The 55,203-nt window shown below is 73.9% G+C and carries 56 protein-coding genes (2 of these 56 only partly in view); 28 read left to right on the forward strand and 28 right to left on the reverse strand.

Features of this window, described 5'->3' with window-relative positions; translation table 11 throughout:
• Window positions 1-152, reverse strand: partial view of a dihydrofolate reductase family protein gene (locus tag ACQEVB_RS11800; protein ID WP_432968921.1) — the 5' end (the start) only. The gene continues 433 nt to the left of window position 1, outside the view; 152 of the gene's 585 nt are visible here — the first part of the coding sequence; its start codon is at window positions 150-152; the stop codon falls past the left edge of the window.
• A gap of 103 nt (window positions 153-255) precedes the next feature.
• Between ACQEVB_RS11800 and ACQEVB_RS11805 the strand changes: the two genes are divergently transcribed.
• Window positions 256-594: a DUF4190 domain-containing protein gene (locus ACQEVB_RS11805; RefSeq protein ID WP_432968924.1), complete on the forward strand. Its 339-nt coding sequence runs from the start codon at window positions 256-258 to the stop codon at window positions 592-594.
• Here ACQEVB_RS11805 and ACQEVB_RS11810 read toward each other — a convergent pair.
• Genes ACQEVB_RS11810 through ACQEVB_RS11825 form a run of 4 tightly spaced genes read right to left on the reverse strand, consistent with a single transcriptional unit; the run spans window position 549 to window position 5,420 of the window.
• Window positions 549-1,592 (reverse strand): zinc-binding metallopeptidase family protein, encoded by a 1,044-nt coding sequence (locus ACQEVB_RS11810; RefSeq protein ID WP_432968927.1) that lies wholly within the window; start codon window positions 1,590-1,592, stop codon window positions 549-551. The genes ACQEVB_RS11805 and ACQEVB_RS11810 overlap by 46 nt on opposite strands.
• Window position 1,593: 1 nt before the next feature.
• On the reverse strand, window positions 1,594-2,460 hold the full coding sequence (locus ACQEVB_RS11815; protein ID WP_432968930.1) for a transglutaminase family protein: 867 nt from the start codon (window positions 2,458-2,460) through the stop codon (window positions 1,594-1,596).
• Entirely contained in the window at window positions 2,457-4,850 is a 2,394-nt protein-coding gene (locus tag ACQEVB_RS11820; protein ID WP_432980302.1) for a circularly permuted type 2 ATP-grasp protein, read from the reverse strand. The genes ACQEVB_RS11815 and ACQEVB_RS11820 overlap by 4 nt, the downstream gene beginning before the upstream one ends.
• 15 nt (window positions 4,851-4,865) lie before the next feature.
• A complete protein-coding gene (locus ACQEVB_RS11825) occupies window positions 4,866-5,420 on the reverse strand; it encodes a TetR/AcrR family transcriptional regulator (protein WP_432968933.1) in 555 nt (184 codons plus the stop codon).
• A 64-nt stretch (window positions 5,421-5,484) separates the two neighbouring features.
• Here ACQEVB_RS11825 and ACQEVB_RS11830 point away from each other — a divergent pair, with 64 nt between their 5' ends.
• Genes ACQEVB_RS11830 through guaA form a run of 3 tightly spaced genes read left to right on the forward strand, consistent with a single transcriptional unit; the run spans window position 5,485 to window position 8,650 of the window.
• Window positions 5,485-6,288, forward strand: coding sequence for an alpha/beta hydrolase family protein (locus tag ACQEVB_RS11830; protein WP_432968936.1), 804 nt, complete (start codon window positions 5,485-5,487; stop codon window positions 6,286-6,288).
• Window positions 6,285-7,049, forward strand: coding sequence for an alpha/beta fold hydrolase (locus ACQEVB_RS11835; protein ID WP_432968939.1), 765 nt, complete (start codon window positions 6,285-6,287; stop codon window positions 7,047-7,049). Before ACQEVB_RS11830 ends, ACQEVB_RS11835 begins: the two co-directional genes overlap by 4 nt.
• Window positions 7,050-7,102: 53 nt before the next feature.
• Window positions 7,103-8,650: a glutamine-hydrolyzing GMP synthase gene (gene guaA, locus ACQEVB_RS11840; RefSeq protein WP_432968942.1), complete on the forward strand. Its 1,548-nt coding sequence runs from the start codon at window positions 7,103-7,105 to the stop codon at window positions 8,648-8,650.
• A gap of 125 nt (window positions 8,651-8,775) precedes the next feature.
• Here the strand turns inward: guaA and ACQEVB_RS11845 are convergent, their stop codons facing one another.
• Both ACQEVB_RS11845 and ACQEVB_RS11850 read right to left on the reverse strand, forming a co-directional pair.
• A complete protein-coding gene (locus ACQEVB_RS11845) occupies window positions 8,776-9,006 on the reverse strand; it encodes a hypothetical protein (RefSeq protein ID WP_432968945.1) in 231 nt (76 codons plus the stop codon).
• Window positions 8,999-10,210 (reverse strand): PspC domain-containing protein, encoded by a 1,212-nt coding sequence (locus tag ACQEVB_RS11850; RefSeq protein WP_432968948.1) that lies wholly within the window; start codon window positions 10,208-10,210, stop codon window positions 8,999-9,001. The genes ACQEVB_RS11845 and ACQEVB_RS11850 overlap by 8 nt, the downstream gene beginning before the upstream one ends.
• A 35-nt stretch (window positions 10,211-10,245) precedes the next feature.
• Here ACQEVB_RS11850 and ACQEVB_RS11855 point away from each other — a divergent pair, with 35 nt between their 5' ends.
• Both ACQEVB_RS11855 and ACQEVB_RS11860 read left to right on the forward strand, forming a co-directional pair.
• Window positions 10,246-11,568, forward strand: coding sequence for a PspC domain-containing protein (locus ACQEVB_RS11855; protein ID WP_432968951.1), 1,323 nt, complete (start codon window positions 10,246-10,248; stop codon window positions 11,566-11,568).
• Complete coding sequence (locus tag ACQEVB_RS11860; RefSeq protein ID WP_432968954.1) at window positions 11,565-12,239, forward strand: response regulator; 675 nt, start codon at window positions 11,565-11,567, stop codon at window positions 12,237-12,239. The genes ACQEVB_RS11855 and ACQEVB_RS11860 overlap by 4 nt, the downstream gene beginning before the upstream one ends.
• Before the next feature lie 6 nt (window positions 12,240-12,245).
• On the opposite strand, the gene ACQEVB_RS11865 is transcribed toward ACQEVB_RS11860, so the two are convergent.
• From ACQEVB_RS11865 to ACQEVB_RS11875, 3 genes are all read right to left on the reverse strand, one after another.
• A complete protein-coding gene (locus ACQEVB_RS11865) occupies window positions 12,246-13,391 on the reverse strand; it encodes a hypothetical protein (RefSeq protein ID WP_432968957.1) in 1,146 nt (381 codons plus the stop codon).
• A gap of 380 nt (window positions 13,392-13,771) precedes the next feature.
• Complete coding sequence (locus ACQEVB_RS11870; protein ID WP_432968960.1) at window positions 13,772-14,092, reverse strand: hypothetical protein; 321 nt, start codon at window positions 14,090-14,092, stop codon at window positions 13,772-13,774.
• Between the two features lie 56 nt (window positions 14,093-14,148).
• The gene (locus ACQEVB_RS11875) at window positions 14,149-14,442 is read right to left on the reverse strand and encodes a chorismate mutase (protein WP_432968963.1); all 294 of its coding nucleotides are present in this window, start codon (window positions 14,440-14,442) and stop codon (window positions 14,149-14,151) included.
• A 206-nt stretch (window positions 14,443-14,648) separates the two neighbouring features.
• On the opposite strand from ACQEVB_RS11875, the gene pcrA reads away from it, so the two are divergent.
• From pcrA to ACQEVB_RS11890, 3 genes are read left to right on the forward strand one after another with little or no spacing between them, the layout of a single operon-like run.
• The gene (pcrA, locus tag ACQEVB_RS11880) at window positions 14,649-17,003 is read left to right on the forward strand and encodes a DNA helicase PcrA (protein ID WP_432968966.1); all 2,355 of its coding nucleotides are present in this window, start codon (window positions 14,649-14,651) and stop codon (window positions 17,001-17,003) included.
• Between the two features lie 59 nt (window positions 17,004-17,062).
• Entirely contained in the window at window positions 17,063-17,632 is a 570-nt protein-coding gene (locus tag ACQEVB_RS11885) for a Uma2 family endonuclease (protein WP_432968969.1), read from the forward strand.
• Complete coding sequence (locus tag ACQEVB_RS11890) at window positions 17,625-18,218, forward strand: Uma2 family endonuclease (RefSeq protein WP_432968972.1); 594 nt, start codon at window positions 17,625-17,627, stop codon at window positions 18,216-18,218. The genes ACQEVB_RS11885 and ACQEVB_RS11890 overlap by 8 nt, the downstream gene beginning before the upstream one ends.
• Here ACQEVB_RS11890 and ACQEVB_RS11895 read toward each other — a convergent pair.
• Window positions 18,207-18,536, reverse strand: a complete 330-nt coding sequence (locus tag ACQEVB_RS11895; RefSeq protein ID WP_432968975.1) for a MerR family transcriptional regulator — start codon at window positions 18,534-18,536, stop codon at window positions 18,207-18,209. The genes ACQEVB_RS11890 and ACQEVB_RS11895 overlap by 12 nt on opposite strands.
• Window positions 18,537-18,589: 53 nt before the next feature.
• Here ACQEVB_RS11895 and ACQEVB_RS11900 point away from each other — a divergent pair, with 53 nt between their 5' ends.
• A complete protein-coding gene (locus ACQEVB_RS11900; protein ID WP_432968978.1) occupies window positions 18,590-19,729 on the forward strand; it encodes an MFS transporter in 1,140 nt (379 codons plus the stop codon).
• Here ACQEVB_RS11900 and ACQEVB_RS11905 read toward each other — a convergent pair.
• Window positions 19,710-20,738, reverse strand: a complete 1,029-nt coding sequence (locus tag ACQEVB_RS11905; RefSeq protein ID WP_432968981.1) for a M23 family metallopeptidase — start codon at window positions 20,736-20,738, stop codon at window positions 19,710-19,712. The two genes, ACQEVB_RS11900 and ACQEVB_RS11905, sit on opposite strands and share 20 nt — an antisense overlap.
• Window positions 20,739-21,418: 680 nt before the next feature.
• On the opposite strand from ACQEVB_RS11905, the gene sucC reads away from it, so the two are divergent.
• The 13 genes from sucC to ACQEVB_RS11970 all read left to right on the forward strand — a co-directional run bounded on the left by sucC (window position 21,419) and on the right by ACQEVB_RS11970 (window position 33,710).
• A complete protein-coding gene (gene sucC / locus ACQEVB_RS11910; protein ID WP_432968984.1) occupies window positions 21,419-22,588 on the forward strand; it encodes an ADP-forming succinate--CoA ligase subunit beta in 1,170 nt (389 codons plus the stop codon).
• Between the two features lie 5 nt (window positions 22,589-22,593).
• Complete coding sequence (gene sucD, locus ACQEVB_RS11915; protein WP_432968987.1) at window positions 22,594-23,481, forward strand: succinate--CoA ligase subunit alpha; 888 nt, start codon at window positions 22,594-22,596, stop codon at window positions 23,479-23,481.
• 109 nt (window positions 23,482-23,590) lie between these two features.
• Entirely contained in the window at window positions 23,591-24,508 is a 918-nt protein-coding gene (locus ACQEVB_RS11920; RefSeq protein ID WP_432968990.1) for a DUF5336 domain-containing protein, read from the forward strand.
• An 83-nt stretch (window positions 24,509-24,591) separates the two neighbouring features.
• The gene (locus tag ACQEVB_RS11925; protein ID WP_432968993.1) at window positions 24,592-26,037 is read left to right on the forward strand and encodes a cell division protein PerM; all 1,446 of its coding nucleotides are present in this window, start codon (window positions 24,592-24,594) and stop codon (window positions 26,035-26,037) included.
• A gap of 45 nt (window positions 26,038-26,082) precedes the next feature.
• Entirely contained in the window at window positions 26,083-26,505 is a 423-nt protein-coding gene (locus tag ACQEVB_RS11930; RefSeq protein WP_432968996.1) for a DUF1707 SHOCT-like domain-containing protein, read from the forward strand.
• A gap of 145 nt (window positions 26,506-26,650) precedes the next feature.
• Window positions 26,651-27,211, forward strand: coding sequence for a phosphoribosylglycinamide formyltransferase (gene purN, locus ACQEVB_RS11935; protein WP_432980305.1), 561 nt, complete (start codon window positions 26,651-26,653; stop codon window positions 27,209-27,211).
• On the forward strand, window positions 27,208-28,764 hold the full coding sequence (gene purH / locus ACQEVB_RS11940; protein WP_432968999.1) for a bifunctional phosphoribosylaminoimidazolecarboxamide formyltransferase/IMP cyclohydrolase: 1,557 nt from the start codon (window positions 27,208-27,210) through the stop codon (window positions 28,762-28,764). Before purN ends, purH begins: the two co-directional genes overlap by 4 nt.
• A 102-nt stretch (window positions 28,765-28,866) precedes the next feature.
• Window positions 28,867-29,463 (forward strand): hypothetical protein, encoded by a 597-nt coding sequence (locus ACQEVB_RS11945; RefSeq protein WP_432969002.1) that lies wholly within the window; start codon window positions 28,867-28,869, stop codon window positions 29,461-29,463.
• Between the two features lie 215 nt (window positions 29,464-29,678).
• Window positions 29,679-30,383 carry a ribosomal RNA small subunit methyltransferase A gene (locus ACQEVB_RS11950; RefSeq protein WP_432969005.1) on the forward strand — a complete coding sequence of 235 codons (705 nt, stop codon included), beginning with the start codon at window positions 29,679-29,681 and terminating at the stop codon, window positions 30,381-30,383.
• 65 nt (window positions 30,384-30,448) lie between these two features.
• Window positions 30,449-31,153: a hypothetical protein gene (locus tag ACQEVB_RS11955; protein ID WP_432969008.1), complete on the forward strand. Its 705-nt coding sequence runs from the start codon at window positions 30,449-30,451 to the stop codon at window positions 31,151-31,153.
• 6 nt (window positions 31,154-31,159) lie between these two features.
• Window positions 31,160-32,950 carry a DNA polymerase Y family protein gene (locus ACQEVB_RS11960; protein ID WP_432969011.1) on the forward strand — a complete coding sequence of 597 codons (1,791 nt, stop codon included), beginning with the start codon at window positions 31,160-31,162 and terminating at the stop codon, window positions 32,948-32,950.
• 44 nt (window positions 32,951-32,994) lie between these two features.
• Window positions 32,995-33,378 (forward strand): MerR family transcriptional regulator, encoded by a 384-nt coding sequence (locus ACQEVB_RS11965; protein WP_432969014.1) that lies wholly within the window; start codon window positions 32,995-32,997, stop codon window positions 33,376-33,378.
• Entirely contained in the window at window positions 33,375-33,710 is a 336-nt protein-coding gene (locus tag ACQEVB_RS11970; protein ID WP_432969017.1) for a thioredoxin family protein, read from the forward strand. The genes ACQEVB_RS11965 and ACQEVB_RS11970 overlap by 4 nt, the downstream gene beginning before the upstream one ends.
• Before the next feature lie 17 nt (window positions 33,711-33,727).
• Here ACQEVB_RS11970 and ACQEVB_RS11975 read toward each other — a convergent pair whose 3' ends face one another.
• From ACQEVB_RS11975 to ACQEVB_RS12025, 11 genes are all read right to left on the reverse strand, one after another.
• The gene (locus ACQEVB_RS11975; protein ID WP_432969020.1) at window positions 33,728-35,107 is read right to left on the reverse strand and encodes a serine/threonine-protein kinase; all 1,380 of its coding nucleotides are present in this window, start codon (window positions 35,105-35,107) and stop codon (window positions 33,728-33,730) included.
• Window positions 35,108-35,190: 83 nt separating this feature from the next.
• Entirely contained in the window at window positions 35,191-35,733 is a 543-nt protein-coding gene (locus ACQEVB_RS11980) for a hypothetical protein (RefSeq protein ID WP_432969023.1), read from the reverse strand.
• Window positions 35,733-36,968 carry an MlaD family protein gene (locus tag ACQEVB_RS11985; RefSeq protein WP_432969026.1) on the reverse strand — a complete coding sequence of 412 codons (1,236 nt, stop codon included), beginning with the start codon at window positions 36,966-36,968 and terminating at the stop codon, window positions 35,733-35,735. Before ACQEVB_RS11985 ends, ACQEVB_RS11980 begins: the two co-directional genes overlap by 1 nt.
• Window positions 36,961-37,995, reverse strand: coding sequence for an MCE family protein (locus ACQEVB_RS11990; RefSeq protein WP_432969029.1), 1,035 nt, complete (start codon window positions 37,993-37,995; stop codon window positions 36,961-36,963). The genes ACQEVB_RS11985 and ACQEVB_RS11990 overlap by 8 nt, the downstream gene beginning before the upstream one ends.
• Window positions 37,992-39,086 carry an MCE family protein gene (locus tag ACQEVB_RS11995; RefSeq protein WP_432969032.1) on the reverse strand — a complete coding sequence of 365 codons (1,095 nt, stop codon included), beginning with the start codon at window positions 39,084-39,086 and terminating at the stop codon, window positions 37,992-37,994. Before ACQEVB_RS11995 ends, ACQEVB_RS11990 begins: the two co-directional genes overlap by 4 nt.
• Complete coding sequence (locus ACQEVB_RS12000) at window positions 39,086-40,072, reverse strand: MCE family protein (protein WP_432969035.1); 987 nt, start codon at window positions 40,070-40,072, stop codon at window positions 39,086-39,088. Before ACQEVB_RS12000 ends, ACQEVB_RS11995 begins: the two co-directional genes overlap by 1 nt.
• A complete protein-coding gene (locus ACQEVB_RS12005; protein WP_432969037.1) occupies window positions 40,069-41,067 on the reverse strand; it encodes an MCE family protein in 999 nt (332 codons plus the stop codon). The genes ACQEVB_RS12000 and ACQEVB_RS12005 overlap by 4 nt, the downstream gene beginning before the upstream one ends.
• Window positions 41,064-42,233 (reverse strand): MCE family protein, encoded by a 1,170-nt coding sequence (locus tag ACQEVB_RS12010; protein WP_432969040.1) that lies wholly within the window; start codon window positions 42,231-42,233, stop codon window positions 41,064-41,066. The genes ACQEVB_RS12005 and ACQEVB_RS12010 overlap by 4 nt, the downstream gene beginning before the upstream one ends.
• Window positions 42,230-43,072 carry an MlaE family ABC transporter permease gene (locus tag ACQEVB_RS12015; protein WP_432969043.1) on the reverse strand — a complete coding sequence of 281 codons (843 nt, stop codon included), beginning with the start codon at window positions 43,070-43,072 and terminating at the stop codon, window positions 42,230-42,232. Before ACQEVB_RS12015 ends, ACQEVB_RS12010 begins: the two co-directional genes overlap by 4 nt.
• On the reverse strand, window positions 43,072-43,890 hold the full coding sequence (locus ACQEVB_RS12020) for an MlaE family ABC transporter permease (RefSeq protein ID WP_432969046.1): 819 nt from the start codon (window positions 43,888-43,890) through the stop codon (window positions 43,072-43,074). Before ACQEVB_RS12020 ends, ACQEVB_RS12015 begins: the two co-directional genes overlap by 1 nt.
• Window positions 43,891-43,978: 88 nt before the next feature.
• A complete protein-coding gene (locus ACQEVB_RS12025) occupies window positions 43,979-44,506 on the reverse strand; it encodes a hypothetical protein (RefSeq protein ID WP_432969049.1) in 528 nt (175 codons plus the stop codon).
• A 52-nt stretch (window positions 44,507-44,558) separates the two neighbouring features.
• On the opposite strand from ACQEVB_RS12025, the gene ACQEVB_RS12030 reads away from it, so the two are divergent.
• Both ACQEVB_RS12030 and ACQEVB_RS12035 read left to right on the forward strand, forming a co-directional pair.
• The gene (locus ACQEVB_RS12030; RefSeq protein WP_432980307.1) at window positions 44,559-47,879 is read left to right on the forward strand and encodes an error-prone DNA polymerase; all 3,321 of its coding nucleotides are present in this window, start codon (window positions 44,559-44,561) and stop codon (window positions 47,877-47,879) included.
• Between the two features lie 57 nt (window positions 47,880-47,936).
• A complete protein-coding gene (locus ACQEVB_RS12035; RefSeq protein ID WP_432969052.1) occupies window positions 47,937-48,824 on the forward strand; it encodes a hypothetical protein in 888 nt (295 codons plus the stop codon).
• A 255-nt stretch (window positions 48,825-49,079) separates the two neighbouring features.
• Here the strand turns inward: ACQEVB_RS12035 and ACQEVB_RS12040 are convergent, their stop codons facing one another.
• The 3 genes from ACQEVB_RS12040 to ACQEVB_RS12050 all read right to left on the reverse strand — a co-directional run bounded on the left by ACQEVB_RS12040 (window position 49,080) and on the right by ACQEVB_RS12050 (window position 51,218).
• The gene (locus ACQEVB_RS12040; protein ID WP_432969055.1) at window positions 49,080-49,694 is read right to left on the reverse strand and encodes a glyoxalase; all 615 of its coding nucleotides are present in this window, start codon (window positions 49,692-49,694) and stop codon (window positions 49,080-49,082) included.
• 53 nt (window positions 49,695-49,747) lie between these two features.
• Window positions 49,748-50,494 carry an LLM class flavin-dependent oxidoreductase gene (locus ACQEVB_RS12045; RefSeq protein WP_432969058.1) on the reverse strand — a complete coding sequence of 249 codons (747 nt, stop codon included), beginning with the start codon at window positions 50,492-50,494 and terminating at the stop codon, window positions 49,748-49,750.
• A gap of 100 nt (window positions 50,495-50,594) precedes the next feature.
• Window positions 50,595-51,218 (reverse strand): GPR1/FUN34/YaaH family transporter, encoded by a 624-nt coding sequence (locus ACQEVB_RS12050; RefSeq protein ID WP_432969061.1) that lies wholly within the window; start codon window positions 51,216-51,218, stop codon window positions 50,595-50,597.
• Window positions 51,219-51,316: 98 nt separating this feature from the next.
• On the opposite strand from ACQEVB_RS12050, the gene ACQEVB_RS12055 reads away from it, so the two are divergent.
• The 3 genes from ACQEVB_RS12055 to ACQEVB_RS12065 are packed head-to-tail and all read left to right on the forward strand — an operon-like array spanning window position 51,317 to window position 53,889.
• Window positions 51,317-52,180, forward strand: coding sequence for a bifunctional methylenetetrahydrofolate dehydrogenase/methenyltetrahydrofolate cyclohydrolase (locus ACQEVB_RS12055; RefSeq protein WP_432969064.1), 864 nt, complete (start codon window positions 51,317-51,319; stop codon window positions 52,178-52,180).
• 60 nt (window positions 52,181-52,240) lie between these two features.
• Window positions 52,241-52,537: a DUF3017 domain-containing protein gene (locus tag ACQEVB_RS12060; RefSeq protein WP_432969067.1), complete on the forward strand. Its 297-nt coding sequence runs from the start codon at window positions 52,241-52,243 to the stop codon at window positions 52,535-52,537.
• Between the two features lie 38 nt (window positions 52,538-52,575).
• Window positions 52,576-53,889, forward strand: coding sequence for a DUF2252 domain-containing protein (locus tag ACQEVB_RS12065; protein WP_432969070.1), 1,314 nt, complete (start codon window positions 52,576-52,578; stop codon window positions 53,887-53,889).
• 75 nt (window positions 53,890-53,964) lie between these two features.
• Here the strand turns inward: ACQEVB_RS12065 and ACQEVB_RS12070 are convergent, their stop codons facing one another.
• Together ACQEVB_RS12070 and ACQEVB_RS12075 are read right to left on the reverse strand one after the other, a co-directional pair.
• Window positions 53,965-54,903, reverse strand: coding sequence for an ABC transporter ATP-binding protein (locus ACQEVB_RS12070; RefSeq protein ID WP_432969073.1), 939 nt, complete (start codon window positions 54,901-54,903; stop codon window positions 53,965-53,967).
• On the reverse strand, window positions 54,900-55,203 hold the final stretch of the coding sequence (locus ACQEVB_RS12075) for an ABC transporter permease (protein WP_432969076.1). Its footprint extends 494 nt past the window's final position; the window shows 304 of its 798 coding nt (coding positions 495-798); its start codon lies beyond the right edge, outside the window; its stop codon occupies window positions 54,900-54,902. Before ACQEVB_RS12075 ends, ACQEVB_RS12070 begins: the two co-directional genes overlap by 4 nt.

A 55,203-nucleotide genomic window follows, 5' to 3' on the forward strand; every position in this document is an offset into this window, starting at 1 on the left:
TAGACCTGCCCGCTCGGGCCCGGGTCGTTGCGCAGGTCGAGCCAGTTGAACAGGCGGAACCCGCCGATCCCGAGCGGGTTCTCGGCGTCGTCCTGCGGACCGGCGACGTAGCCGTCGAGCGACACGGTCATGTACAGCCGGATCGTGGCCACGGCTCAGCCCCTCCCTGCGGACGCGGTGGTGCAGATGCTGCCAGCCGCGAGCGGTAACGAGGGGTGCGGGGAGCCCGACATTCCCGGACATGGGGGCACACCGATGACGCAACCGCCGTACCAGCACGATCCGTACCAGCAGGACCCGTACGGCTACGCCTACCCGTACCGGCCCCCGACCAGCGGCGCCGCCGTCACGTCGCTGGTGCTCGGCATCCTCGCGCTGCTGTTCTGCTGGATCCCGTTCATCGGCGTCATCGCGTGGCCGTTGCTGCTCGTCGGCGGCGGGCTCGGCCTCGGCGCGCTCGGGCCCACCCGCCGCGGCGAGGCCGACGGGTACGGCCTCGCGGTGGCCGGGGTGGTGTGCTCGGGCGTCGCGCTGGTCGTGTGCCTGGCCTACCTGGTGCCGTTCCTGCTGTTCACGGCGGCTGCCGCCACGTAGGCCGGGTGGGCGACGACGAGGTCGTGCACGTACCGCAGCTTGTCCAGCACAGCGGGGGCCAGCACGAACGGGTAGAGGTCGCCGAACCCCATCGACCGGTTCACGGCGTTGAGGGCGTAGGTCAGCGGGAGCCAGGTGTCGATGATCTGCCCGAAGTCCTCGGGGGCGGTGCTCGGCACCGCCCGCAGGTCGGCGTGCACCTTCGCCGCCGGTCCCGTGACGATCACGCCGTACGCCGCCGCGGTCTGGCTGGTGTCGCGGATGTGCAGGTAGTGGGCGAACGTCTCGGCCCAGTCCTCCCACGGGTGCGCGGTGGCGTAGGTGCTCACGTACCGGTCGGCCCAGCCCTCCGGCGGCGCCGAGGAGTAGTGCCGGGACAGCGCATCGGCGTAGTCGGCCCGCTCGTCGCCGAACAGCTCCCGGAACTCCGCGTGCCGCCCCGGCCGATCGACCAGCACCTCCCAGTACCAGTGCCCGGTCTCGTGCCTCAGGTGCCCCAGCAAGGTGCGGTACGGCTCCGCGAGCTCCACGCGCATCCGCTCGCGGTGCCCGTCGTCGCCCTCGGCGAGGTCGAGCGTCACCACGCCGCTCGCGTGCCCGGTGACCACCGGCCCGTCGGTGCTGGACAGCAGGTCGAACGCCAGCCCGCCGTCCGGGTCGATGTCGCGGCCCACGACCGGCAGGCCGAGGTCGTCGAGCTGGTAGAGCAGCCGGCGCTTCGCCGCCTCGGTGGCGGCGAACTCGGCCAGGCCCTTCACGTCCGTGTCCGACGGGCGGGTGCGGGTCAGCGCGCAGCACGAGCACAGGCCCCCGGCGGTCTCCCCGTCGAGGAGCCAGCTGCACTCGGCGAGCTGCGCGTTCGCGCACCGCTGCCGGCCGGTGGCCCGCACCAGGGTGCGCTCGGCGCGGGAGTAGCCGAGCTCCGTGCCGCACGTCAGGCAGACGGTGTTCTCGAAGAACACCAGTGACGCGCACTGCGGGCAGGCGAACGAGCGCACGTCACCCCGTCCGATCCATGTCGACCTCCACCGCCATCGTCGCCACCGCTGCCCGATCGCTGAACAGCACCCCGCGCAGCGGCGGCACGTCCGCGTAGTCCCGCCCGTGCGCGAGCACCACGTGCGACGAGCCGACGACCACGTCGTTGGTCGGGTCCACGTCGAACCACCCGTCCGGCGTCCACGCCGACACCCACGCGTGCGACGCGTCGGCGCCGCGCAGCTTCGGCACGCCCGGCGGGGGGCTCGTCTCCAGGTACCCGCTCACGTAACGCGCAGCCAACCCCACCGAACGCAGCGCCGCCACCGCGAGGTGCGCGAAGTCCTGGCAGACGCCCTCGCCGCCGTCGAGCAGGTCGGTGAGCGTGGACGCGACCGTCGTGGTGCCGCTCGCGTAGCGGAAGTCGCGGTGGATCCGCGAGCACAGGTCGCTGACGGCCTCGCCGACCGGCCGGCGGGGCGGGAACGACGGCGCCGCGTACGCGGCCACGCCGGGCAGCGTGGGCAGCCGCGGGGAGGGCAGCGCCCAGGTGCGTTCCGGCAGGTCGTGGACGGTGTCCCGCACCGCCTCCCAGCCGCACCCGTCGACCGCGAGCCCGGTCCGGTCCACCACGACCGTGCTGCGGGCCAGCACGGTCAGCTCGCGGTGCGGTGCGCGCACCGCGAAGTAGGTGGACCGGTTGCCGAACGCGTCGACGTGCTCGCGCTGCTCGTCCGGGGCGGGATCGACCACCACCTCCCCGTCGGCCTGCGGCTGCCCCGGTCCCGGCCGGGGGATCAGGTGCGCGCGCCCGAAGCTGGTGCGCACGTCGGCGTCGTAGCCGAAGCGGGTGCGGTGGGTGATGGTGAAGGTGCGCGGCTCGGTCATGCCGTCCCCGCCAGCGGGTCGTACGGGCGCGGCATGAGGGCCGCTGCGAAGTGGGTGGCGGCGATCTCGTCGGCCAGCTCCGCCAGCGCCTTCTCGAGGCCGGCCAGCGCGGCGTCCAGTGCCGGGCGGGAGCCGTCGGCGACTCGCGTCGAGAGCTGGTGCACGTCCAGCGCGGCGAGCCGGCCCGTTGCCGTGGCCATCGCCGCGGGTGGGCGGCCGGGCAGCCGGGCCAGGTCGTCGGCCAGTCCGGCGAGCTGGAACGCGACGGCGCGCGGGTTCTCGGTGTCGGTGAGCAGCAGCTCCAGCACGGTGGCGACACCGCGACCGGCGGCCGCGTCCTGCGGGTGCCGGCGGCGGTGGGTGATCACGCTCTCGGTCGCGATCAGCACGGTCTCGGAGACGAGCCGGCCCGGCGCCCCGCGCGGGCTGGTGACCAGCGCGGCCCGCAGCAGCGCCACCACCTGCTGGGCGCGCTCCACCCGCCGGCCCGCGGCGAGCAGGTGCCAACCGGCGTCGCGGACGAGGCTGTCGGCGACGATGCCCCACCACGCGAGCAGGCCCTGCAGCACCTCGTCGAGCGCGTCCCGCTCGCTGCTCTCGCCCACCGCGGCCAGCGCCGTGTCGAGCCGGCCCAGCACCAGCCAGGTGTCACCGGACAGCTGCTCGCGGACGGCCTGCGCCGCGCGCGTCATGCGGTGGACGGCGAACGCGAGGCTGCCGGGCCGGTCGCGGTCGCACAGCAGGGAGCGCAGCTCGGCCGCCATCTCGTCGGTGCGGCGGGCGAGCGAGCTGTGCCCGGAACCCGTCACGGCCGCGACGGCGCGCAGCAGGGTCGGCATCGCGACCAGCACCGCGCGGTCGGGGGAGGCCACCACGTCCGCCCAGCGGTCGTCGACCGCGCGCAGCAGCCGCGCGACGGCCTCGGCGCGCTCCGCGTACCGGCCCAGCCAGAACAGGTCGTCGGCCACCCGCGGCGACAGCGGCGGGGTGCTCGGCGCGATCGACGGGGCCACCCGGTCGGGCCGCGGCGGAGCCGGCTCGCCGACGATCCACACGTCCTTCGCGAGCACCCCGCCGGCCTCGCCGACCAGGCCCAACCCGCCGTCGAGCACCTCCCAACCGCTGCCGGACGCCACCGCGAACGTGCGCACGGCGACGGGCCGGGCGCCGACCCCGTCGCCGTCGAGGACCGGTGCGGTGGACAGCGCGGGCGGGACGTGCGCCGTCCAGAGGTGCGGCTCGGCGGCGATCCGCGCGGCCAGCTCGCCCCGCTCGGCGGCGCTCAGCTCCGCGCCGTGGACGGGCTCGGCGAGCTCGCGCGCGATCGGCGCCACCACCAGCTCCGCGAGGTGCGTGAGCACGTGCGAGCGGCCGGCCGGATCGCCGCACCACCACGTCGCCGGGCCGGGTAGCTGCAGGTCCTCGCCGAGCAGGGCGCGGCACAGCCCGGGCAGGTACGGGACGAGCCCCGGGTTCTCCAGCACCTCGCTGCCCAGCCCGTTGAGGACGCTGACGGTGCCGACCCGCGCGGCCTCCACCAGGCCCGGCACGCCGAGGACCGAGTCGGGGCGCAGGTCCAGCGGATCGCACCAGCGGGCGTCGAGCCGGCGCAGCACGACGTCGACGGGATCGAGCCCGCCCAGCGAGTGCTGCCACAGCCGCCCGCCGCGCACGGTCAGCTCCGAGCCGCGCACCAGCGCGATGCCGAGCAGCGACGACAGCAGCGCCTGCTCGTACGCCGTCTCCGAGTCGGGGCCGGGGTGCAGCAGCACGACCCGCGGCTCGTCGATGCCGGGTGGCGCGGCCGCCGGCAGGCCCGTCCGCATCGCGTCGAAGAACGGGCGCAGCCTGCGGATCCCCGACCGCCGGTGCAACCCGGCCAGCGCCCGCGACACCACCCGCCGCCCGGCCATCGCGTAACCGGCGCCGGACGGGGCCTGCACGCGGTCCGCGAGCACCGTCCAGCCGTCGGGCCCGCGGCCCAGCTCCACCCCGGACAGGAACAGCTCGCGGCGCGCCGGCCCGGCCGGGCGGCGCCAGTTGTGCAGGTAGCCGGGGTGGCCGTCGACCAGCTCCAGCGGCAGCAGCCCGCGGTCGAGCAGGGTGCGCGGGCCGTAGAGGTCGGCGAGGAGGCGGTCGGCGAGCTCTGCCCGCTGCGCGATCCCGCGGGCCAGCGCCGTCCACTCGGCGCCGTCGAGGACCAGCGGCAGCGGATCGAGCTGCCAGGCCTGCGGCTCGTCGGCGCCCGGCGGTCGGTAGGCGACGCCCTCGTCGGCCAGCAGGCGTTCGGTGTCGGCGCGCCGGGAGCGCAGCGCGGCGAGGCCGGGACCGTCGAGCAGCGCCGCGACGCCGGTCCACAGCGGTCGGACGGACCCGTCCGGCGCGCGCATCTCGTCCACGGAGGATCAGCTTCGCACGATGCCGGCGAGCAGCCACCCCAGCCCGGCGACGAAGGAGTCGCGGCCGGACGCGCTCGACGGCGGCCCGTCCGCGGTCGCGAAGGCCGCCGAGCCGATGGCGTGCACGATCAGGTTGCCGCGGGCCGTCGGGATCGCGTCGGTGGCCACCCCGGCGCGGGTCAGCAGCGCGTCCATCGTGACCCCCAACCGCACGGCGTTGTCGCCGCGGGCGCCGCGGCGGTCCAGGTAGAGCGGCACGAGGTCGGGCGCGGTGACCAGCACGTCGAACGTCGAGGTCATCAGCGCGGCGAGGGCGTCGATGGGGTCCGCGGCCGCGGCTGTGGGGTCGTGCACGGCGGCGAGGTGGTCGTCGAGCAGCGCGTCGACCAGCTCGGTCTTGTCGGCGACGTGGCTGTAGAGCGCGTTGGGCGCGACGTCGAGCCGGCGGGCCAGCGCGCGCATGGTGAGCGCGGGCAGACCGTCCTCGGCGAGGAGGGTGCGGGCCGCGTCGAGGACCGCGGCGCGGGTCAGGCCGGCGCGGGTGCCGGGGCCACGGGCCATCACTTGACGAACTGTACCATGTCCAATTAAACTGGACACCGTACAGTTCGACGAGGAGGCAGCAGTGAACGGGACGACGTTGATCCAGGGCATCGCGGCAGGGGTTCCGTACGTGGCGGAGCCGCCCGCCCAGCGCGCGACCGCGCCGGTGGTGATCGCCTGGCACCTGCTCAGCCCGCCGTGCACGCCGGAGGCCTTCGCGGCGGCGATCCCGCTGGCCGGGCTGGACGCCTGGAAGATCTACCTCGGCCTGCCGCTGAGCGGCGCCCGGCTGCCCGAAGGCGGCTACGACGAGGTGATGCGGCTGGGCTACGAGGACGCGGTGCGGCACCTGCAGTACCCGATCCCGCACGACGCGGCCGCGGAGTTCCCGGCCGCGTTCGCGGCACTGCGCGAGCAGCTCGGCTTCGCCGCCGACGCACCCGTCGGGCTGGTCGGCGGCTCGGCCGGCTCCGCGGCGATGCTGCTGACGATCGCGAACGGCTTCCGTCCCGCGGCGGCCGTCGGCGTCAGCCCGATCACGAACCTGAAGGCGTCCACGGACGCCACGGGCCGGCACTTCGGCGTCGAGTACCCGTGGGACGAGGAGACCCTCGCCATGGTGGCCGAGCTCGACTTCGTCGCCAGGGCCGACGAGCTGGCCGGCGTGCCGCTGCGCCTCGTCGTCGGCGCGGACGACGATGCGGAGGGCTTCGTGCGGCCGGCGGAGGCACTGCGCGACCGGCTGCCCGGCGTGGATCTGGCCGTGGTGCCGGAGCAGGGCCACGACCTCGCCGAGGCGCCCGGGTTCGAGCCGGCGCCGCAGCTGCCGGGGGCGGCCCGAGTCGACGCGCTGGCCGTCGAGTGGCTGAAGGGGCACCTGCGGTGATCGCGCTCGTGCACGGGGTCCCGGAGACGACCGCGATCTGGGATCGCGTGGTCGCGATGCTCGACGCGCCGGTCGTACGGCTGTCCCCGCCCGGCTTCGGCGCGCCCGTGCCGGACGGGTGGGGCGCGTCGGTGGAGGAGTACCGGTCGTGGCTCGTCGCCGAGCTGGAGGCGCTCGGCGAGTCCGTCGACCTCGTCGGGCACGACTTCGGTGCCGCGCACGTCGTGAACGTGGCGATGACGCGGCCCGACCTGCTGCGCACGTGGGCGGCCGACGTCGTCGGCTGGTTCGACCCCGGCTACGTGTGGCACCCGCTCGCGCAGGTGTGGCAGACCCCGGGCGACGGCGAGGCGTCCGTCGACTCGCTGACCAGCCTCGACGTGCCCGGCCGCATCGAGCTGCTGGCGTCGTTCGGCATCCCGCGGCCGGTGGCCGAGGTGCTCGCCCCCGGCTGCGACGCGGCGCTGGGGCGGTGCGTGCTGGGCCTCTACCGGTCGGCAGCCCAGCCGGCGCTCGAGCGGCTGGGTGCGGGGTTGGAGCGCGCGGCCGCCCGTCCGGGGCTGGCGATCCTGCCGACGGAGGACGGCGGGGTGGGCGACATGGCGATGCGCCGCCGCAGCGCGGCCCGGGCCGGCGCCGAGGTGGCGGTCCTGGAGGGCGTGGACCACTGGTGGCCGCTGACGGCTCCCGAGCAGACGGCGGCGAGGCTGCGCGCCTTCTGGGCCCACGCACACCGTGGGGTGCCCGCGCACACGTCCTGACGTGTGCGTGAGCACACGACGGTGTGCGTGGGCGGTCGGCCTAGGCTGGGCGCGTGGACACCCCTCTCGTGCTCGTCGTCGACTACGGGGCCCAGTACGCCCAGCTCATCGCCCGGCGCGTCCGTGAGGCCCAGGTGTACTCCGAGATCGTGCCGTCCAGCACGCCGGTCGCGGAGATCGTGGCGCGCAAGCCCGCTGCGCTGATCCTCTCCGGCGGCCCCGCCAGCGTGTACGCGGACGGCGCGCCGGCCGTCGACGCTGCGCTGTTCGAGACCGGCATCCCGGTGCTCGGCCTCTGCTACGGCTTCCAGGCCATGGCCCGCGCGCTCGGCGGCGAGGTGGCTCACGACGGCACCCGCGAGTACGGGCGCACCGAGCTCACCGTCACCGAGCCCGGCACGCTGCACGACGGCCTGCCGGCCACCCACCCGGTGTGGATGAGCCACGGCGACTCCGTCGTGCGCGCGCCCGACGGGTTCACGGTCACGGCGAAGTCGGGACGGGTCGAGGTCGCGGCCTTCGAGGACGTCGAGCGGCGGCTGGCCGGCGTGCAGTACCACCCGGAGGTCGGGCACTCGCCGCACGGCCAGGAGGTGCTGCGCCGCTTCCTGCACGACGTCGCCGGCATCACCCCGAGCTGGACCACCGCCTCCATCATCGACGACACCGTGGCCGCGATCCGCGCCCAGGTCGGTGACGGGCGGGCGATCTGCGGGCTGTCCGGCGGCGTCGACTCAGCGGTCGCCGCGGCACTCGTCCAGCGCGCCATCGGTGACCGGCTGACCTGCGTGTTCGTCGACCACGGCCTGCTGCGGGCCGGCGAGCGCGAGCAGGTGGAGCGCGACTTCGTCGCCGCCACGGGCGCCAAGCTGCACACCGCGCACGAGACCGACCGGTTCCTCGACGCGCTGGCCGGCGTCACCGATCCCGAGCAGAAGCGCAAGATCATCGGCCGGGAGTTCATCCGGGCGTTCGAGACGGCCACCGCCGAGGTGGCCGCCGGTGAGCCGGTCGGGTTCCTGGTGCAGGGCACGCTCTACCCCGACGTCGTCGAGTCCGGCGGCGGCACCGGCACCGCCACGATCAAGAGCCACCACAACGTCGGCGGCCTGCCGGACGACCTGGAGTTCGCCCTGGTCGAGCCGCTGCGCGCGCTGTTCAAGGACGAGGTGCGCAAGGTCGGCGCCGAGCTCGGGCTGCCCGCCGAGATCGTGCAGCGCCAGCCGTTCCCCGGCCCCGGCCTGGGCATCCGCATCATCGGCGAGGTCACCCATGACCGGCTGGAGACCCTCCGCGCCGCCGACGCCATCGCCCGCGAGGAGCTCACCGTCGCCGGCCTCGACGCCGAGATCTGGCAGTGCCCCGTCGTGCTGCTGGCCGACGTCCGCAGCGTCGGCGTCCAGGGCGACGGCCGCACCTACGGGCACCCCATCGTCCTGCGGCCCGTGTCCAGCGAGGACGCGATGACCGCCGACTGGACCCGTCTCCCGTACGAGGTGCTGGAACGCATCTCCACCCGCATCACCAACGAGGTGGCCGAGGTCAACCGCGTCGTCCTGGACGTGACGAGCAAGCCCCCGGGCACGATCGAGTGGGAGTAGCCCCGAAGCCCCCGGACGCGGCGGAACCCCGCCGGTGACCCGGCGGGGTTCCGCTTCCCCGTGGCCGCTGCTCCCCAGCGCGGCCTGCGCGCCGCCACCGCTCCCCAGCGCGGCGGCGCGCTGTGTCAGGTCCGGCGCCGCCCCCGCAGGCTCCCGACCAGCAGGATCAGTCCGACGAACGCGGCACCACCGGCGAGCAGCCAGCGCGGGTCGAAGCCGGAGAGGTCCGGCAGCTTGCCGACGAGCGCGGCGAGCGCCATGCCGAGCGTCAGCAGCCCGACGAGCAGGGCGACGGGGTCGGGTCCGCGCCGGGAACGGGCGGGTTCCGTCGTCGCGGTCGCGTCCATCTCAGTCACGCTCCACCTCCACATCTCCGGCGCCCGTCTGGGCGTCGATCACGATCGGTCGGCCCGACGCGACGCCGTCGGCGCCGAGGTCGGTGATGTTCATGCCGGAGCCCGGCCCGTCGTCGGACTGGCGTCCGACGAAGCTGACCTCGCCGATGCCGGTGTGGCCGCTGAAGGTCACGTCGGCGTTCGCCGGGACGATGACCTTGATGCTGCCGGCTCCGGTGCTGAGCTTCGTCTGCACCGGTGTGACGGGCGCGCCGGGCGGCACGGAGAGGTCGAGGCGTCGGATGTCGAGCTTGATGTCGCCGCCGGCACGGACGTAGCTCGGCTGGATCTGGGCGGCTGTGGCCGGCGAGATGTCGAGGTCACCGAACTCGCTGCCACGGACCGCGTCCGGCGTCGCGAGCGTCCCCCACGTGACGAGGGAGAGCAGCACGGCGAACGGGATGATGCCCCGTCCGGCGCGCAGGAAGCTGCCGACGACCAGCCCGGAACCGAGCACGGCCAGCGCGACTCCCAGCACGGTGGGCGCGGTGACGAAGCTGAGCGTGCCGGTCAGCAGCATGATCGCGGCGGTGACGCCGGCGGCCAGGAGCGCGGCACCGAGGGTGACCGCGGTGACGGGCGCCCGGCGCGGGGCCGGCGGTGGCGGCTCCACCGGGGACGGCTCGGGCAGGTCCCACGCGAACGGCGCGGCGCCCAGCGGGTCCCACGACGGCGGAGCGGGCTGCGGCGGCATCCCCGGCAGGTCCTTGACCAGTGACGGGCCGGCCGTCGTCGGTGCCTCCGGGTCCGGCGCGGGCCGCGGGCCGACGGGTCCGCGCTCGCTGCGGTTGGTGTGCAGCAGGAAGAGCAGCGCGGCGACGGCGAGCACCGGCAGCACCAGCTTGCCGAGGTTGTCGAAGAGCCCGGCGATGCCGAAGCAGATCGCGATCACCGCGGCCGCGACGACGAGCGGGTGGTGCTTCGTCTTCGGTGCCGTCGGGTCGGCGGGCGTGTCCGGGAAGGTGATCCAGCACGCGAGGTAGAGCAGCGCGCCGATGCCGGTGAAGGCGGCGACGGCGAACCCCACGCGGACGAGGGTCGGATCGATGTCGTAGCGGCGGGCGATGCCCGAGGCGACGCCGGCGACCATCCGGTCGTCCCGCGGCCGGGAGGGGCGGGTCTCCCACATGTCCCGGAACGTTCCGGGGACGTCGGTGGTCTTCATGGCACTCAGATTGCTCGCGGGGGCGCCCACCCACCATGGGGGGTGCCCCCGAGTCCACCCCGAGGTTTCCCCCGATACCCCCGGGCCGGAACCCGTGTGACGATTGCTGCGTGACCGCGACACCCCTTCCTGTGCGCCCGTCCACGGCGCCGCCGCTGCTGCGCCACCGCAGCGGGCGGTTCGTGGCCGGGGTGGCCGGTGGCATCGCCGACCACCTCGGCGTCCGGGTGCTGTGGGTGCGGGTGGCGTTCGCGCTGCTCGCCGTCGTCAACGGGGCCGGCCTCGTCGCGTACGGCCTGTTGTGGATGTTCGTGCGGCAGGAGCAGGCCGACGTCGAGCGCGACGTGCCGCGGTCGGAGCGGCAGCAGGCGCTCGGCCTCGCCGCGCTGGGCATCGCGGTCGCGCTCGCCGGTTCGGCCGCCGGCAGCCCGGTGATCGGGTGGGTGGTCGGCCCGCTCGGCGTCGCGGCCATCGGTGCGGCCGTGGTGTGGCGCGAGGCCGACGAGTCGCAGCGCAGGCGCTGGACGCAGGGCGCGCGGCAGACCAGCGCCTCCACGATGGCGCGGGTGATCGCGGGCGCGGCGTTCGTCGCGGTCGGGATCGCGGTGTTCCTGCTGGCCAACGTCGAGATGGGGCAGCTGCAGTTCGCGGTGCTGGCCGTGGTGGCCACCCTCGCCGGCGTCGCGGTGATCACGGTGCCGTGGTGGCTGCGGCTCATGCGTGACCTGGGCGAGGAGCGCCGGGAACGCATCGTCGAGGCCGAGCGCGCGGAGATCGCCGCGCACCTGCACGACTCCGTGCTGCAGACGCTGGCGCTGATCCAGCGCCAGTCCGACCAGCCGCGCGAGGTGCTGCGGCTGGCCCGCGGGCAGGAGCGCGAGCTGCGGACCTGGCTGTACGGCCCCACCGGGTACGGCCGGCGCAGCGGCACCGATCCCGCGCTCGACAGCGGCTTCACCGATGCCCTCACGAAGGCGGCCGCCGAGGTGGAGGACACGTACGCGAAGGACGTGCGGCCGGTCGTCGTCGGGGGCGACCGGCCGCTCGACGACGGGCTGCGCGCGCTCCTGCTGGCCTCGCGCGAGGCGATGGTGAACGCTGCGAAGCACTCCGGCGCCGACGAGATCAGCGTGTACGTGGAGATGGAACCGGCCGAGGTCAACGTGTTCGTGCGCGACCGCGGGGTCGGGTTCGACCCGGACGCGGTGCCGGCGGACCGGCACGGGCTGGCCGACTCGGTACACGGCAGGATGGAGCGCCACGGCGGTTCCGTCCGGCTGCGCACCGGCCCCGGCGACGGCACGGAGGTGCACCTGCGGATGCCGGTGGACGAGAAGCACGACGAGGAGCAGGCATGACCGCGGAGACCAGCGAGCAGGACCCGATCACTGTGTTCCTCGTCGACGACCACGGGCTCTTCCGGTCCGGTGTCCGGGCGGAGCTGGAGCGCGCCGTCCCCGACGTCACCGTGGTGGGCGAGGCGGGTTCGGTCGACGAGGCGGTGGCGGCGATCCGGCACCTGCGCCCGGCCGTGGTGCTGCTCGACGTGCACATGCCCGACGGCGGCGGCGCCGAGGTGCTGCGGCGGATCCGCCCGGAGCTACCGGACGTCGTGTTCCTGGCCCTGTCGGTGTCCGACGCCGCCGAGGACGTCATCGCGGTGATCCGGGCCGGCGCCCGCGGCTACGTCACGAAGACGATCTCCGGCCGGGAGCTGGCCGACGCCGTGCGCCGGGTGCACTCGGGCGACGCGGTGTTCTCACCGCGGCTGGCCGGGTTCGTGCTGGACGTGTTCTCCGACCGGCCCGGCGCCGCCCCGCACACCGACCCCGAGCTGGACATGCTGACCCCGCGCGAGCGGGACGTGCTGCGGCTGCTGGCGCGCGGCTACGCCTACAAGGAGATCGCGGGCGAGCTGTTCATCTCGGTGAAGACGGTCGAGACGCACGTGTCGAGCGTGCTGCGCAAGACGCAGATGTCGAACCGCTACGAGCTGTCGCGCTGGGCGTCGGACCGCAGGCTGGTCTGACGGCGGTCAGCCGCCGAGCAGGCCGCCGGCGAGGCCGGTGACGGCGCCGACGAGGCCGCCGGAGTCGCCGCCGGATCGTGAGTCGTCGCCGGAGCGGTCGGAGCCGCCGTCGCCGGAGTCGTCGCCGGAGTCGTGGTCGCCGTCACCGTCATCGCCACCGTCGTCCGAGCGGGACGCGTGGCGGTCGGAGTCGTCGTCCGAGTCGGACTCGCTGCTCTCCGCCTTGGCGTGCCGGCCACCCGACTTCTCGGAGCTGCCCGTGACGCCGCCGAGCAGCGATCCGAGCAGGCCCTTCGACTTCGACGAGGAGGATTCCTCCGACGCGCGCTGGTGCTTGTCGCCGTCGGAGGAATCCTCGTCGTCGGAGGAGCGGGGAGCGGACGAGGTGAGGGTGTCGGCTGCGCCGAACAGCAGGTCCGTGACCGGCTTGGTGGCCGGGAGGGCGTCGGTGAGCGGCGCGGTGGCCGACTTCAGGGTCTTCGGCGCGTCCTTCACCGTCTTGCCGAGGCCGCTGACGACCCCGCCCACCGCCGATCCGCCGGTGTCGACGAGGTCGCCGACGGCGCCGCCGACCGGACCCAGGACCGGGAGGTCCTCGGTGGTCTCCCGGACGGTCCCGCCGAGGCTCTTGCTGGTGTCGCTGACCGCGCCGCCGAGACCACCGCCGGACGAGCTGCTGTCGCCACCGCCCGACGTGCCGGCGGGCGAAGTGGTGTTGCTCGCGGGCGGCGGGGTGCTGCTGCCGCCGGTCACGCCGTTGCCGGCGACGCCGTCGGGAGCGGCCGCGAGTGCGCTCGGGAACGCGATGGGCGTCCAGTTCTGGGGCGGCGCGGTGCCGGCGTCGAGCGCGGCGGGCCGCGCGGTGCCGTCGATGACGGTGGTGCCGGGCGGCACCTCGCCGTCGAGCCGGCCCTGGCCGGGGTAGCTGCCGTCGCCCGTGCCGAGCGGGCTGGTGAGGGTGGCGTCGGTGAGTGCGGCGGCACCGAACACCGAGCCGGCGGCCAGCAGTGCGCCGGCCGCGACGGCGCCACGGCGCACGATCGCCCCGCGGTCGGGGCCTGCGGGCTGCTCGTCGTCGACCGGACGGGCCTGCGCAGGGATCGACCCGGCCGGGCGTGCGCCACCGCGCTCGCGCCGCAACAGGCTACGCACCGTGACGACCTGTGTACCGTCGTCGGCCGTCGATCCCTCGCGAGCCGGCGCCGGAGCGTTGCGGTTCAGGAGGTCGGCCACGGTGACCAAGCCTGCCGGAACCCGGCGCGGTTCACCTTGAGACGCCATCTGAGCCACCTTTGCGGTCCCCCCTTGGAGTGAACGAACAGCCAAATGTCTACCGGATGCCGAAGTGGCACACCAAGTGCCATTCATCCGCTCGCCGACGTTCACTCGGTCGGAGCATTCCCATTCATCGCCGGTGACCGACCGTTCGCCGGGTCGAAATGGGCCGAAAGATCATTGTTGAACCGCCTGCGACGACCCGATGGGCCGGATGGCGCATCGGGTCGTGGCGTGTGCAGTGAGTGACGAAGAGCTCAGTTCCCGCCGCGGAGCTGCTTGCGCGTGGAGTCGAGGCCCTGCTTCGCCACGAGGCCGGCGCCGCCCGCGATGAGCAGTCCGATGATGTCCCCCGGCACGCTCTCGCCCGCGGTGATCAACAGGCCGATCACGGCCGCCGCCGTCGCGCCGCCCGCGACCGCCCACCGCGACCTGACGAGATCGGCGGCACCGCCACCGGAGAGCCCGCGCTTCTTCGCCGCGTTGTTGAGCATGGCGAGGTAGCCGACGTACCCGAGGGCGACCAGCAGGCCGGCAACGGCCACCACTGCCGCGATGATGCCGATAATCCACGTCACACCGACCAGAGTGCCACGTCGGAGCCTGCGGGGGGCGGAAGCCGGGCCGCCCGGGGTCAGCGGGCGCCGAGCCGGCCGCGGCCCAGCCGCAGCAGCAGCATGCCCAGCTCGCGGCCCGCCTCGCCGAGGTCGGCGAAGCGGTTCAGCACGGCCATCTCCCGGCTGTAGACGATGCGCGGCCCACCGGACGCCATGCGCGCGCGGCCGATCCGCTGCGACACGGCCGTGCGCTGCTTGATCAGGTCGAGGATCGCGGCGTCGAGGCGGTCGATCTCCATCCGCAGCGCGGGGATCTCCTCTGCCGACGGGATGTCGGTGTCTTCGGGGGCGGTCTCGGTCACGGTGCTCATGGCCTTCCTCAAGGTCGATGTGGATCCGACCCGAGACGCGCGATGAGCCCCGGGTCCGTGGACTCCGGGGCGTCGTGGGGGCTGGTCAGCAGGCCACGGGCACCGGGATCCGGTACCCGTAGAAAAATCGATGGCTGATCAGCAACACACGAACAGTCTGCCACACGTCTCTCCTGTCAGGGCGCAGGTCTACCCTTTCGAACACCATGAGTGCGTTGTTCGAACTACCCGCCGAAGCCGTGCAGCCACGCTCCGCACGGGGGGCCAAGCTGCTGGAGGGGCTGAACCCCCGCCAGCGTGAGGCGGTCGTGCACGCCGGGTCGCCGTTGCTCATCGTGGCCGGCGCCGGGTCGGGCAAGACCAGCGTCCTCACCCGCCGCATCGCCTGGCTGCTGGCCGAGCGGGGCGTGCACCCCGGCGAGATCATGTCGATCACCTTCACCAACAAGGCCGCGGCCGAGATGAAGGAGCGGGTCGACGCGCTCGTCGGCCGCCGGGCCAACGCGATGTGGGTGTCCACGTTCCACTCGATGTGCGTGCGGATCCTGCGCCGCGAGGCGGCGCACCTCGGGGTGCGCTCGGCGTTCTCCGTCTACGACGCCGACGACACCCGTCGGCTCGTCGGGCTGGTGGCGCGCGACCTGGAGCTCGACCCGAAGAAGTTCGCGCCGCGCGCGGTCGCCGCGCAGATCTCCAACCTCAAGAACGAGCTGCTCGGCCCGGAGGACGCCGCGGAGCGCGCCACCAACACCTACGAGCGCAAGGTCGCCGAGGTCTACGGCGTCTACCAGGCGCGCCTGCGCACGGCCAACGCGTTCGACTTCGACGACCTGATCATGGAGACGGTGGCGCTGCTGCAGCGCCTGCCCGCGGTGGCCGAGTACTACCGGCGGCGGTTCCGCCACATCCTCGTCGACGAGTACCAGGACACCAACCACGCGCAGTACGTGCTGGTCCGCGAGTTGGTCGCCCCGGCAACCCCGAACGACGACCCCGGCGAGCTGTGCGTGGTGGGCGACTCCGACCAGTCGATCTACGCGTTCCGCGGCGCCAACATCCGCAACATCATCGAGTTCGAGCAGGACTTCCCCGACGCGCGCACGATCATGCTGGAGCAGAACTACCGCTCCACGCAGCTGATCCTCTCCGCCGCGAACGCGGTGATCGCGAAGAACCCCGGCCGGCGCGACAAGCGGCTGTGGTCCGACCAGGGCGACGGCGAGAAGGTCGTCGGCTACGTCGCCGACAACGAGCACGACGAGGCCGCGTTCGTCGCCGGCGAGATCGACCGGCTGCACGACCAGGGCGCCCGGTACTCCGACGTCGCGGTCTTCTACCGCACCAACTCGCAGTCCCGTGTCTTCGAGGACGTGTTCCTGCGGGTCGGGCTGCCGTACAAGGTCGTCGGCGGGGTGCGCTTCTACGAGCGCAAGGAGATCCGCGACGCGCTGGCCTACCTGCGCGTGCTGTCCAACCCCGAGGACACGGTGAGCATGCGGCGCATCCTCAACGTGCCCAAGCGCGGCATCGGCGAGCGCGCCGAGGAGACCGTCGCCGCCTACGCCGACCGCGAGCGCATCTCGTTCGCCGCCGCCCTGCGCACCGCGGCCGAGCAGCCCGAGCGGCTGCCCGGCCTGGCCACGCGCTCGCAGCGCAACATCGCCGCGTTCGTGCAGATGATCGACGAGCTCACGGAGATGGTGGAGCGCGGAGAGGAGACCGCCGAGATCCTGGAGGCGATCTACGCGCGCAGCGGCTACGCCGAGGAGCTGGAGGCCAGCGAGGACCCGCAGGACGGGTCGCGGCGGGAGAACCTCGCCGAGCTCGTCACCGTCGCGCGCGAGTTCGCCGGCGACGCCGCGGTCGCCGACCTCGCCGTCGAGCCGGAGTTCGACCCCAACGCCGGCCAGCCCGATCCCGGCGTGCCAGCACCGGGCTCGCTCGCCGCGTTCCTGGAGCGGGTGGCGCTGGTCGCCGACGCCGACTCCATCCCCGACGACGACGCCGGAATGGTCACCCTGATGACCCTGCATACCGCGAAGGGCCTGGAGTTCCCCGTCGTGTTCCTCACCGGCTGGGAGGACGGCGTGTTCCCGCACATGCGGGCCATGGGCGACCCGGCCGAGCTGGCCGAGGAGCGCCGTCTTGCCTACGTGGGCATCACGCGCGCCCGCGAGCGGCTGTACCTCTCGCGGGCGATGATGCGCAGCTCGTTCGGGCAGCCCAGCGCCAACCCCGCGTCGCGGTTCCTCGCCGAGGTGCCCGACGAGCTGATCGAGTGGCGGCGCTCGGCCCCTGAGCGCTCCGCGCCCGTCGGGCGGTTCGGGTTCGGCCGCCGGCCCGGCGCCACCGACCGCGGCGACTGGAACGTGCCCAAGGCCAACCTCGCCCCGTCGATCCACCTCGAGGTGGGCGACCGGGTCAACCACGACAAGTACGGCCTCGGCACCGTCGTCGAGTCCGACGGCGCCGGCGTGCGCGCCACCGTCACCATCGACTTCGGCAGCAACGGCCGGGTGCGGCTCATGCTCATCGGCGGGGTGCCGCTGCAGAAGTTGTAGGAACCGCGGGGTCGCGGGAGCCGTCAAAGGCCTGTGACAATCGGCGGGGGAGGTCGGGCATGTCGGTCGAGACGGTTGCCGAAGCAGCGCAACACCACTCCGGTGTCTGGGCTGCGCGCGCGTACTTCAGCCTGGGCGAGACCGACGAACGGGTCGAGCTGGTCGACGGGGCGCTTCTCGTGAGCCCGCTCGCCATGCGTCCGCATCAGCGGCTGGTCAAACGTCTGACCATGGTGCTCGACGGAGGCTGCCCCGAGGACTTCGAGGTGTTCCCCGGGCTGAACGTCGAGCTGGACTCCGCGAACGTGCGGATCCCGGACGTCGTGGTGGCCCGCCGGGGCGGCAGCGACGAGTTCGCGCGCGCCGCGGACGTCCTGGTCGTCGCCGAGATCACGTCCCGGAGCAACTTCCGTCAGGACCGCATCATCAAGCACGGTCAGTATGCGCAGGCTGGAATCCCCTTCTACCTGCGCGTAGATCTCCACCTCGGAGTGGAGGACCTCACGGCCACGGCGTACGAACTGGTCGGCGGTCGGTACGTCGAGCATGCGTCGGCGCCGGACGGTGTGCTCCGCATCGTGCGACCTTGGCCGGTGGAGATCGACCTGCGGGCGGCCGCGCGTGGCTGAGGGGCCGGGCGCCGACACCGACGTCGACCCGGTGTTCGGGGCGATCGTCCGGGCCCGGCAGTGGACCGACGACGACGTGCTCGCGATCGGTGCCACCCCGGCCCGGGTCGAGCACGTCGACGGTCAGCTCCTCATCCAGCCTGCCGACGGCCCCGAGCACGACCGGCTGGTCGCGCGCGTGGCCGAGGCACTGGGCCGGTCCCGGCCCGCCGGGGTCGACGTGGTGATCCGCGCGCGGGTGCGGCTGTGGCCCACGCACATCCGCATCCCCGACGTCACGCTGCTCCGCCCCGGCCCGGATCCCCGCGTGACGGAGGTGTCCGACGTTGCTCTGGTCTGCGAGGTGACTGCGCCGGGGGTGTTCGAGCACGACACGAGGTGGAAGCACGTCGACTACGCGGAGGCGGGCATCCCGTTCTACGTCCGGGTCGACTTCCACCGCGGTGTCGAGGACCTGACGGCCACAGCGTTCGAGCTGGTCGGCGGTCACTTCGTGGAGCTGGCGCACGCCCCGGACGGGGTGCTGCGGCTGCAGCGGCCGTGGCCGGTGGAGATCGATCTGCGGGCCGCGGCCTCAGGCCAGTAGGCCGTCCAGGATCTCCTGCGCCGCGGCCAGGCTCGCCTGCTGCGCGGCCATCCGGCGGCGTTCGACCAGCAACCGGTCTCGGCAGTCCGCGAGCAGCAGTTCGGGGCCGTCCAGGCAGGCGAGGATCTGCCCGATCAGCTCCAACCGCAGGCCGGCCGAGAGCAGGAGCTGCACGTGCCCGACGGTCTGCACGGCCGCCGGGTCGAACTCGCGGTAGCCGTTGGCGGTGCGCCGCGGCTGCAGCACGCCGCGCTCCTCGTAGAAGCGCAGCGCGCGCACGCTCACCCCCGTGCGCCGAGCCAGCTCACCGATCCGCACGGCGCCTCCCGGGCTTGACCCTCACGTATACGTGAGACTTTAGCGTCGCCGCCATGATCCTGATGTTCTGCGTCTTCGCGGTCACGACGGGCGAGTTCGTCGTCGCCGGGTTGCTCCCCGACGTCGCAGCGGGCGTCGGCACGACCGTGGGGGCGGCCGGTCAGCTGGTCACCGCCTACGCGCTCGGCATGATCGTCGGCGGCCCGCTGGTCACCGCCGCGACCGCGCGGCTGCCGCGGAAACCGCTGATGGTGGGGCTGCTCGTCGTGGCGGCGCTCGCCAACGCCGCCGCCGTACTGGCTCCCACGTTCCCCGTCCTGCTCGCGACCCGGGTGGCGGCCGGCCTGACGACCGGCACGTTCTTCGCGCACGCGATCGTCGTCGCGGTGCGGTCGGCGCGGCCGGACCGCGCCGGCAGCGCCGTCGCTCGGCTGGCGTTCGGCATGAACCTGGCGATGATCGTCGGGGCGCCGCTGGGCACCGCCGTCGCCGACGTGTGGGGCTGGCGGTCGACGTTCGCGGCCGTCGCCGTCGGCTGTGCGATCGGGGCCGTCCTCGTCGGCACGTCGGTGGTGCCCGACGACGATCGCCGGGCGTCGGTCCGCGGCGAGCTGCGCGAGCTGGTCCGGCCGCCGGTCCTGCTGGCACTGGCCGTCACCGCCGTCGGCAACGCGGGGGTCCTGATGGTGTTCAGCTACCTGGCGCCGCTGATGGTCCGGGTCGCGGGGCACGCCGACGGCGCGCTGCCGGCGCTCATCCTGGGGTACGGGATCGGGGCGACCGCGGGCGGCCTCGCCGGCGGGGCGTTCTTCGACCGGTACCCGCGCGCGGCGCTGCCTGCCCTGTTGGGTGCGCTCGCGGTGGTGCTCGCCGCGGCCTGGAAGCTCGCCACGGCGCCGCTGCCGGCCGCGATCGTCGTGGTCCTGCTCGGCGCGCTGGCCTTCGCCGTCGTCCCGGGCATGCAGGCGCGCGTGCTCGCGGCGGCCACGGGGGCGCCGACGCTGGCGGTCGCGGTCAACGCGTCCGGCTACCAGCTCGCTGCTGCGGCCGCGGGGCTGCTGGGCGGTCTGCTCGTCGACTCGTCGGCCGGCCCGCAGAGCATCTATCCGGCCGCTGCCGCGCTCACGCTGGGCGGGCTGGCACTCGTCGCGGTGGCGACGAGGCGGCTGCGGGTCACAGCCCCGGGAACGTGATCCCGTGCTTGGCCAGCCAGGGGATCGGGTTCAGCTTGGCGCCGTCCTCGTCCCAGATCTCGAGGTGCAGGTGCGGGCCGGTGGACTGGCCGCGGTTGCCCACCTCGGCGATCTTCTGGCCGGCCCTGATCTCCTGGCCGACCGACACGAACATGCGGTTGACGTGCCCGTACACGCTGCGGGTGCCGTCGGGGTGGCGCAGCACGACCCACAGCCCGAACCCGCTGGCCGGTCCGGCCTCCTCGACCTCGCCGTCGGTGAGCGCGTAGATCGGCGTGCCGATGGCGTTGGCGATGTCGATGCCGTAGTGGGTGACGCCCCAGCGGGCGCCGAAGAGCGAGGTGAGCCGGCCGAGCGCGGGCCGGACGAACGCCTCGCCGTCGACGACGTGCGCCTCCGACGCGCCGCCGGCCAGGGCGGCCTTGATGATCTTCGACTGCTGGGCGTACTGCTCGCCGAGCGCTGCGGCCTTGGTGAGGCTCTTGATGTCGAGCTCGGAGCCGGGGTCGAGCCAGCCGGCGGGCTGGGCCTTCTGGTCGCCGCCGGTGGGGTTGACCGCGAACTGCGGTGCGTCGCTGCCGTTGTCCCCGGTGGCGTTCTCGCTCAGGTTCGAGACCGCCGCGACGGGCAGGAGCGCGCTCGTCGACTCCTCGGCGGGGAAGAACGCACTCGCGAACGTCTGACCGGCGGCGACGACGGCGCCCGCGGCGACGGCGGCCATGGTGGCGCGCCCGTGCATCGCCGAGACCGGCGGCGGGGGCAGGCGGCGCAGCTCAGCGGCGGGGGTGCGGGTGCCGGGCGCAGGGTGGTGGCGGACCTGCGGCGTCGCGGCGCGGGCCGAGGTGGGCGCACCGGGCGGCGGGAGGCGGCGCACCTGCATGGTGGCGTCGGTCGCCGAGATGCGCGCCGAGGTGGGCGCTGCGACGCGCCCAGGGGGCGGCGGGGTGGGCCGCGTAGGGGTCGTCGGGGCAGGCGGCATCGGGAGGCGGCGCACCTCCGGAACCGTCACGACGCGGTATCTCGCCGTGCGATCGGGGTCTGCCGCCTCGGCGCCGCTGGGGGAGCGGTGGCGCGCCAAGACCGGCCCTTCTCGACAGTGACCGCCGGCTGGGGGTTCCGGCGGCGTGCCCGGGTGCGCGCACCGGTCGCGGGCTGGGGATCCCGCGCGGTTCCGATCGGGGTCGGGTCCGCGCAAGCCGTGACCGGTCCGTGACTCGGACCCGGGGAAGGTAGCGGGCGCGGCGCTCGCGCGGCAACCAGGGGTACGGCGTGTCGGGTGCCCCCGTTGGGCCGACAGGACGAAGGTTGTCGGATCCACCACGCTGTGACGATGGCCGCAAGGGGCCCGTGGACCTGGGTGATCTCCGTCGGGCGCCTCACCGGTACGGGTGAACGCGGTGGACACGCACTGCACGCGCACTGCTCCGACCGGTGGTCGAACGTGACCGACGTCACTGCTCCGGCGTGCCCGGGTGGCCTGGTCCGGGTGGCGCAGCGGCTGTTGAAGCCCGGGTCGCGAGCGGTACCCGTCGGTAGCGCCCGGCGGCCGTGATGACGGTCACCGGCCCAGGTCAGGAGGGGTGCGACGGGCATGGCTAGGGTCGTCGCGAAGCGTCCGGAAGGGCGTCGCCGGGCCGGTCGGCGACCTGCGGGCCCGACAGCAGCGTGCACAGCGGAGTGGGAGAGCCAGTGGATCTCTACGAGTACCAGGCGAAGGAGCTCTTCGCCGCACACGGAGTCCCGGTCCTGCCGGGCAAGACGGTGTCGACGGCCGACGACGCCGCCGCGGCGGCGGCCGAGCTCGGCACCGCCGTGGTCGTCAAGGCGCAGGTGAAGACGGGCGGCCGCGGCAAGGCCGGTGGCGTGAAGCTCGCCACCACGCCGGACGAGGCGCGTGAGAAGGCCACCGCCATCCTCGGCCTCGACATCAAGGGCCACACCGTGCACCGCGTGCTGGTCACCGAGGCCAGCGACATCGCGGAGGAGTACTACTTCTCCTTCCTGCTGGACCGCTCCAACCGCACGTTCCTCGCCATGTGCTCGGCCGAGGGCGGCATGGAGATCGAGCAGCTGGCCGTCGAGCGCCCGGACGCGCTGGCCCGCATCCCGATCGACGCGATCACGGGCGTCGACAAGGCGAAGGCCGACGAGATCGTCGCGGCCGGCAAGATCCCCGCCGCCGTCGCCGACCAGGCCGCCGAGGTCATCGTCAAGCTGTGGGAGACGTTCGTCGCCGAGGACGCCACCCTCGTCGAGGTGAACCCGCTGGTCCGCGACCCGCAGGACAAGGTGGTCGCGCTCGACGGCAAGGTCACCCTCGACGGCAACGCCGACTTCCGCCACCCCGAGCACGCCGCGTTCGTCGACGAGCTCACCGAGAACCCGCTCGAGGCGAAGGCCAAGGCCAAGGGCCTCAACTACGTCAAGCTCGACGACGGCCAGGTCGGCATCATCGGCAACGGCGCGGGCCTGGTCATGTCCACCCTGGACGTGGTCGCCTACGCCGGCGAGAAGCACGGCGGCGTCAAGCCCGCCAACTTCCTCGACATCGGCGGCGGCGCGTCGGCGCAGGTCATGGCCGACGGGCTCGACGTCATCCTCGGCGACCCGGACGTCAAGAGCGTGTTCGTCAACGTCTTCGGCGGCATCACCGCGTGCGACGCGGTCGCCACCGGCATCGTCGAGGCGCTGAAGATCCTGGGCGACTCGGCCACGAAGCCGCTGGTCGTGCGGCTGGACGGCAACAACGTCGTCGAGGGGCGGCGGATCCTGGACGAGGCGAACCACCCGCTCGTCACCCAGGTGGACACCATGGACAACGCGGCCGACAAGGCCGCCGAGCTCGCTGCGGGGGCCTGAACACCATGTCGATCTTCCTGACCGAGAACAGCAAGGTCATCGTCCAGGGCATCACCGGCGGCGAGGGCACCAAGCACTCGACGAAGATGCTCGCGGCCGGCACCAACATCGTCGGCGGCGTGAACGCCCGCAAGGCCGGCACCACGGTCACCATCGAGGGCAAGGAGCTCACGGTCTTCGGCACCGTCGAGCAGGCCATCAAGGAGACCGGCGCCGACGTCAGCGTCGTGTTCGTGCCGCCGAAGTTCGCCAAGGACGCCGTGATCGAGGCGATCGACGCGGAGATCCCGCTCGTCGTCGTCATCACCGAGGGCATCCCGGTGCACGACTCCGCCTACTTCTGGGCGCACGCGTGCGCGAAGGGCAACAAGACGCGCATCATCGGCCCGAACTGCCCCGGCATCATCAGCCCGGGCAAGTCCAACGCCGGCATCATCCCGGCCGACATCGCGGGGCCCGGCAAGATCGGGCTCGTGTCGAAGTCGGGCACGCTGACCTACCAGATGATGTACGAGCTGCGCGAGATCGGCTTCTCCACCGCCATCGGCATCGGCGGTGACCCGGTCATCGGCACCACGCACATCGACGCGCTCGAGGCCTTCGAGGCCGACCCGGAGACCGCCGCGATCGTCATGATCGGCGAGATCGGCGGCGACGCCGAGGAGCGGGCCGCGGCCTACATCAAGGAGAACGTGACCAAGCCGGTCGTCGGCTACGTCGCGGGCTTCACCGCCCCCGAGGGCAAGACGATGGGCCACGCCGGCGCGATCGTGTCCGGCTCCGCCGGCACCGCGCAGGCCAAGAAGGAGGCCCTCGAGGCCGCCGGTGTGAAGGTCGGCAAGACGCCGAGCGAGACCGCCGAGCTGATGCGCCAGATCGTCGCCGCGCTCTGACGCCCGTCCCCGCTCCGGGGCGCCCTGCGAGGCGCCCCGGAGACGGGATACCGTGGAGATACAGGTACGACGGACCGCGGGAGTCCGCTCGGAGGGGAGTACCGCGAGCATGACCCAGCAACCGGCACAGCAGCCACCGGCGGCCGCCGCGGACGCGGCGAGCGCCGCCGGCGACGCCGATCGCGGGACCGCACTGGCCCGGCTCCTCGGCCTGGTCGCGGCCGGTCTCGGCCTGATCGTCTACATCGTCGACTTCTTCGCCGCCACGCCGCTGTCGGTCTCGCTGCCCGGGGCGCTCGTCATCGGCGGCGGGCTGCTCGCCGCGACGGCGGCGCTGCCGAAGGTCACCGGGGTGCTCGCGCCGGCGGCCGTCGCGGTCGTCACGGGCACGCTCGGGCTCCTGCAGGTCGTCGCGGCGGGCTCGTCCAGCACGACCACGATCATCATCCTGGTGCTCGCGTTCCTGGCGGCCGTCGTCACCGTCGGCGCCGTCCTGCTCTCGACGGGTGTCGTCGCCCCGCCGGCGCCGCGGCCCCGCCAGCCGCAGGGCTACGGCCAGCCGGGCTACGGCGGCTACGGCCAGCCCGGGTACGGCCAGCAGCCCGGCTACGGGCAGCAGCAGCCCTACCCCGGCTACGGCCAGCAGCAGGGTTACGGCCAGCAGCAGCCGCAGACCTTCCCGGGGTACGGGCAGCAGCCCGGCTACGGGCAGCAGCCGGCCCAGCAGCCCGGGTTCGGGCAGCAGCAGCCGGCGTGGGGGCAGCCCCCGGCGGCGCCGCAGGCCGAGCCGGCCGCCGCGAACTGGTACTCCGGTGCCACCGAGTCGCACACCGTGGGATCCGTGGACGCCACCCCCGGCTACCGCACGGAGAGCGCCAGCACGCCGCCCGTCGGGCAGCCGGCCGCGAGCCCCGAGACCGGGCCGTCGCCGACCGTCGAGGGTGAGGAGTCCGCCGGTCAGGGCGACGGCTACGAGCGCACCACCCGCTTCATCAAGCCCGGCGAGCGGTCCTCCTCCAGCGACTGAGACCGGGCAGCCGGTGGTGTGAACCGGGCCGCCGTCGGCGTGCCTAGCGGGATCGACGCGCCGACGCTGCGACCCTGGACCACGTGACCAGCACGCTCGACCACGACGGCCCGCCCGACGTCGCACCCGGCCCCCTGCCGGTCGCCGGCTTCGACCGGCTGCAGGTGCTGCTGTCCGCCGCGATGGGCACGGTGCTCGTCAGCTACGCGCTGCTGGTGCCGGCGACCGCGTTCGTGATGGCCACCGGCGGGGCCGGCATCGTCCTGGACGCCGCCTTCGCCGCGACCATCCCCGTGTGGTTGGCCGCCCACCAGATCCCGCTCGCGCTCGGCGGGCAGCCGCTGTCGGTGCTGCCGCTGCTGCCGACGGGGCTCGTCGTGGCCGTCACCGCGGTCGGTGCCGGCTGGGCGGTGCGCCGGTTGGGCGGCCGGTTCCGGGCCGACGCCGGCGCGGTGCTCGCGTCGATCGCGGGGGCGCACGCGGCCGTCGCGGTGCTGGGCAGCGCGCTGCTGCCGCGGGCTGCGGCCGTGGACGCGGCACCGTGGGCGGCGATGGTCGGTGGCGGGCTCGTCGCCGGGGTGGGTGCCGGGATCGGTCTGGTGCGCCGGTGCGCGCTGCCTGCGGATCTGCGTGCCCGGGTCCCGTCGTGGGTCGGCCCGGGCCTGCACGCTGCGGGGCTGGCGCTGCTCGGGCTGCTGCTGTCGGGCGCGGTGGCCGTCACCGTCTCGCTGGTGCTGGGCGCGCCGGTCGTGGCGTCGGCGTACGGCGGGTTGGCGCCCGGGTTCTGGTCGGGTGCGGGTGCCACGCTGGTCGCGGTGGCGTACCTGCCGAACGCGGTCGTGGCCGGCACCAGCTGGGTGCTCGGGCCCGGGTTCGCCGTCGGCACGGGTACGGCGTCGATCTTCGCGTCCTTCCCGCCCGCGAGCCCGTCGAGCTTCCCGCTGCTGGCGCTGCTGCCGTCGGTCACGCCGCCCGCGTGGACGCTCGCCGTGCTGCTCGCTCCGATCGGGACGGGCGTGCTGGCCGGGCGCCGGTGCCGGCGGGTGTCGGCGGTGACCGGACGCGTGCCCGCCGCGGCCGTCGCGATCGGTGTCACCGCGCTCGCGGTCGGGCTGCTGTCCGTGCTCGCGGGTGGCCGGCTGGCCGCGGGCGCGTTCGACCCGGTGTCGGTGCCGGCCGGGCTCGCGACGGCGGCCGTGCTGTTGCTGGTCGGGGTGCCGGCGCTGCTCGTCGCCGGGGTGACCCGCCGCGGCGAGCCGGACGAGGCGGAGTGGTCCGACGAGGCGGACGTGTCCGACGCTGCCGACCCGGTCGTCGACATCCCGCGGCCGCGGACGGTCGCCGAGCTGGTGGCGATGCGGGAACGGCAGGCGGCAGAGGCGGCAGAGGCGGCGGAGGCGGCGGAGGCTGCGGAGGCCGAAGCGGCGGCGGTGGAAGCGGAGGTGCCCGACGAGCCGGTCGTCGAGGACGAACCGGACCCGTCCGGGGAGAACGTCGTGCAGTTCGATCGGCGCCGCCGGCGAACCTGACATGTCGTTGTTGACATGTGAATTGGGACATGTCATCGTTGGTCCATGACCAACGATGACGTGCGCATCGGCGACGCCGAGCGCGAGCAGGTGGCCCAGCGGTTGCACGTCCACGTCGGCACCGGCCGGCTCGACCTGGCCGAGTTCGAGCGGCGCGTCGACGCCGTGTACGCGGCCCGCACCCGTGGCGAGCTCGCCAGCGTCCTCGCCGACCTGCCCGAACGGGCCCCGCGTCCGGCCGCCCCCCGTCCGACGCGCGGCCGGATCGTCGCCGCGGCCTGGGCGCCGTGGGTGCTGGCGAGCACGATCAGCATGGTGGTCTGGCTGGCCACCTCGCTCGGGGCGGGCGCGCTGCTCTACTTCTGGCCGATCTGGGTCATGGGTCCGTGGGGTGCGGTACTGCTGCTGGGCCCGGTCGCCGGCGCGGCGGCGTTGCCGGGGTGCAGGACGGTCGCGCCGCGGGCGTGAGCCGCGCCGGGTCACCTCCGCGCCGTGGCCCTCGGTGGCCCGCTTAGGGTGGGGACCTGTGTCCGCGTCCCTTCGCCCGTCCCACCGGGTCGTCCTGCCCGAGCCGGCGCGGATCGTGGTGCTCCTGTCCGGTTCCGGCACCCTGATGCAGGCCCTCCTGGACGCCACCGGCGAGCCCGGCTACCCGGCGCGGATCGTGGCCGTCGGAGCCGACCGCGACGGCATCGAGGGCCTGAGCCGGGCCGAACGGGCCGGCGTGCCGACGTTCGTCCGCCGCGTCGCCGACGCGCCCGACCGGGCCTCCTGGGACGGCGCGCTCGCCGCCGCCGTCGCGGAGCACCGGCCGGACCTGGTGGTGAGCGCCGGGTTCATGAAGATCGTCGGCCCGGCGTTCCGGGACGGCATCGGCTGCCCGATGCTCAACACGCATCCCGCGCTGCTCCCCGCGTTCCCCGGCGCCCACGGCGTCGCCGACGCGCTCGCCTACGGCGTCAAGGTCGCCGGCGCCACCGTGCACCTCGTCGACGACGGGGTCGACACGGGTCCGGTGCTGGCGCAGGCGGCCGTGCCCGTCGAGCCCGGCGACACCGTCGAGACCCTGCACGAACGCATCAAGACCGAGGAACGACGGCTGCTCGTGGAGACCGTCGCCGCGCTGGCTCGCAAGGGGGCCACCGTGACCGGACGAGAGGTGACTTTCCCGTGACGGAACGCAAGCCGGTCAGCCGGGCCCTGATCAGCGTCTACGACAAGGCCGGCCTGCTGGACCTGGCCACGGGCCTGCACGCGATGGGCGTCGAGATCGTGTCGACGGGCTCCACCGCGCAGCGCATCGCCGAGGCCGGCGTGCCGGTGACGCCGGTCGAGCAGCTGACCGGGTTCCCCGAGTGCCTCGACGGGCGGGTGAAGACGCTGCACCCGCGGGTGCACGCCGGCCTGCTCGCCGACACCCGCAAGCCCGAGCACCTCGCGCAGCTGGCCGAGCTGGGCATCGCGCCGTTCGACCTGCTGGTGTCGAACCTCTACCCGTTCACGCAGACCGTGGCGTCGGGGGCGACGCCGGACGAGTGCGTCGAGCAGATCGACATCGGCGGGCCGGCCATGGTGCGGGCGTCGGCGAAGAACCACGACAGCGTCGCCGTCGTCACCGACCCGCAGATCTACGACTGGGTGCTGGAGCAGGTGAAGGAGGGCGGTTTCCTGCTGGCGGACCGGCGCCGCCTCGCCGCCGACGCGTTCCGGCACACCGCGAGCTACGACGTCGCCGTCGCGTCCTGGATGGGCAGCGTGCTGGCCCCCGAGCGGGATGCCGGCCCGTTCCCGTCGTGGGTGGGGGCCACGTGGGAGCGGCGCGCGACCCTGCGCTACGGCGAGAACCCGCACCAGCCCGCCGCGCTCTACACCAACGGGCGCGGCGGCATCGCCGAGGCGGAGCAGCTGCACGGCAAGGAGATGTCGTACAACAACTACGTCGACGCGGACGCCGCCTGGCGAGCGGCGCACGACCACGACGGCGTCTGCGTCGCGATCATCAAGCACGCCAACCCGTGCGGCATCGCGCTCGGCACGGACGTCGCCGAGGCCCACCGCAAGGCGCACGCGTGCGACCCGGTCAGCGCGTTCGGCGGCGTCATCGCGACGAACACCGAGGTCAGCGTGGCGATGGCGGAGCAGCTGGCGGACATCTTCACCGAGGTCGTGCTCGCCCCCTCCTACGAGGACGGGGCCGTCGAGCTGCTCGCCCGGCGCGCGAACCTGCGGGTGCTGCGGCTGCCCGGCGACGTCGCGCGGACGGGCGCCGAGCTGCGCGCGATCTCCGGCGGGCTGCTGCTGCAGCACCGCGACGCCGTCGACGCGCCGGGCGACGACCCGTCGACCTGGACGCTCGCCACCGGCGACCCCGTCGACGACGACACCCTCGCCGACCTGGTCTTCGCGTGGCGCGCCTGCCGCGCCGTGAAGTCGAACGCGATCCTGCTGGCGGCCGATCGGGCATCGGTCGGGGTCGGGATGGGACAGGTCAACCGGGTCGACTCGTGCCGGCTCGCGGTGAGCCGGGCCGGTGACCGGGCACGCGGGTCGGTGGCGGCCTCCGACGCCTACTTCCCGTTCCCGGACGGGCCGGGCGTGTTGATCGACGCCGGCGTGCGCGCGATCGTGCAGCCCGGTGGCTCGGTGCGCGACCACCTCACGACCGAGGCGGCCGCGAAGGCGGGCATCACCCTGTTCCACACCGGGGTGCGGCACTTCGCGCACTGACCGGCCGCCGCAGCATCGGAAAGTCCCCCTTGTCACACTGCCTGAAGAGGGCCACTGTGTTCGGCGTCACATGTCCGTCGAACCAGGAGGTGCCCCATGTTCATGCAGGTCATACAGGGCAAGGTCGCCGACAGGGCAGGACTCGAGGCGGCGATCAGGCGGTGGGACGAGGAGCTCGCGCCGGGCGCGGTCGGCTACCTCGGCTCCACCGGTGGGTTCACCGACGACGGCATGTTCGTCGTTCTCGCACGGTTCGAGTCGGAGGACGCGGCTCGCCGCAACAGCGAACGGCCGGAGCAGGGCGCCTGGTGGGCCGAGACGGAGAAGTGCTTCGACGGCGAGGTCACCTTCATGGACTGCGCGAACGCGTCCACCTGGCTGGCCGGTGGCTCGGACGACGCCGGATTCGTGCAGGTCATGGAGGGCCACAGCGCCAACCGTGAGCGGATGTTCGAGATGATGGAGACCTACGCGGACCGGATCAAGGAAGGCCGCCCGGAGATCATCGGCGGCACGGTCGGCACCTATGGCACCGACGGCTGGGTCGAGGCCATCTACTTCACCTCCGAGGCCGAGGCGAGGGAGCACGAGAAGATGCCGCTCCCGGACGACATCGCCGAGGCGATGGCGCAGGAGATGCCCTCCGACGTCCGCTACCTGGACCTGCACGAGCCGGTGCTCGTCTCGGCCAGGAGGTAGCGGTCACCGACTCCCGTGCCCGGCGAGGCCGTGCGGCCGCCGGGCACGGGAATCCCGTTGCGCCCACCCGTAGCGTCACAGGCATGAGCTGGACCGCTGCCATCCGGCTGCGCCGCGTCACCCGGACGCCGCGCCGCTGATCCCTGCCCTTCGGGGCGCCGCGTGGCCGTCCGATCAGGAGTCCCTCTCCGATCGACGTGAACGCAGGTCCTCGCATGTCCGCGCACTCCCGCCGCTTCGTCGGCGGCCGCCATGAACTCGGCCAGAACTTCCTCACCGACCACCGCATCGCCGCGCGCATCGCGCGGCTCGTCCCGCCCGGCCCGGTCGTGGAACTGGGCCCGGGCGACGGTGCCGTCACCCGGCACCTGGTCCGCCGCCCCGACCCGCTCACCGCCGTCGAGCTCGATCCGCGGCGCGCTGCCGCGCTGGAGCGCCGCTACGGCGACCGGGTCACCGTCGTGCACGGCGACATGCTGCGGTTCCGTGAGCGGCGGCCGCACCACATCGTCTCCAACGTGCCGTTCGGCATCACCACCCCGCTGCTGAGACACCTGCTCGGGCAGCCGGGGTGGGGCACCGCCGTGCTGCTCCTGCAGTGGGAGGTGGCGCGCAAGCGGGCCGCGGTCGGCGGCACCAGCCAGCTCACCGCGGTGTGGTGGCCGTGGTTCGACTTCGGCCTCGCCGGACGGGTGCCGGCGGCCGCGTTCCGGCCGCGCCCGTCCGTCGACGGCGGGGTGCTGGTGATGGCGCGGCGCGACCAGCCGCTGCTCGAAGCGGGCCGGCGCGGCGCCTACCAGCGGTTCGTCGTGGAGGCGTTCCAGGTCGGCCGGGTCGGCCGGCGGCGGCCCCGCGACCTCTCCGCCCCTGATTGGGTGGCCGCGTTCGGCAGTCTTGCCGGGCGACGGCGTGCGACCTAGAATCGAACAGAAGTTCGAGCACCGTCTTCCCCGCGGTGATCCGACCGCGGGAGAGGTCTGTCGTCATGTCGCACGGTGCTGCGGTTCGTGATGCCCCCGAGGAGCGGCTCGCCCTCGCCAGAGGGGTGCTCGCCAAGGCGGAACGGGCCCGGTACTCCGATCCCGATCCGACGGCCCTGCCCGTCGCGCCGCCGCTGACCCGGCTGCTCCCCGGGCTGCGGCGCGGGTCCACGGTGGCGATCCCGGAACCGGCCGGGGCCACGTCCCTGTTGTTCGCGCTGCTGGCTGCGGCGTCGGCGGACGGGGCGTGGGTGGGGATCGTCGGCCGTCCCGACCTCGGCATGCTCGCCGCCGCCGAGGCCGGGCTCGCGCTGGAACGGGTCGCGCTGGTGCCGGCACCCGGCGCCGACGTCGTGGCGGTCACCATGGCGCTGCTCGACGGGATGGACGTCGTCGCCGTGGCCCCGGGTGGGCAGGTGCGGGCCGCGGAGCGGCAGCGCCTGGCGGCCAGGGCTCGCCAGCGCGGATCGGTGCTGGTGGCGCTGGGGCCGTGGCAGGGCGCCGACCTGGAGCTGCGCTGCTCCGACCGGAGCTGGACCGGGCTCGCCCCCGGCTCGGGCCGGCTGCGCGCCTGCCGCGCCGTGGTGCGTCGCGGCGGGCGCGGCTCGGCCGGACGGGCCCGGGAGGCGCGGCTCCTCCTGCCCGGGGCCGAAGGACGGGTGACGACCGAGGCGACGCAGGGGGCGGCGCCGATCCGGGCGGCGGGGTGAGCGAGCGTGACGGAGCCGGCGCGCGTGCTCGTCGTCTGGGTGCCCGACTGGCCGGTCGTGGCCGCGGCGCTCGCCGCGCACGTGCCGCCCGACCGGCCGGCCGCCGTGGTGGCCGCCAACCGGGTGCTCGCCTGCTCGGCGCCGGCCCGTTCCGCCGGGGTGCGGCGCGGCCTGCGCCGGCGTGAGGCGCAGGCCCGCTGCCCCGACCTCGCCGTCCTCCCGGCCGACCCCGACCGCGACGCGCGCGCGTTCGAACCGGTGGTGGTGGCCGTCGAGGAGCTGGCGCCGGGCGTGGAGGTGGTGCGGCCCGGGCTGGTGGCACTGCCCGCGCGCGGCCCCGCCGGGTACTTCGGCGGCGAGCTGCGCGCCGCCGAACGGATCGTCGACCACGTGGCCGCGCGCGCGGGCGTGGAGTGCCAGATCGGGATCGCCGACGGGCTGTTCGCCGCGACGCTCGCCGCGCACCGCGGGCTCGCGGTCGCCCCCGGCGACACGCCGGCGTTCCTCGCGCCGCTGGAGGTCGCCGAGCTCGACCGCCAGCCCGGCAGCGACCGCGCGGAGCTGATCGACCTGCTGCGCCGGCTGGGCCTGCGCAGCCTCGGCGCGTTCGCCGAGCTCGACGCCGCCGACGTCGCGTCCCGCTTCGGCGCCGACGCCGTGCTCGCGCACCGGCTCGCCCGCGGGCTCGACCCCCGGCCGCCGGTGCGCCGCGCGCCCCCGGAGGAGCTGACCGTCTCCCGCGAGCTCGACCCGCCCGTCGACCGGGTGGACGCGGCCGCGTTCGCCGCCCGCGGGTTGGCGACGCGGCTGCACGCCGGCCTCGCCGGGCACGGGCTGGCCTGCACCCGGCTCGGGATCGGCGCGCGCACCGGCGAAGGCGAGGTGCTGCACCGGGTGTGGCGGTGCGCGGAGCCGCTCACCCCGTCCGGCACCGTCGACCGGGTCCGCTGGCAGCTCGACGCCTGGTTGGCCCGAGGTTCGTCCGGGGAGCTGGTGGAGCTGTGGCTGGTGCCGGAGGAGACCGTGCCGGCCGGGGCGCTGCAGCTGGGCCTGTGGGGCGACACCGGGCCCACGGACGAGCGGGCCGGCCGGGCGCTGGTGCGGGTGCAGGCGCTGCTGGGGCCGGAGGCCGTGGTCACCGCGGTGCTCGTGGGCGGCCGCGACCCGGCCGAGCAGGTGCAGCTGGTGCCGTGGGGCGACGACCGGGCGATCGAGGGCGCCGTCACCGACGCAGTGGCCGAGCCGCCAGCCGCAGCGCCGGGTCCGGTGGCTCCCGCCGAGCAGGTGTGGGACGAGCTCGGTCCCAGCGACGCCCCGTCGACGGCCCCGGCCGGCTGGCCCGACGACGTGGTGCGCCGGCACGGGCGCACCCCCGTGTCGGTCGCCGAGCCCGGCACGGTGCGGTCCACGAACCGCCGGCGTCCGCCGCCACCGTCCCGCACGTCCACGTCGCGCACGATCCGCGAACCGCCCGCGCCGTGGCCGGGACGCCTGCCCTCGCCGTCGCCCGCGACGGTGCCGGCCGAGCCGGTGCCGGCGCAGCTGCGCGCCGCCGACGGGCAGCCCGTCGTGCTCCGTTCCGCAGACCAGGTCTCGGCGGAGCCGCACCGGCTCGCCGTCGATGGCGGCCCGGAGCTGGAGGTCACCGGCTGGGCCGGCCCGTGGCCGGTGTGGCGGCGCTGGTGGGTGCCGGGGCCACCGGTCACCGGGCGGCTGCAGGTGGCGTGCGCGGACGGCTCGGCGTTCCTGCTGCTCGCGAGCGAGGGCCGGTGGTGGGTGACGGGCGTATACGACTGATCGCGCTGGCGTTTCCGTCGGGGTGAAGGTTTAGCGTCGTCGACGTGCGGATCGGGGAGCTGGGCGAGCGGGCGGGGGCCACCCCGCGCGCGCTGCGCCACTACGAGGAGCTGGGCCTGTTGCCGGCCCGGCGGCGGGCCAACGGCTACCGCGAGTACGACGAGCACGATCTCGCGCTCGTCGCGGAGATCCACCGGCTCGTCGAGCTGGGGTTCGCCCTGGAGGAGACGCGGCCGTTCGTGGAGTGCCTGCGGGCGGGTTTCCCGAGCGGCGGCAGCTGCCCGGCGTCGCAGGAGGTGCAGCGGCGCAAGCTCGCCGAGGTCGACGGGTTGATCGCGAAGCTGCAGCAGATCCGCACGGAGCTGGTGGCGCCGCCACCGGCCTGCGCCTTGAGCACCCAGGAATCGAGCACGGAGGAAGAGTCATGAGTCAGCTGGTGCAGGTCACCGACGCCACGTTCGACGAGCTGGTGCTGCGGTCGGAGGTGCCGGTCCTGCTGGAGTTCACCGCCGACTGGTGCCCGCCGTGCCGCATGATCGAGCCGGTGCTGGAGCAGATCGCCGCGGAGCTCGCGGGGCGGCTGGTGGTGGCGCAGCTGGACGTCGACGCCAACCAGGCCACCGCCGTCCGCTACGAGGTTCTGGGGATGCCCACGATGAACCTCTACGTGCGCGGCGCTGTGGCGGCGCAGGTGGTGGGGGCGCGGCCGAAGTCGGCGCTGCTGGCCGCGTTCGCGCCGCACCTCGGCGTCGCCGTCTGACGGAGCCCGCGTGCTCTTCAGCGGGTCAGGGTGGCGTAGTAGTACGTGGTGGCTTCGTCGCCCAGGTGCATGCGCAACGTCGAGCCGTCCAGGTCGAAGCTCATGATGCCGCCCGGGCAGCGATCCGGCGCGGACGGGACGTAGTCCATCTCCATGTGGGTCGTCGACGCGCTGCGGAACCTCAGGTTGCCGGATGCGCAGCCGCTCTCCCCGGCCTCGATGTCGGTGATCCGGGACCCGGCGACCAGCTCGAGTCGGGGATGGGCCGTGGTGCCTTCCTTGGGCAGCCGGCCACTGCCGGTCCAGCGCCCCGCGAACTCCGCGGGGATGCTGGTGGCCGTGGGAGCGCCCGTGAGGGTCGGCAGGAACACCACGAGCGCGACGACGGTGGCCACGACGAGCGCCGCCGCGAGCGCGGCTGCCACGAGGAGCCGGGTCCGCCGCGGACGTCCGGCAGCCGGCGTGGCGGTGGGGTGAACCGGGGGGTCGAGCCTGGTCGACGCCCGGGTGGCGCCGAGGTCGAGCACCTGCTCGGTGCGCAGTCGTTCGGTCGGGCCGGCCTCGGCGATCGGGACGGTGTGCTCGCCGGCCGACCCCAGGACCGCGAGGAGATCGAGCAGCAGCTCGCGCGAGCCGGGTCGGTCCGCGGGATCCTTCGCGAGGCATCGCTCGACGACCGTGCGCAGCGACCCGTCCATGCCGCCCAGGTCCGGCGGGTCCTCCAGGACGCGGTACATGCTCTCGACGCTGGAGCGCCCGGCGAACGGAGACGCGCCGTTGACGGCGAACGCGATGGTGGCCGCCCACGCGAACACGTCGGTAGCCGCCCGGACGTCGGTCCGGGTGATCTGCTCTGGCGCCATGAAGGCGGGCGTGCCGATCACCTCGCTCACCGTGCCGCTGACGTCGAGGGCGCGGGCGATGCCGAAGTCGATGACGCGCGGTCCGTCCTGGGCGAGCAGCACGTTGGCCGGCTTGAAGTCGCAGTGGACGACACCGGCCTGGTGGATGGCGACGAGCGCGGTGGCCGTGCCGATCGCGAGCCGGTCCAGCTCTGCGCCTCGTCGCGGCCCGGTCCTCGCCACCTCGACGGCGAGCGACGGCCCGTCGACGAACTCGCTGACGATATAGGGCCGGTCGCCCTCGGTGTCGGCGTCGAGCACCTGGGCCGTGCAGAACCGTGCGACCTTGCGGATCGCGGCCAGCTCCTTCGCGAACCGGGCGCGCGCGACGGAGTCGCCGAGCATCGTCGGGTGGAGGAGCTTGACCGCGACCGCCCGGCCGGTCCGGTCCCGGCCGAGGAACACGACCCCCTGGCCGCCCTGGCCGATCCGCGCCTCGAGGCGGTAACCGGCGACGTGGTCGGGATCGCCGACCAGGAGGGGCCCTCGCGCCACCGGATCCTCCTCGCATCCGCGGTGAGCTGGGGCACGCTACCGCCTGCGACCGCAGCGCGGCAGGGCCCGCTGTGATGCCGTAGCTATACGAGGGACAGGCTGTCGATCTTCCAGGTGCCGTCCTGGTCGATCAGGCTCATCTTCATGCGGCTGCGGTCGGTGCGGGGGTCCTTGGTCTGGGTGTTGGTGATGCGCTGGTCGATGAACAGCACCACGTCGACGCGGCTGGTGTCGCCGCCGGCGACCCCGGCGTCGAGCACCGTGCCCACGGAGACGCCCTGGTACTTGCCGATGATGCCGGAGAGCTGGTCGGAGACCTGCTTGTACTGGGCGGCGAACCCGGGCGACGCGTTCTGCGCGACGTCGGCGAAGTTGCGGTCCATCGTGCGGTAGTCGTAGCTGGTCAGGTCGAGGGCGTAGCGCTTGGCCGACTCCAGCGCGTCGGCGCGGGCGCTCGCGAGGCCCGCTTCCTGCCGCCACGAGACGAACGCGAACACCGTCGCGGCGAGGAGCAGCGCGACGAGTGCGGCGACCGCGATCACTGCGGGTCGGAACCGTGCCGGTGTCGGCGCGGCCGCGGTGTCCTCGGGGGCGACTTCCGAGTCCTTCGTGAGCGTCACGGCCATCACTGCACTCCCTGTAGCAGAAGCGACGCCCAGGAGCGGGCGCCGAGCACCTCGTGCTGTCCTCCGTTGATCCCGAACGACGCGGGGCTGCCGTCGGGGGTTCTGGCCGCGCCGCTGCGCGGGTCGTAGCTGCCCACCCCGCCCGGGGACGGGGCGTTGGCGGCGCCGCGCTGCTGCAGGCCGGGGTCGCGGCCGGCGCAGTGCCCGCCGTCGTCGAGCGGCCGCGGGGCGACGTCCTGCGGGGTACGCCGCTGCGTCGGGTACGCGCAGGTGGGCCCGATCGCCGGGACGATGGCGAGCCGGATGGCCGGTGCCCCGCCGGGCACGGGGATGAACACGCGGGTCAGCGCCCGGAAGCCGTCCGGGATGGTGGTGAAGCCGGTGCGCAGCGCCTCGGTGCGCACGGCGAGCACCTGCCCGACGGCGGCGCCGTTGGCGAGCAGGGCGGCGAGGCTCTCCTGGTCGTCGTGCAGCAGCGGGGTGAGCACGTCGGCCAGCTCGGTGCCGCTGTCGACGACGGTGGAGACCTCGTCGAGGTTGCCGGCGACGCCGTCGCCGAGTGTGCGCAGGGCGGCCGCGAACTCGGGCAGCCGCGAGACGAGCCGCGCGGTCGGTTCGAGCAGCCGGTTGCCCTTCTCGGTGAGGTCGACGACCTTCGGCGTGATCTGGTCCGCGGTGTCGGCGAGGGTGGCGGCGTTGGCGAGCAGGTTCTGCAGCTGCGGGCCGGTGCCCTGCAGCGCGGCGGCCAGCTCGTCGGTGGTGGTGTGCAGGTCGTCGGTGTCGACGGTGCGCAGCAGGCCGACGGTGCCGGCGAGCAGCTGCTCCAGAGGCACCGGGAGCTCCGCGGCGTGCGCGAGCGTGGCGCCGTCCTGCAGGTACGGGCCGGCGACCGTGTCCGGCCGCAGGTCGAGGTGGCTGATCGCGACCGGCGTGTCCTGGGTGACGACGGCGCGGGTGCTGGCCGGGATCGCCAGGTCGGTGGTGAGCGACAGGGTGGCGACCACCGCGCTGCCGTCGGGTCGCACGTCGACGCCGGCCACGGTGCCGACCTTCACGCCGCGGTAGGTGACGAGCGAGTTGGGCAGCAGACCGCCCGCGCTGGGCATGGCGACCGCGACCCGGATGCCGCCGCCGAGCACGTCGCGGCTGAGCGTCTGCGCCCCGACGAGCACGGCGGCGAGCATGCCGATGACGAAGAACGCGACGACCTTGACGATGGTGCCCCGGTCAGTCATCGGCCGCTCCCAGCAGCTGCTCGGGGCCGCCCGGGTTCAGCAGCTTCTTCGGGCCGTCGGTCGCGAGCTGCTCCAGCAACCGCGTCACCAGCGCGGGAACGTCGAGGTGCCCGTCGGCGGTGATGTAGTCGCCGGGGATCAGCCCGGAGATGTTCGGGCCGAGCGCGGCCACGTTCGCGAGCACGCGGTCGAGCCGGTCGTTCATGGCGGCCAGCGCGTCCAGCGGCGGGCCGAGGTTCGCGGCCAGCCGCTTCAGCTCGCCGCGGGTGGGCCCGACGACGCCCTGCACGGCGTCGGCGAGCGGCGTGAGCCGGTGGACCAGCTCGTCGAAGGTCTCGCGCTGGCTGAGCAGGGCCTGGATGCCGGGCGCGATGTCGGTGAGCGCGGCGTCGATGCTGGCCTGGTTGGCGCGGGTGTAGGTGGTGAGCCGGTCGACGACGTCGAGGGTGTTCGTGATCCGGTCGCGGTGCTTCTGCAGCGCGGCGAGCACGGTGGAGAGCCGGTCGAGCAGGCCGCGCACCTCGTCGGCGCGGCCGTCGAGGGCCTTGTTGGTCTCCTCGACGATGGTGGAGACCTGCTGCAGCCCGCTGCCGCTGAGCAGGCCACCGAGCGCGGCGAACAGGTTCTCGATGTCGGGGCCGCGGCTGGTGTCGGTGAGCGCGATGACGGCGCCGGGGCCGAGCACCCCGGGTGCTGGCCGATCCGGCGGTCGCAGGAGCAGGTACTCCTCGCCCAGCGGCGACGGCAGCTGCAGCCGGGCCGTGGTGCCGGCAGGGATCTGCACGTCGGCGGCGATGTTGACGCGCACGACGGCGGTGAACCCGGCGACGTCGATCGACTCGACCCGGCCGACGGCGCTCTGCCCGAGCCGGACGATCCCGCCGACGGGCAGGTTGGAGGCGTCGGAGAACTCCGCGACGATCGGGTACGACTCGCCGGCCGGCGCCCGGCCGACGGGCAGGTTCTGGAAGCTCAGCCCACAGCCGGACGTGAGCAGCGCGAGCGCCGCGATCGCGATGCGCCTCACCGTGCACCACCGCCCAGCTGGGTCAGGCCGAGCGGGTCGAGCGCGTCCGGGACGGGCACGGGGATCGGGTTGAGCAGGCCGGCGCCGGCGCACAGCGGGGTGGGCAGCGCCTTGCACACCGCCTGCCCGGCGGCGAACTGCTGCATCGACGCGTTGAGGCTGGCCCGCAGCCGCAGCGTGTCCGTCTCGTCGACGGCCGCGGCGACGTTGCCGAACGCGAGCGGCGCCACGTCGAGGATCTCGGCGACCCGGCCGCGCAGCCCCGCCAGGGTGGCGGCCACCTTGTTCAGGTCCTCGACGGTGCCGGTGAACCGCTCGCCGTTGCTTTGCAGCAGGTCGGTGAGCCGGGTGAGCACGTCGGCCAGCCCGCCCACGGTCTCGGTGATGCGCGCCTGCTCGGCGTCGACGGTCTGCGAGAGCTGGGTGACCGAGGTGGCCAGCCGGTCCAGGCTGCCCTGGTGGCGGTCCAGCGCGTCGATCAGCCGCGAGACGCTGTCGAGCGCGGCCAGCGTGTCCGGGGTGCTGCCGACCAGCACCGAGCTGGCCTGGCTCACCGTCGTGATGGCGTCGCGCAGCTTGGTGCCGTTGCCGTCCAGCGCGTGCGCCGACGCGGCCAGCAGCGGCGCGATCGTGCCCTGCGGGTCGTCCGCGGACGGGCCGACCGCGCGCACCAGCTCGTCGACGGCCTCGGTCAGCGCGCCCCACGAGATGGGGGAGTGCGTGCGTTCCGTCGGGATCACGGCGCCGTCGGCGAGCGCCGGCCCGCCGCGGTAGACGGGTGCCAGCTCGACGTAGCGGTCGGAGATCACGTCCGGCGACATGATGTAGGCCTCCGCGTCGGCGGGGACGGTGACGTCGGTGGGCAGCGCCATCACCACGCGCACCACCGGTCCGGCCGGGCGCACGTCGACGACGTCGCCGACGGGGATGCCGAGCAGCGCGACCCGGTTGCCGGGGAAGAGCCCGTCGGTCGTGGCGAACTCGGCGGTGACCGTCCGGACGGCGGGATGGCGCAGGAACAGGTACCAGCCGCTGACGGCGAGCAGCAGCGCGAGCACGAGCGCGGCGCCCACCAGGCGCTGGACCCTCATCAGCGGCACCCCTGGGCGAGCCCGACGACGCACAGCACGTTGTCGGGGAGCACGAACGCCGGGCCGGACACGTCGGCCCACGGGCCGTTGCCGGTCGCGTTGGCCACGTAGCGGACGGTCGGCGCGAGCGTGTCCAGCATGGCGGTGAGCGACTTCTCGTTGGCGGCGAGCATCGCAGCGACGTTCTCCAGGCGCACCAGCAGCGGGTCCAGCTGGCCGTCGGTGTCGTCGAGGAACTGCCGCACGCTGGTCGTCAGCGTGTTCACGTCGACGAGCAGCTCGTGGATGACATCGCGGCGGTCGGCGAGGAACTGCGCGACCAGGCTGCCGTCGTCGAGGAGCGCGGCGATGTCGGACTCCTGGGCGACGACCATGTCGGCGGCGGCCTTCGTGCCGCGCAGCAGGTTCCGCAGCCCGTCCTCGCGCTCGGCGAGCATGCGCGACACCGCCGTCACCCCGTCCAGTGCCTGGCCGACCAGCTGCGGATCGTCCGGGGTCACGTCGGTGAGCGTGCGCATCATCTGCTTGAGCGCGGCGGTGTCGAGGCCTCCGACGCTCGCGTCGGCGTCGCGGGAGAGCGCGCCGATGTCGTACGGGACGCTGGTGCGCGCCACCGGGACGACCGCGCCGCCCGGCAGCGGCGCGCCCCCGCCGGGCTGGACGGCCAGGTAGCGCCGGCCCAGCACGGTCTGCAGCTTGATCGCCAGGATCGCGCGGTCGTCGAGGGACTGGCCGGCGTCGAGCCGGAAGTCGACCTCCACGTGGTCGCCGGCCAGGCGGACGGCCGTGACCCGCCCCGCCGGCACGCCCGCGACCATCACCTGCGCGTCACCGGCGAGACCGGCGGCGTTGCTGAACTGCGCGGTGAACCCGTTGGTGCGCGCCAGGAACGCCACCCGCGGCAGGGCGATCGCGGCGGCCAGCAGCACCGCGACCAGCGCGACGCCGACCGCGCCCAGCCGCAGCGGGTTGCCCAGGCCCGTCACCGGCACACCTCGCTGTGCACGTTCGGCGGGATCGTCGTCTGCACCGGCCCGACCGCGACCTCCAGGTTGCAGAGGTAGAGGTTCACCCACGAGCCGTAGCCCGCTGCCCGGCCCAGCGCGCCCGTGGCCGTCGTGAAGCCCTCGACGGAGCGGAGGATCGCCGCGCTGTTGTCGTCGATCTGCGCCGCCAGCGCGTGCAGCGAGCGCACGTCGCGGGCCGCGTCCCGCTCGGTGTCGCGGGCGACCCCGGCCAGCGTGTCGGCGAGTCGGGACGCGCTGTCGAGCACCTCGCCGATCTGGTCGCGCTCGTCCACGGCCACCGCGACCAGCGTGCGCAGCGCCGACACCAGGTCGGTGAACTGCACGCGGCGGTCCAGCAGGTCCGACACCAGCGCGTCCAGGTTGTCCAGCACGCGGCCGACGACCTCGTCGGAGCCCGTGAGCGTCGACGTCACCGACACCAGCTGGCCGAGCAGCTCGGAGATCCGCCCGCCCTCGCCCTGGAACACCGCCACCAGCGTGCCGGCGAGCTGGTTCACCTGCTTCGGCGACACGGCGTCGAACAGCGGGCGGAAGCCGGCCAGCAGCGCCGTCAGGTCCACGGCGGGCAGGGTGCGCCCGACCGGGATCACGGCGCCCGGCAGCAGCTGCTGCGGCGAACCGCCACCGCGGGTGAGCGCGACGTAGCGGGCGCCGAGCAGGTCGGCGTAGCGGACGAGCGCGCCGGCGTCGGCGGGCAGCCGCTGGTCGGCGCCCACCTCCAGGTCGACCTCGGCGATCCCGTCGACCAGCCGGACCGCGCGCACCTGGCCCACCCGCACGCCGGCGATGCGCACGTCGCTGCCCTGGACGAGGCCCTGGACGTCGGTGAACCGCGCCGAGTACTCGACGGTCGGCCCGGGCAGCGGCTGCGTCAGCGTGTTCACGACCAGCGCCGACGCCAGCACCGTGACGACCAGGAACGCCGCCAGCCTGATCACGAGTCCTCTGGTCACGGCGTCTCCACGGTGGTGCCGCGCAGCATCGGGCCGAGCAGCACGCCGCGCAGGCCGTCGCCGCTCTCTGCGCTGCCGTCCGCAGGTGCGACCTGCCGCAGCGCGTCGGCCTCCTGCGCGCTGCCCACCCCGCCGACGGTGCCGCCCGGGTCACCGCAGTTGGGCCCGGCCAGGTGGCCGTACCGCGGGCAGTCGCGCGGGGTGTAGCTGTGCACGCGCTCGACGGTGAGGGTCGCGGAGAGGTCGGTGCGGTTGGACAGGCCCCTGGTGACCTCGCCGAACCCGGCCGCGGTGTCGAACACGTCAGGGAACCCGGTCGGCTTCTCCGCGAGCACCCCCGCGACGGCGTCGCCGCTGCGGATGACGGTGATGGCCGTGTCGTGGTTGTCGGCGAGCAGCCGGGTGGTCTCGTCGGAGAGCTCGATGCCGCCGGCGAGCAGCCCGGCGATGTCGTCGCGGCGGTCGACCAGGAAGCGGGAGACGGTGGTGGCGTCGTCGAGGGTGGCGACGAGGTCGGGCGCGGCCGCGGCCAGCTTGTCGCCGATGCCGGAGACGGTGTCCAGGCCGGGTCCGATGGTTTCGAGCAGCGGATCGAGCTTCGCGCTGCTGCGGTGGAGCTGGTCGATGGCGACGCCGAGGTCGGTGCCGCGCCCGCGCAGCGCGTCGGCGAGCGCGGTGAGCACCGCCTGGATCTTCGCCGGCTGCACCCGGTTGAGCAGGTCGTACAGCTCGGAGTACGCGGTGTAGAGGGCGACCGTCTCGCGGGAGTCGTCGGCCGGCAGGACCGTGTCGGCGACGATGCCGACCGGTCCGCCACCCGCCGGCGGGGCCAGGTCGACGACCTGGTCGCCGAACAGCGTGAGCGGCAGGATGCGCACGGCCGCGCCGCGCGGGATGCGGCCCAGCGCGTCGGCGTCCATGCGCATGACGAGCCGGGAGCGCTGCCCGCCGGGTTCGGGCTCGACGGCGGCGAGCCTGCCGACGCGGACGCCGCGGAACTGCACCGCCGACTCCGGCCGGATCGGGCTGCCGACGATCTGCACGGAAGAGGTGACCGTCGGGGAGCGGTCGAACGCGCCGGCGCTCGCCGCGACCGTCACCCCGGCGGCGACGAGGATCGCCGCGGCCGCCGCGACGCCGCGCGCGATGCGGCCCGCGGTGTTCACGCGCCCACCCCGGGCAGCGTCGGCGTCAGCCCCCAGAACGCGAACGTCAGCAGCATGTCGATCAGCACGATCGCGACGAGGCTGGTGCGCAGCGCCCGCCCGGCGGCGCGGCCGACCCCCTCCGGGCCACCCTTCGCGTGGTAGCCGTAGTAGCAGTGCACGAGCGTCACCACGACGGCGAAGATCAGCGCCTTGGCCAGCGACAGGAACACGTCCCGCGGGGTCAGCAGCAGCTGGAAGTAGTAGTCGTAGGTGCCCTCGGCCTGCCCGCCGATCCACACGACCGTGATGCGGGTGGCGAGGTAGGACGAGAACAGCCCGAGCAGGTAGAGCGGCAGCACCGCGATGATCGCCGCGATCATCCGGGTCGTCACGAGGAACGGCATCGACCTGATCGCCATTACCTCGAGCGCGTCGATCTCCTCGGAGATGCGCATCGCGCCCAGCTGCGCGGTGAACCCGGTGCCGACCTTCGCGGCCAGCGCCACACTGGCGACGATCGGCGCCAGCTCGCGGGTGTTGACCAGCGCCGACATCAGGCCGGCGAACGGGCTCAGCCCGATCAGGCCGAGCCCGCGCGAGCCCTCCAGGCCCACCTGGGCGCTGGAGATGAACGCCATCGCGAACACCACGCCGACCGTGCCGCCGCCGGCGAGCAGCGCCGCGGAGCCGAAGCTGATCTCGCCGAGCAGCCGCACGACCTGACCGCCGTAGGAGCGCAGGGTGGCCGGCACGGCCGCGACGGAGCGCCCGTAGAACGCGAACTGGTCGCCGAACTCGGCGATCGACTCGCCGACGCGCCGCGCACGGCGACCCACCTCGTACCGGAAGGACACCATCAGTACGCGCCCTTGGCCGGGACGATCACCGGGTAGAGCTCGGTCAGGGTGACGTTCACGACGAAGACCAGCAGGAACGCCAGCACGACGGCCTCGTTGACGGCGTTGCCGACCCCGGCCGGGCCGGACTTGGTGGTGAGGCCCTTCCAGGCCGCGACGATCGCGGCGGCGACGGCGAAGCAGAACGCCTTGATGCCGGCGACGACGAAGTCGGAGACCCGCGCGAACTGGGTCATGGTGGTCAGGAACCCGCCGAGCGAGTTGTCCAGCACCCACACCTGCACCAGCAGGCTGGCGCCGATCCCGACGGCCATCACCAGGCCGTTGAGCAGCAGCGTCACGATCGTCGCGGCGATGACGCGCGGCACGACCAGCCGTTCGATCACCGAGACGCCCATGACCTCGAGCGCGTCGGTCTCCTCGCGGATGGTGCGGGCGCCGAGGTCGGCGCAGATCGCGGAGCCGCCGACGCCGGAGATCATGAGCGCGCAGATCAGCGGCGACGACTGGCCGATGACGACCAGCGCGACGACGGCACCGGTGTAGCTCTGCGCGCCGAGCTGGCCGGCCAGTGAGCCGACCGTGGTGGCGATGACGACGCCGAGCGGGATCGTGATGAGCAGTGCCGGGAGCGTGGTGACGGAGGCGATGAACCAGGTCTGCTGCGCCGTCTCGGCCAGGGAGAGGCGGCGGCCCACGACCACCCGGACGGTGGCGATCGCGGTGGCCATGGCGAAGGCGATGAGCTCCCCGACCATCCGTACGGCGACGCCCAGCGGCGAGTCCGCCATCGACCGTGCCGGGGCACGCGCTGCCACTCCAGACCCCCTCGTTGCTGGATGTAAGTCTCACAACGAGCATCGAGCCTGGTAGGTACGGGTGAACTTGCGGGGCGAGGTGCCGCTGTCAGCGGGGCGGCTGGCGTCGCCGGTGCCGTCCTGGGTCGGTGGACGGTGGGAGGATGTCGGTGTCGTCGTCGTCGAACTCGGCCGGCTCCGGCTTCGGCAGCGCCAGCACGCGCGGCGCGCGCCACGCACCCACCAGCGGCGCGACGACGGCGGCGGGCCCGATCAGCAGGTGCAGGTACCCGGCGGCGGTGCCGAGCGCGGAGAGCACGCTGCCGAGCGCCAGCACGCCGGTGAGGCACAGCAGGAAGGTGGCGAGCCGGGCTGCGATGTGGGTGGTGAGGTGGCGGCGCAGCAGGCCGAGCACGGCGCCGATGGGCAGGGCCAGCGCCGCGCCGGTGGTGGCGCCCAGCAGTACCGCGAACACCAGGTAGAGGATGGCCGTGCCGGCGAGGTCGCCACCGCCGGCACCGGCACCCGCCGCGGGATGCACCATGCTCGCGACGACGAAGACGATCACCGCGACCACGCCGGAGAGCGCGCCGGCGAGCGCACCTGCGCTCAACGCCCTGCTCAGCACCGCGGTCATCCTGCAACGGTAGCCACTGGACGCCGGTTCGAACTTGTGTTCGACTGTGGATGTGGGCTGGAACAACCCGGACGTGCCGTGGTCGGAGCTGGAGGCCGTCCTCTCCGGCCGGCCTCGGGACGGCCACTCCCTGTCCGGCGGCCCCGAGGTCGACGGGGGCGACGGGCCGGCGTTCTCCCGCAAGCGCAGTCGCTACGTGCCCCCCGAGATCGAGTCGGCCGAGCCCGCCGTCCCGTACGCGGAGCTGCACTGCCACTCCAACTTCAGCTTCCTCGACGGCGCGAGCCACCCCGAGGAGCTGGTGGAGCAGGCTCGCCGGCTGGGGCTCTCGGCGCTGGCGCTCACCGACCACGACGGCATGTACGGGGTGGTGCGGTTCGCGGAGGCCGCGGCCGAGGTGGGGCTGCCCACGGTGTTCGGCACCGAGCTGTCGCTGGGGCTGTCCGCCCCGCAGAACGGCGTGGCCGACCCCGAGGGGGAGCACCTGTTGCTGCTGGCCCGCGGCCCGGAGGGGTACCGCGCGCTGTGCCGCACGGTGTCGGTGGCGCAGATGCGCGGCAAGGAGAAGGGCCGACCCGTCTACGACCTCGACGAGGTGGTGGCCGAGACCGCGGGCAAGGTGCTGGTGCTCACCGGCTGCCGCAAGGGCGCGGTGGCGCAGGGGCTGCGTGACGGCGGACGGGACGGGGCGCGAGCGGCGCTGCGCGGGCTGGTGGAGCGGTTCGGCGCCGAGCACGTCGCCGTCGAGCTCACCGACCACGGCCTGCCCACCGACCACGAGCGGTGCGTCGCGCTGGCCGAGATCGCGGCGGAGGCCGGGCTGCCCACGGTCGCCACCACGGCCGCGCACTACGCCACACCCGACCGGTTCCGGCTGGCCACCGCGCTGGCCGCGGTGCGGGCGCGGCGCAGCCTCGACGAGGCCGACGGGTGGCTGCCGCCGGCGCCCACCGCGCAGCTGCGCTCGGGCGCGCAGATGCTGGAGCGGTTCGAGCACCACCATCCCGGGGCGGTGGCCCGTGCGGCGGCGTTCGGCGCGGAGTGCGCGTTCGGGATCGAGCTGGTGGCGCCGGACCTGCCGCCGTTCGACGTGCCGCCGGGGCACTCGGAGTTCAGCTGGCTGCGTCAGCTGACCTACCTGGGCCTGGCCCGGCGCTACGGCAGCTACACGGAGGACCCGGTCGCCCACGAGACGGTCGAGCGCGAGCTGGCCATCATCCACCAGCGCGGGTTCGCCGGCTACTTCCTGATCGTGCACGACATCGTGGAGTACTGCCGCCGCGCCAACATCCTCTGCCAAGGCCGGGGCTCGGCCGCGAACTCCGCCGTCTGCTACGCGCTGGGCATCACCAACGTCGACGCGGTGCGGATGGGGCTGCTGTTCGAGCGGTTCCTGTCGCCGGTGCGCGAGGGCTACCCCGACATCGACCTCGACATCGAGAGCGGCCGGCGCGAGGAGGCGATCCAGTACGTCTACCGCCGGCACGGGCGCGACTGCGCGGCGCAGGTCGCCAACGTGATCACCTACCGGCCGCGGTCGGCGGTCCGTGACGTCGCGAAGGCGCTGGGGTTCTCACCCGGGCAGCAGGACGCGTGGAGCAAGCGGATCGAGCGCTGGGCAGGGCTCGCGGACGGCCCGCTCCCGGAGGGCATGCCGCCGCAGGTCGTCGAGCTGGCCGACGAGCTGCTCGGCTTCCCGCGGCACCTGGGCATCCACTCCGGCGGCATGGTGATCTGCGACCGGCCGGTGTCGGAGGTGGTGCCCGTCGAGTGGGCCCGCATGGAGGGCCGCAGCGTCGTGCAGTGGGACAAGGACGACTGCGCGTACGCCGGGCTCGTCAAGTTCGACCTGCTCGGGCTGGGCATGCTCACCGCGCTGCACCTCATGCAGGACCTGGTGCTCGAACACCACGGCGAGCAGGTGGACCTGTTCGAGCTGCAACCCACCGACCCCGCCGTCTACGCGATGCTGCAGCGCGCCGACTCCGTCGGGGTGTTCCAGGTGGAGTCGCGCGCGCAGATGGCCACGCTGCCGCGGTTGAAGCCGCGCAAGTTCTACGACCTCGTCGTCGAGGTGGCGCTGATCCGGCCCGGCCCGATCCAGGGCGGCTCGGTGCACCCGTACATCCAGCGCCGCAACGGGGCGAAGTGGAAGCACGACCACGAGCTGCTCAAGGGGGCGCTGGACAAGACGCTGGGCGTGCCGCTGTTCCAGGAGCAGCTCATGCAGGTCGCCGTCGACGTCGCCGGGTTCTCCGCCGCCGACGCCGACGAGCTGCGCCGCGCGATGGGCTCGAAGCGCTCGGAGCAGAAGATGGAACGGCTGCGGGAACGGTTCTTCGACGGGATGGCGGCCAACGGCATCACCGGCGAGGTCGCCGAGGGGATCTTCGCGAAGATGCTGGCGTTCGCGAACTTCGGCTTCCCCGAGAGCCACTCGATCAGCTTCGCGTCGCTGGTCTACTTCAGCTCCTGGTTCAAGCTGTACTACCCGGCGGCGTTCTGCGTGGCGCTGCTGAACTCGCAGCCGATGGGCTTCTACTCGCCGCAGTCGCTGGTGGCCGACGCGCGCCGGCACGGCGTCGTCGCGCGCGGCCCGGACGTCAACAAGGGCCGGTCGGCGGCGATCCTGGAGAAGGACCCGACCAGCGCCGGCGGTGTGGCGGTGCGGCTGGGGCTGGCCGACGTGCGCAGCATCGGCATCGACGTGGCCGACGCCATCGACGCCGAGCGCGAGCGCGGCGGCGACTTCCGCGACCTCGCCGACTTCGCCCGCCGCACCCGGCTCACCGCCCCGCAGGTGGAGGCGCTGGCCACGGCGGGTGCGTTCGGGTGCTTCGGCATCGACCGGCGCCGCGCGCTGTGGGCGGCCGGCGTGGTGGCCTCCGTGCGGCCCGAGCAGCTGCCCGGCACCGCGGTGGGCCTGGACGCGCCCGCGCTGCCCGGGCTCACCGACGTCGAGCTCACCGTCGCCGACGTGTGGGCCACCGGAGTGTCGCCCGACAGCCATCCCATGGAGCACCTGCGATCGAAGCTGGACGGGCTGGGCGCGATCCGCATCGACCGCCTCGACGCCGTCGAACCCGCCGGCGAGGCGCCGCGGGTGCTCGTCGGGGGCCTGGTCACCCACCGCCAACGCCCAGCCACCGCCCGCGGCGTCACGTTCGTGAACCTGGAGGACGAGAGCGGCATGCTCAACGTCACCTGCTCGGAAGGGGTGTGGGCGCGCTACCGCACGGTGGCGGTGGGCAGCTCGGCGCTGCTCGTGCGCGGGCGGCTGGAACGGAGCCCGGAAGGCGTGCTCAACCTGGTGGCCGACCGGCTGCAGAAGCTCCCCCTGGCAGTACCGGTGACGAGCCGGGACTTCCGGTGATCACAAGATCGCCGAAGCGGCTTGAGGTCTCCGGCGTGATCGTGATCAGGTCGCCGGGTGGACGACCCTTTCCCCTTCCTCTCCGCCCGGCAGGCGGACACGTTGCGGAGCCTGGCGCGCGACGCGTTCGCGCGGAACGGGCTCGAGGTCACGGTGCACCCCGATCACGTCGTCGACGGATCGGGGCGGGTGTTCGGCCTTCGCTCCCTCGCCGTCGAGTGCAGCGCGGCCAAGAAGGGCGAGTGGAAGCGCATCGTCCGGGAGGGCGTGCGGGACATCATCGCGATGACGGCCGAACCGTCGCCGTTCGAGACCTTGACGGCGGCGGAGATCCTCGCCGCGACGTACCCGCGACTCATGGCGGGCGTGGACCTGCCGCCGACGCTCAACTACGCGCTCGACGTGGGAGGAGGCCTGGCGGAGGTGATGGCCGTCGATCTCCCCGACCGGGTCGCCTACTTCCCCGACGACCAGGTGGAGCGGTTCGGGCACGACGCGCTGCGCGACGCCGCTTATGAGAACCTGCGCGCGGTCGAGGCCGACGACCACATGGACCTGACGATCTCCGGGTCCGACGGCGACGCGCGGATCCGGTCGCTCACCGGCGAGTCGATGTTCATCGCGTCGCTGGTGCTGGTGCTGCCGACCGTGCTGGCCCGTCACGACAGCGAACCGGATCCCGATCTCGGCGCGTTCGTCATCGTGCCCGACCGGTACAGCCTCGACGTGCACGTCCTCGGCCAGGGCGCACCCGCGACGGCGCTCGAGCACCTGGCGACGACGGCGCGCCTCGGCTACGAGGAGTCCGGAGGGGACGTGAGCCCGTTCGTCTACTGGTGGCGGCCTGGTCGGGTGCTCAGGCGGATCTCCGACATCCAGGAGGACGGCCGCGTGGCGACCCTGGTCGGCGACGAGCTGGAGGCGGCACTGGACCGGTTGGCCTGACGGGAGCGGGGCAGGGCGCGGCCGAGGTGTCCGTGCGGTTCGGCGGTGATCAAGGGCAAAAGGTTGCTGTCCGGTCCGCCTGGACGACCTTTTGCCCTTGATCACCGGGTGCGCTCGGGCCGGGTCCGCCCTGTGGTGGCCGAGCGGGCGTCGGCTGGGGCGCCGGTTCCGTTCGTTGCTGATCAAGGGCAAACCGTCGCGGTTCGATCTTCGGCAACGACGTTCTGCCCTTGATCACCGCGGTGCCACCGGCGCTCACGCCTCCCACACGAAACCGTCGAGGTCGGTGAACGAGGAGGTGCCGTTGACGACGATCCGGTGCGAGCCGGTGCCGGCCGGGTCGACGCCGGCGTCCTTGGCCGCGGCCTTGCGGCTGTAGAGCGCGAGCTTCACGCGGGAGCCACGGGTGTCGAACTCGACGTACTTGCTGCCGAAGCTGCGGGCCACGGCGAGGCCGTGCTCGACGTAGAACTGCTTGGTGGCCTTCACGTTCTCGACCCCGAGCAGGAGGACGACGTCGTCGATCTGCCGGGTGGCGGGCCCGGTGTCCTTCTTGGCCGAGGATGCGATCTTCAGGATGGTCCCGTCCGGGGCCTGCAGCACGCCGCCGTAGCCCCAGAAGCTCTTCTCGACGGGCTTGAGCACGGTGGCGCCGTTGTCGAGGGCGGTGCGGGCGAGCGCGTCGACGGTGCTCGGCTGGGCGACGACGAGCGAGATCGTGAAGCCGCGGAAGCCGGTGCTGGGCGCGTCCCCGGCCCGGACGCGCACGGCGTCGCCGAGCCCGAGCGCGGCGTAGAACGCGGTCGCGGCGGCCGGGTCGGCGACCTCGAGGGTGACGGAGCTGATGGCGGCGGTGGTGGTGTTCGTCATGGCGTAGAGCCTGGTCGAAGCCCTGCCCCGGCCGCTTCTCGATTCCTGACCGATCAGACCAGCGAGGCCATGCGCGCCCCGGCCTCCTCGACGGAGCCGAAGGAGACCGCCACCGCGCCGGCACCGAGCTCGCGCAGCTCGGCGAGCCGGGCCACGACCTGACCCGGGTCGCCGTCGTGCTCGATCCGGGTGGTGGCGAGCACGGTCGGCGGCAGCGACGCCGCGAGCTCCGCGAACCGCCGTGGGCTGAGCCCGAAGCCCTGCCACTCGTCGGCGTAGCGGGCGGCGCGGCGCAGAGCGGCTTCGCTGACGCCGCCGACCACGACCGGCACCGGACGGTCCGGCAGCGGCTCGAACACGCCATCCGTGGCCTCGCCGCGGTGCAGCGCCCGCACCCGCTCGATGATCTCGTCGGTGCGGGCGCCGCGGCGGCGGAAGTCGGCTCCGACGACGTCGAACTCGTGCATCTCCCAGCCGATCCCGACGCCGAGGACGAACCGGTCGCCGGACAGCCGGGCCAGCGTGGCGGTCTGCTTCGCCAGCAGCACCGGCTCGCGCAGCGGCGTGATCAGCACCGACGTGCCCAGCCGGATCGTCGATGTGTGCGCGGCCAGGTGCGCGAGGGTGATCAACGGCTCGTACACGCCGCCGTAGGTGTCGCCGTACGGGCCCGGCGGGAGCAGGTGGTCGGGCAGCCAGAGGGTGCCGTAGCCGAGACCCTCCGCCAGCCGGGCCAGCTCGACGAGCCGCTCCGGCGGCATGGTGGGCGACTCGTCGGGCAGCACGGCGTCGATCCTCATGCGTCGATTCTCGTGCCGCCTCGGGCTGACGTGCCTCCGCACCGCCGAGGACCGACGCATCTGGTGCAGGCCGCGGTGGCCGGCGCCACCGTCGATCGGGTCAGCCGGCGATGGGCGAGCCGAGCGCGAAACCCTTGCCGCCGAGCTCGGCCGACATCGCGCCCACGTAGATGTAGAGACCGACGGCGCTGAACCCGAGCCCGACGATGCCGGCGATCAGCAGGAGCGCCGCGCCCCCGGTGAGCACGGCGAGCAGCACGAGCGCCACCGCGATGGTGACCAGCACGAACAGCACGGTGAACGCGAGCGGCAGCCGCACCGTGGCGACCGTCAACCCGATGAACGCCACCAGCCACGCGATGAGGAACGTGGCCTGCGCGGCACCGGCCGTCGCGGCATCGACGCCGAGCACGCCGGACACGAGGCCGAAGACCAGGAAGCCGTAGCTGATCCAGAACGCCGAGAACAGCCCGAAGATGCTGCCGACCGCGCTCTGCCCGGCCCGCGCGCCCCAGACCGCGGCGACGAGCAGGCCGAGACCGGGCACGAACAGCACGACGGGCACGAGCGCGCCGAGACCGGCTGCGGGCAGGTATCCGAGCAGGTAGAGGCTCAGCCCGAGGCCGCCCACGACGAAGCAGGGCAGGCCGAGCAGACCGGGGTTGGCGGGTGGGGCCGCGGTGGCGGCCGGGGCGTCGGTGATGGTCTCGCTGGACAGGGACATCGTCGTCCTCCCTGGTGGGCGCCGTCGTCTGAATGGTGGACAGCCGCCGGGGCGCCGGATGTCTCGCTTTGAGACCGGCCGGGAGGGCCTCTGCGACAATGGGCCGCGTGACGGCGATCGTGATGGACGGGAAGGCGACGCTCGCGGCGATCCTCGACGAGCTGCGCGGCCGCATCGAGAAGCTGGCCGCGGCGGGGGTGACGCCGGGGCTGGGCACCGTGCTCGTCGGTGACGATCCGGGCTCGCACTCCTACGTCAACGCCAAGCACCGGGACTGCGCGCAGGTCGGCATCGCGTCGATCCAGCGGGAGCTGCCGGCGGACGCCACCCAGGCCGACGTCGAGGCCGTCATCGACGAGCTGAACGCCGACCCGGCCTGCACCGGCTACATCGTGCAGCTGCCGCTGCCGCGCGGCCTGGACCCGGGTGCGGCGCTGGAGCGCATGGACCCGGCGAAGGACGCCGACGGCCTGCACCCGGTGAACCTCGGCCGGCTGGTGCTCGGCGAGACCGGGCCGCTGCCCTGCACGCCGCGCGGGATCGTGGAGCTGTGCGCGCGGTTCGACGTGCCGCTGGCCGGTGCGCGGGTGACGGTCGTGGGCCGTGGCGTGACGGTCGGGCGGCCGCTCGGGCTGCTGCTGACGCGGCGCAGCGAGAACGCCACCGTGACGCTCTGCCACACCGGCACGCGGGACCTCGCCGCCGAGGTGCGCCGCGCCGATGTCGTCGTCGCGGCGGCGGGCGTGCCCGGCCTGATCACGGCGGACATGGTGGCGCCGGGTGCCGCCGTCCTCGACGTCGGCCTCACGCGCACGGCGGCCGGCATCGTCGGCGACGTCGCCCCCGAGGTGGCCGAGGTGGCCGGCAAGCTGGCGCCGATGCCCGGCGGGGTCGGCCCGATGACCAGGGCGATGTTGCTGACGAACGTGGTGGAGGCAGCCGAACGGAGCTTGTCGGAGTGAGCATCGATACCGAACGGAGCTTGTCGGAGTGAGCATCGATACCGAACGGTCGTTGTCGGCGTGAGCCCGCGTTCGCCCGACCTGCGTTCGCGGTTGCCGCTGCACCTCCCGATCGGGATGGTGGCGGTGATCGTCGTGGTCGGCATGGTGCGGGTGCTGACGCAGCACTGGCGGCAGGGTGCGTTGCTGATCGGGGGCGCGCTGCTGGTGGCGGCGGTGTTCCGGGCGGTGATCCCGGACGACCGGATCGGGTTGCTGGCGGTGCGCGGCCGTTCGGTCGACGTGCTCTGCTACTCGGTGCTGGCCGCGTTGATGATCGTGGTGGCCATGTTGATCTCGAAGCCGACGCTCGTCTGACCGCCGGATCGGCGCCGGGTAGCGGCATCATCGGACGGGTGACCGACTCCGAGCGCACCACCGTCATCGTCGACACGCTCGTGGCGGCGTTCGCCGACCTGATGTCCGCCGACCCTGCGGCGTTCCGGGCGAAGTTCCGCTCGATGGCTGCGGACCCGTTCGCGTTCTACCGCGGCAGCGCGTGCCTGTTCTACGCCGATGTCGCCGAGCGCGACGACCCGTGGGCCGACGAGCGGACGAGCCGGGTGTGGATCCAGGGCGACCTGCACGCGGAGAACTTCGGCACGTACATGGACGGCGACGGCGTCCTGATCTTCGACGTGAACGACTTCGACGAGGCGTACCTCGGGCACTTCACGTGGGACGTCACGCGGTTCGCGGCCAGCCTCGCGCTGCTGGGCTGGCGCAAGGCGATCCCCGACGACGCGATCACCGACCTCGTCGGCCGCTACGTGCGGGCGTACCTGGACCAGGTGCGCTGGTTCCGCGAGTCCACCGACGACAGCTCGTTCTCGCTGCACCTGGGCACGACCGACGGCGTCGTGCACCGGGTGCTGCAGGCGGCGCGGCTGCGCACCCGGGTGGAGCTGCTGGACCGGATCACCGAGACCGAGGGCTTCGACCGGGTCCTGCGCGAGGACCCGACCGTCCGCCGGCTCGACGACGGCGAACGGGCGACCGTGGTGGCGGCGTTCGAGCGCTACCTGGAGACGATCCCGGAGGGCAAGCGGTACTCGGGCGTCACGTACGCGGTGAAGGACGTGGCCGGCAAGTCCGGGTTCGGCATCGGCAGCGCCGGCCTGCCCGCGTACACGGTGCTGATCGAGGGCTTCAACCAGGCGCTGGACAACGACGTGGTGCTGTCGATGAAGCAGGCCAACATCGCCGCGCCGTCCCGGGTGGTGACCGACCCGGCCGTCGCCGACGCGTTCGAGCACCACGGGCACCGCACGGTCGTGTCGCAGCGGGCGCTGCAGGCGCACGCCGACCGGATGCTGGGCTGGACCGACCTCGACGGCGTCGGGTTCGTGGTGAGCGAGGTGTCGCCGTACGAGGCGGACCTGGACTGGGCGCAGCTGTCGGAGCCGTCCGACATCGCCCCGGTCGTCGAGTACCTGGGCCGGGCGACGGCCAAGGTGCACTGCGTGGCCGACGCCGACGCCGACCGCTCGCTGGTGCCGTTCCAGACCGAGGACGCGATCGCGCACGTCGTCGGGGACCGGGACGAGGAGTTCGTGGCGTGGGTGGTGCAGTTCGCGCACACCTACGCGGCGCGGGTCCGCGCCGACCACGCCCTGTTCGTCGACGCCTTCCGCGGCGGCGCCATCCCGCACGTTGCGGCCACGGCATAGCCCGGGAAGGCGTCGAGAACGACGTTACGGTGATCAACAGGGCGTGTTGATCACCACAACGTCGTTCTCGACGCGTCAGGCCCGGGCGTAGAGCGACCGCACCAGGTCCTCGATCGACGGCTCGGCGACGCTGACGTCGCGCAGCTCCGCGCGCTCGGCCACCCCGGCGATGACGGCGGCGGCGGACGTGCCGGAGAACGCGAGCCGCTGCCGCAGGCCGCCCGCCTCGACGGTGACGGCGTGGACGCCGGGCAGGTCGTTGAGCGGGGGTGGCGGCGCGGCCAGCTCGACGACGACCTCGCGGGCGCCGCCGAACCGGGCGCGCAGGTCGGCGAGCCCGTCGTCGGCGACGATCCGGCCGTGGTCGACGACCACGACGCGCCGGCACAGCCGTTCCACGTCGGGCAGGTCGTGGGTGGTGAGCAGGATCGTCACGCCGTCCTCCGCGTTGACCTGCTCGAGGAACGCGCGCAGCTGCTCCTTGCTGACCAGGTCGAGCCCGACGGTCGGCTCGTCGAGCACCAGCAGCGGCGGCGCGTGCAGCAGGGCCGCGGTGATCTCGCCGCGCATGCGTTGGCCGAGTGACAGCTGGCGCACCGGCACGTCCAGGATCGGGGCGAGGTCGAGGACGTCGACGCAGCGGTCGAGGCGCCTGCGCAGCGCGGCCGGCGGCACCCGGTGGATGGCCCCGACCAGCGCGAAGCTCTCGCGCAGGGGCAGGTCCCACCAGAGCTGGCTGCGCTGACCGAACACCACGCCGATGTGCCGGGCCAGCTCGCGGCGCTGCCGCACCGGGTCGAGCCCGCACACGGTGAGCGTGCCGGTGGTGGGGACGAGGATGCCGGTGAGCATCTTGATCGTCGTGGACTTGCCGGCGCCGTTGGGCCCGAGGAACCCGACCGACTCGCCCGCCTCGATGCGCAGGTCCACCTCGTCGACGGCGACGACGGTGCGCCGCCCGCGTCGCCGTCCGACGGTGAACTCGCGGCGCAGCCCAGCAGCATCGATGATCATGATCCCGTTCCCGTGTAGTGGCGGACGCCGGCCCGCCAGACCAGTGCGGCCACGCCCACGGCCACGACGGCGACGAGCGGGGTGAGGTAGGGCAGGACGGCCGGCAGGCCCAGCGGGTCGGGCCGATCGAGGATCGCCAGCGCCGGGTAGTAGGCGACGAACGCGCCGGGCACGACGAAGCAGAACAGCGTGCGGAGCCACGGCGCGAAGACCGTGATCGGGTACGCGGTGGTGATGGTCGACCCGTAGGTGAACGAGTTGGCCAGCTCCCGGCCCTCGACGATCCAGAACGAGGTGGCG

It is taken from the genome of Pseudonocardia sp. CA-107938, from assembly GCF_050936315.1.
In the GTDB taxonomy this organism is placed as follows: domain Bacteria; phylum Actinomycetota; class Actinomycetes; order Mycobacteriales; family Pseudonocardiaceae; genus Pseudonocardia.

Coding starts and splice junctions, on each gene's coding strand:
- ACQEVB_RS12070 (WP_432969073.1), bottom strand. CDS start 54,903: ATGATCATCGATGCTGCTGGGCTGCGCCGCGAGTTCACCGTCGGACGG.
- ACQEVB_RS12040 (WP_432969055.1), bottom strand. CDS start 49,694: ATGACGAACACCACCACCGCCGCCATCAGCTCCGTCACCCTCGAGGTC.
- purN (WP_432980305.1), top strand. CDS start 26,651: ATGCAGGCCCTCCTGGACGCCACCGGCGAGCCCGGCTACCCGGCGCGG.
- ACQEVB_RS11955 (WP_432969008.1), top strand. CDS start 30,449: ATGTCGCACGGTGCTGCGGTTCGTGATGCCCCCGAGGAGCGGCTCGCC.
- ACQEVB_RS12025 (WP_432969049.1), bottom strand. CDS start 44,506: ATGACCGCGGTGCTGAGCAGGGCGTTGAGCGCAGGTGCGCTCGCCGGC.
- ACQEVB_RS11920 (WP_432968990.1), top strand. CDS start 23,591: ATGACCCAGCAACCGGCACAGCAGCCACCGGCGGCCGCCGCGGACGCG.
- ACQEVB_RS12015 (WP_432969043.1), bottom strand. CDS start 43,072: ATGGTGTCCTTCCGGTACGAGGTGGGTCGCCGTGCGCGGCGCGTCGGC.
- ACQEVB_RS12045 (WP_432969058.1), bottom strand. CDS start 50,494: ATGAGGATCGACGCCGTGCTGCCCGACGAGTCGCCCACCATGCCGCCG.
- ACQEVB_RS11900 (WP_432968978.1), top strand. CDS start 18,590: ATGATCCTGATGTTCTGCGTCTTCGCGGTCACGACGGGCGAGTTCGTC.
- ACQEVB_RS12055 (WP_432969064.1), top strand. CDS start 51,317: ATGGGCCGCGTGACGGCGATCGTGATGGACGGGAAGGCGACGCTCGCG.
- ACQEVB_RS11985 (WP_432969026.1), bottom strand. CDS start 36,968: ATGACTGACCGGGGCACCATCGTCAAGGTCGTCGCGTTCTTCGTCATC.
- ACQEVB_RS11825 (WP_432968933.1), bottom strand. CDS start 5,420: ATGGCCCGTGGCCCCGGCACCCGCGCCGGCCTGACCCGCGCCGCGGTC.
- ACQEVB_RS11885 (WP_432968969.1), top strand. CDS start 17,063: ATGTCGGTCGAGACGGTTGCCGAAGCAGCGCAACACCACTCCGGTGTC.
- ACQEVB_RS11970 (WP_432969017.1), top strand. CDS start 33,375: ATGAGTCAGCTGGTGCAGGTCACCGACGCCACGTTCGACGAGCTGGTG.
- ACQEVB_RS11855 (WP_432968951.1), top strand. CDS start 10,246: ATGGGGGGTGCCCCCGAGTCCACCCCGAGGTTTCCCCCGATACCCCCG.
- ACQEVB_RS12050 (WP_432969061.1), bottom strand. CDS start 51,218: ATGTCCCTGTCCAGCGAGACCATCACCGACGCCCCGGCCGCCACCGCG.
- ACQEVB_RS11805 (WP_432968924.1), top strand. CDS start 256: ATGACGCAACCGCCGTACCAGCACGATCCGTACCAGCAGGACCCGTAC.
- ACQEVB_RS11950 (WP_432969005.1), top strand. CDS start 29,679: ATGTCCGCGCACTCCCGCCGCTTCGTCGGCGGCCGCCATGAACTCGGC.
- pcrA (WP_432968966.1), top strand. CDS start 14,649: ATGAGTGCGTTGTTCGAACTACCCGCCGAAGCCGTGCAGCCACGCTCC.
- ACQEVB_RS11815 (WP_432968930.1), bottom strand. CDS start 2,460: ATGACCGAGCCGCGCACCTTCACCATCACCCACCGCACCCGCTTCGGC.
- ACQEVB_RS11930 (WP_432968996.1), top strand. CDS start 26,083: ATGACCAACGATGACGTGCGCATCGGCGACGCCGAGCGCGAGCAGGTG.
- ACQEVB_RS11860 (WP_432968954.1), top strand. CDS start 11,565: ATGACCGCGGAGACCAGCGAGCAGGACCCGATCACTGTGTTCCTCGTC.
- ACQEVB_RS11875 (WP_432968963.1), bottom strand. CDS start 14,442: ATGAGCACCGTGACCGAGACCGCCCCCGAAGACACCGACATCCCGTCG.
- ACQEVB_RS11980 (WP_432969023.1), bottom strand. CDS start 35,733: ATGGCCGTGACGCTCACGAAGGACTCGGAAGTCGCCCCCGAGGACACC.
- ACQEVB_RS11995 (WP_432969032.1), bottom strand. CDS start 39,086: ATGAGGGTCCAGCGCCTGGTGGGCGCCGCGCTCGTGCTCGCGCTGCTG.
- ACQEVB_RS11945 (WP_432969002.1), top strand. CDS start 28,867: ATGCAGGTCATACAGGGCAAGGTCGCCGACAGGGCAGGACTCGAGGCG.
- ACQEVB_RS11850 (WP_432968948.1), bottom strand. CDS start 10,210: ATGAAGACCACCGACGTCCCCGGAACGTTCCGGGACATGTGGGAGACC.
- ACQEVB_RS11820 (WP_432980302.1), bottom strand. CDS start 4,850: ATGCGCGCGCCGGACGGGTCCGTCCGACCGCTGTGGACCGGCGTCGCG.
- sucD (WP_432968987.1), top strand. CDS start 22,594: ATGTCGATCTTCCTGACCGAGAACAGCAAGGTCATCGTCCAGGGCATC.